This window comes from Brevibacterium sp. FAM 24630, from assembly GCF_049804075.1.
Classification (GTDB): Bacteria; Actinomycetota; Actinomycetes; order Actinomycetales; family Brevibacteriaceae; genus Brevibacterium.
This window is the reverse complement of the sequence record NZ_JBNBZD010000002.1, coordinates 1-57,671: the sequence shown is the minus strand read 5'-3', so window position 1 is coordinate 57,671 and position 57,671 is coordinate 1. Positions and strand designations below refer to the sequence as shown.

Below are 57,671 nucleotides of genomic sequence, written 5' to 3'. Positions count from 1 at the left end.
TGCCTGCCGGTGATGAGATCAATTTCTACGCGCTGTAGAATAGAGGTGGAGGAGGTCTCCGAACTGTTCCCCACCGAGGCATCGCAAGGATGTGATGGTATGCCGCGAAGAGTGAACGATTTTCGAGGACTGGCCGAGGTCAGTCGGGTCCTGCTGCTGGGTGCCGTGCAGAACCACCCGGGCAGTCGCCTCAAGCAGCTCGCCGATGAGGTGGGACTGCACATCAACACCGCGCGAGACCACCTGCGGGTGCTCGTCGACGAGGGATTCATCTGCCTGCAGCCCGAATCGACGGGGGCGAGAGGCAGGCCGCCGATGGTCTATCACCCGGTCGACGATCCTGAGTCGAACGCGGCCGCCGCCGAGCGCATCGCCCGCGCTCGCGAGCATCACGAGGTGCTCTGCCGACTCGTTGCAGGCATGGGCCTGCGACCGGCCGCCCTCGACGCACTCGGCGACGGCGCAGGTGCCCAATTCGATCTGCTCTACGAACATCTCGACGATTCGGGAATGGAGCCGGAGGCCGATGCCGAGGAGATGCGCATCTCCCTGGCCCCGTGCCCGCACTACCGGATGGTCGGGGACGAGCGGGCGATCGCCTGTGGCATCCATGCGAACCTCGTCCGCAGTCTGCTGAAACAGGTGCCCGGCCCTCTCGAACTCGATGAGCTGCTGCCCTACACCTCGTCGGCGACCTGTCAGATCGTCCTGCGGGAGGGCGATTGCCCCGGCTCGAAGACAGTGCTCGACGAGGAGGACGAACCTCAGTAGTCGATGGTCTCCCATCCTCGGCGCTGCGGCTGACGCTGCCGGTCCTTCGCCCGATAGATGATGTATGGCCTGGTCAGATAACCGAGCGGGGCGGCGAAGACGTGAACGAGTCGCGTGAAGGGCCACAGTGCGAAGATGAGGATCGCCGAGAGCACGTGGATCTGGAATCCGAGCGGTGCAGACGACATGAGTGCGATATCGGGTTGGAAGGTCCAGAACTGGCGGAACCACACGGACACTCCCTCCCTGTAGTCGTAGCCGCCGAGCGCTGAGTCGAAGATCGTCGAGTACACCCCGGCGAGGATGACGATGGCGAGCATGAGGTACATGAGCTTGTCGAGTCGGGTGGTCGCGCCGAAGACGCGGTTGTTCGTCCGCCTGCGGTAGATGAGCAGGACGAGTCCGCCCACGGTGGCCGCAGCGGCGCCGAGGCCGACGGTGATCGCCATGAAGTGGTACATGTGATCGGTGATGCCCACGGCCGACGTCCACGTCTTCGGAATCCCCAACCCCACGACGTGGCCGAGGAAGACGAAGATGATCCCGTAGTGGAACAGCGGCGAACCGATGCGCAGCAGCTTCGACTCGTAGATCTGCGAGGACCGCGTCGTCCATCCGAACCGGTCCCGTCGGAAGCGCCAGATATGGCCGAGGACGAACACGGCCAGCGCCATATAGGGAATGATCACCCACAGAAACGTCTCGAGCACTGTCGGTGAGTTCATGATCGCTCTCCTGTCACTTCGGTCAGCGGAATGAATGTCTGGGTTCCACCTGCCGAGCAGCCGCCCCGAGCCTGGACCGCACCGTCCGTTCGTGTCGCCGTCTCCATCACCGAGGCGGCCCCTGGTGCCGCCGCCATCGCCGCGGTCATCTCTGCCGCGCTCGGTGGAGCGTCACCGTAGCCGCCGAGCCCGTCGATCCCGACGGTTTCGGCCGCCGGTCCCTCGGCGGCGAGCCGTTCGACGGCGTGGATGTCATCCCCGTCGAGAGCCGGCAGTGTCGCGCACACGGCCCGTATCGTCCCTGCCCAGGGTGAGCCGATCTCGGCCAGATGCAGGCGCAGCAGTTCGATCCCGGCCCGGTTCGACAGCAGAATCCGCACGCCAGCGGCCAGATCGTGCCCGGCGGCGAATTCGAGGACATAGGTGAGATGGTCCGGCAGCTGCGATTCGTCCATGTCCAGGCCCGCCGCGCGGTAGTGGTCCTTGATCTCCAGCAGCGCCTGCCCACGCTTGCGCGTGTCCCCGTTCGAGAAGTAGGTGAGGAACAGGCAGCCGCGTCGGCGTGTGTCAAAGGTTTCGACGTAGTCGGCGCGCAGGTCGATGGGGTCACCGTCACCGAGGTGGCCGATCGTTGCGCTCAGGTCCTGCTTCAGGTGCTCCGGCACTTCTGCCTGTTCGAGCAGCGCTGAGATCTGCGGCAGTCGTTCGAGCAGCTTCTCATCGGGGTAGTCGATGAGCCAGGATGCGGCGGCATAGACGGCACGCAGCGCCTGATCGCTCACCCCGGGGGCCGTCTGGCCGCCGGATTCGGCATGGGCGGCGGCGCGTTTCGTCCACTTGGACAGGAACTTCAGCGGTCGGTACATCTCAGGCTCCTGCCGGCCCGTCGGCGCTGGGGAACAGGCCGGTGGGTCGACCCTTCCCGTTCCAATTCAGCAGGTTGAGCCGACCGCGCAGGTGAGACCGGTCGCCGTCGTCCGCGCTGCGTTCGGCCAGCGGATCCGACACCCCCGATGTCCCGGCGAAACCCGAGCCGGAGGCGATGTCGGGCATCTCATTCATCCCGGGTCCGCCCTCGGCGTTGAGCGGGCAGTCGGTATTGATGCCCTCGAGGCTGTGCGCCTGCTCGGAGTGGCCGGCGGGGATGACATAGCGTTCGTCGTACTTCGCGATCGCCAGCAGACGGTACATCTCCTCCATGGCCTCGGGCGTCATGCCCACCGAGTGCGGGATGCGCTCATCGGGTTCGACGCCCATATTGATATCGCGCATGAACGCCCGCATGGCCGCCATGCGCCGCAGCACATCGGCCACGACATCGGTGTCCCCGGCGGTGAAGAGGTTCGCGAGGTATTCGATGGGGATGCGCAGCTCGTCGATCGCGGCGAAGAGGTTGACCGCGTTCTCCGCGTCGTAGCCGGTGTCCTTGACGACGTCGACGACCGGCGACAGCGGCGGGATGTACCAGACCATCGGCATCGTCCGGTACTCCGGGTGCAGCGGCAGTGCGAGGTCGTAGTCCTTGATGAGCTTGTACACGGGTGAGCGTTGGGCGGCCATGATCCAGTCGTGCGGGATGCCCGCCCGCTCGGCCGCGTCCATGATCTCGGGATCGTGCGGGTCGAGGATGAGATCCTTCTGGGCGGCGAACAGATCCTTCTCATCGGGGACCGAAGCCGCCTCGGTGACCCGGTCGGCATCGTAGAAGACCAGACCGATGTAGCGCAGCCGGCCTACGCAGGTCTCGGCGCACACGGTCGGTTCGCCGTTTTCGATGCGCGGGTAGCAGAACGTGCATTTCTCGGCCTTGCCGGTGCGATGGTTGAAGTAGACCTTCTTGTACGGGCAGCCGGAGATGCACATCCGCCAACCGCGGCAGGAGTCCTGGTCGACGAGCACGATGCCGTCCTCCTCCCGCTTGTAGATGGCACCCGAGGGACACGAGGCCACGCATGAGGGATTGAGGCAGTGCTCGCAGATGCGCGGCAGGTAGAACATGAAGGTCTCTTCGAATTCGAGCTTGACCTTGTCCCCGATCGACTTGAGCATCGGGTCGAGATCGGCCTTGGCATAGGTGCCGCCGAGGTCGTCGTCCCAGTTCCCCGACCACTTGATGTCCATCCGTTCGCCGGTGAGCAGGGACTTCGGCGGGGCCGTGGGAATGTGCTTCTGCTCCGGTGCCGAGAGCAGGTTGTCGTATTCGTAGCTCCACGGCTCGTAGTAGTCCTCGATGCCGGGCAGCTTCGGATTCGAGAAGATGGAGGCGAGCTTCTTCAGTTTGCCGCCGGCCTTGAGCTTGAGGCGACCGTTGCGCGACAGCGCCCATCCGCCCTGCCATTTCTCCTGATCCTCGTAGCCGCGTGGATAGCCCTGCCCGGGCCGGGTCTCGACATTGTTGAACCAGACGTACTCGGTGCCCTTCCGGTTCGTCCACGCCTGCTTGCACGTGACCGAGCACGTGTGGCAGCCGATGCATTTGTCGAGGTTCATCACCATCGCCATCTGCGCCATGATTCTCATCAGTGTGCCTCCTGTTCGCCAGTCGAAGTCGCGTGCAAGTAGTTCGCGGGTTCCTGCCAGCCGTTCATGAGTGCCATCGCCTCTCAGTACTCCACGATCTGGTTGGTGCGCCGCCGGATCACGGTCACCTCGTCGCGCTGATTTCCTGTGGGCCCGTAGTAGTTGAAGGCGAAGGACAGCTGCCCGTATCCGCCGACGAGGTGGGTCGGTTTGATCATGATCCGCGTGAGCGAATTGTGGATCCCGCCGCGCTGCCCGGTCGTCTCCGACAGCGGGACGTTGACCGTGCGCTCCTGCGCGTGATGCATGAAGGCTGTGCCCTTGGGCATCCGGTGGGAGACGACGGCCCGGGCGGCGACGACCCCATTGCGGTTGATCGCCTCGATCCAGTCGTTGTCGGCGATGCCCACGGCTTCGGCGTCCTCGACGCTCATCCAGATCGTCTGCCCGCCGCGGCCGAGGCTCATCATGAAGAAGTTCTCCTGATACATCGAGTGGATCGCCCATTTGTTGTGCGGAGTCAGGTAGCGCACCGCGATCGAGGTTCCGTCCGAATCGCCGACGACCGGTTCCCCGAACAGGGCATTCATGTCCAGCGGAGGCCGGAACGTGGGCAGGGAATCGCCCATCTCGATGAACCAGTCATGGTCGATGTAGAACTGGTAGCGGCCGGTGAGCGTATGCCAGGGTTTGAGCCGCTCGACATTGATCGTGAACGGCGAATAGCGTCTGCCCCCGGACTCCGAGCCCGACCATTCGGGTGAGGTGATCACCGGCACCGGGGCCGCTTTCGCGTCTTCGAAGGAGACCTGCTTGCCTTCGTGCTCGGCCGACAGATCGGCGAGCTTCTGACCAGTGCGGGCCTCGAGCTTCGTGAATCCCTCGGTGGCCATGAGTCCGTTCGTCGTCCCCGACAGGCCGAGGATGTAGTCCGCAGCCTGCCGATCGGTGTCGAGCCGGGGCTGACCCTTGCCTGCGCCCGTGGTCGCCACCCCGTTGAGTCGCCGGAGCCGTTCGATGTGATGGTCGACGTCGTAGCGGATGCCGCGGGCGGTCATCCCCTGGGATTCGAGCAGCGGTCCGATCGAGGTGTACTTGTCGTAGATGGCCGTAAAGTCGCGTTCGACCTCGACGAGTTTGGGCATGGTCTTGCCGGGGACCGGCTCGCATTCGCCGAACTTCCAATCCTTGACCCGCCCGTGCGGGGTGTTAAGCGCATCCGGACTGTCGTGCTGGAGCGGAACGGCCACGACATCGGTGCGCGTGCCCAGATGGGTGCGGGCGAGTTCGGAGAACTTCTCGGCGATCGTCGCCCAGGTGTCCCAGTCGTTGCGCGACTGCCAGGGGGTCGAGATCGCCGGGTTGAAGGTGTTGACGAACGGGTGCATGTCCGTCGTCGACAGATCGTGCTTCTCATACCAGGTGGCCGCCGGGAGCACGACATCCGAATGCAGGGTCGTCGTGGTCATCCGGAAATCGAGGGTGAGCAGCAGGTCGATCTTGCCCTCGGGGGCCTCCTCGCGCCAGTCGACGTCGCGGGGGCGCAGATGCTCCGGCGTCTGTTCGGCGCTGACGGAATTGTCCACGCCGAGGAGGTGCTTGAGGAAGTACTGGTCGCCCTTGGCCGAGGAGCCCAGGGTGTTGGCCCGCCACATCGACCAGATGCGCGGATAGTTGTTCTCAGCATCCGGGTCCTCGACAGCGAAGCGCAGACGGTCGGCCTTGAGTTCGTCGACGATGTGCTCGGCACTGGTCTTGCCCGCCGCCTTGGCCGCCTCGGCGATGTCGAGGGGATTGTCATCGAAGGTCGGGTAGTACGGCTGCCAGCCGAGCCGGGTGGCCTGGGCAACGGCATCGGCGGTGGACATGCCCGCGAATTTTCCCTGACCGGCGCGGGCCGAGAGCATATCGGCCCCGAACTGGTCGTAGCGCCACTGATCGGTGTGCATGTACCAGTACGTCGTCTGCGTCATCTGCCGCGGTGGGCGCACCCAGTCGAGCGCATTGGCCAGGTGCAGCCAGCCGGTGAACGGACGGATCTTCTCCTGCCCGACGTAGTGGGCCCAGCCGCCGCCGTTGACTCCCTGGGTCCCGCACAGCGTGGTCAGGGTGAGGAAGGTGCGGTAGGTCTGGTCGGAGTGGAACCAGTGGTTCGTGCCCGCGCCCATGATGATCATGGACCGGCCCTTCGAATCACGGGCATTGGCCGCGAACTCACGGGCGATCCGTGCCGCCGCCTGCCAGGGCACTCCGGTGATGGCCTCCTGCCAGGCGGGGGTGTTCGGGCTCGTCGCATCCTCGTAGTCGGCCGGCCACTGACCGGGCAGACCCTCGCGGGGCACACCGTACTCGGCGAGCAGGAGGTCGAAGACCGTCGTGACTACGCGGTCGCCGAGGCGGCGGACCGGGACACCGCGCACGACGTCGTCGATCTCGCCCTGGATGGCGGTGTCGAAGCGCGGGAGCCTGATCGTCACGGCACCTGGCCGATCGGCATCCGCCTCGGTGCCGGAGGTCCCGGATCCCGCCTCTCCGTCGGATTCGGCCTCGCGGATCGACAGGGCCGGGTCGATGTCCCCGAGGTCGAGGTTCCATCTGCCCTCACCGTCGGCGGCGAAGCGGTGGCCCAGGGTGCCGTTCGGAACGGCGGGGGCGCCGGTGGCTTTGTCCCACAGGGCGGGTTTGAAGTCCGCGTCCTCGGTGTCCGCCTCGGCGGTGGTCGCGGAGCCGAGGTCGGTGGCGGTGACGAAGCGACCGGGCTGATAGGTCCCGTCGTCTCCGGGCTCGAGTTCGACGAGGAACGGCAGATCCGTGTACTTGCGGACATAGCCGTCGAAGTAGTCCGTTCTCGCGTCGACGAAGAACTCCTTGAGGATGACATGGCCCATCGCCATCGCCAGGGCCCCGTCCGTGCCGGTGGCCGGCGCCAGCCATTCGTCGGCGAACTTCACGTTCTCCGCATAGTCCGGGGCGATCGAGATGACCTTCTGCCCGTGATAGCGGGCCTCGGCCATCCAGTGGGCATCGGGGGTGCGGGTCAACGGCACGTTCGAGCCCCACATCATCAGGTAGCTCGAGTTCCACCAGTCACCAGATTCGGGTACATCGGTCTGATCGCCGAAGACCTGTGGGGAGGCCGGAGGCAGATCGGCGTACCAATCGTAGAAGGACAGCATCGAACCGCCGATGAGCTGGTGGAAGCGTGCTCCGGAGGAGAAGGACACCGGGCTCATCGCGGGGATGGGGGAGAAGCCGGTGGTCCGGTCGGGACCGAGGTACTTGACGGTGTAGACATAGGCGGCGGCCACGATCTCGACGGCTTCGGACCAGGTGGCACGCACGAGTCCGCCCTTGCCGCGCACGGACTTGTAGCGGCGGGCCTTGACCGGATCCTCGACGATGGACTTCCATGCGAGCACCGGGTCGTGGCCGTTGGCGGCCTTGGCCTCGCGGAAGAGACGCAGCAGGGCACCACGGACATAGGGGTAGCGCACGCGGGTGGGGGAGTAGGTGTACCAGGAGAACGACGCACCGCGGGGGCAGCCGCGCGGTTCGTATTCGGGCATGTCCGGGCCGGCGCTCGGATAGTCGGTGGCCTGGGACTCCCAGGTGATGAGCCCGTCCTTGACGTAGACGTGCCAGGAGCACGAACCCGTGCAGTTGACACCGTGGGTGGAGCGGACGACCTTGTCGTGGGACCACCGGTTGCGGTAGAACGAATCGCCCTGGCGGCCGCCGGAATAGTGGATTTCGCGTCTGTCGTCGCTCATCGTCGCCCGCGGGGTGAAGAACTTGCGGCTGCCGATGAGCGCGTTCATCAGCGAACCGTCGACGCCGGGCCGCCGGTCCGCCGACGCCGAGGAGCCTGCAGGCGCCGTTCCTGCACTGTTCTGCGTGGAGTTCTCGATGCTCATGAGTGTGTCTCCTTGTCATGGTCGGTGGTGCCGGGCGCGGTGGAATCACCGTCGGAAGCGGCATCGGCTGCCGTTGGGGGCGGCGGGTTCGTGCCGATCCAGAGGGTGATGAGGAGGGCGATGACGGTGAAGCCGGCGAGCAGCAGCAGTCCCAGTGAATAGTCCTGGGTGGCCGACCACATCGCTCCCAGCAGGAGCGGCGGCACGAATCCGCCCATTCCGCCGGCAGCTCCGACGAAGCCGGTGATCGAACCGACGCGGGCGGGATCCGAGCGCTGTGCGATGAGGGCGAAGGTGGCGCCGGAGGCGAGACCGAACCCTGCTGACATAGCGATGAATTCGCTGGTGTAGACGATGAATGCCAAGGGATGGAACGACAGCGCGATGGCGCAGATCGCAATCATCGAATAAGCGACCCCCAGAGTCTTCGATGCGCCGAGGCGGTCGGAGAGGACGCCTCCCACGGGGCGGGCGATGACGGCGACGATGACGAACCCGGCCATGCGCAGCGAAGCATCGGCAGGCTCGAGATCGTAGTCGTTGTGGAGGAACGTCGGCAGGTAGACGGAGAAGGCGACATACCCGCCGAAGGCGAGCGCGTAGAGGTAGGACGCCTGCCAGGTGAGTTTGATCGACAGAGTCTGCCCGAGAGTCGAGATCAGGCTCTGTCGCACCGGCTGCCAGCCGGGAGGGTTGCGCATCATCGTCGCGGCGAGGATCGCATAGACGATGAGGACGACCGCGGCGATGATGAACGGCAGCTGTGGCCAGATGTCGTGCAGGGGGACGGTGGTGAACGCTGCGATCGCGGTGCCGCCCATGCCGATGCCGTAGACGCCGATGGCCGAACCGCGGGACTCCTTCGAGAACCACCGATTGACGTAGGGCACTCCGACGGCGAAGCTCGTCCCCGCCACACCGAGGAAGAATCCGCCGACGATGAGTGCCGGGTAGGTGTACTGGCCGATGAACCCGACGAAGAGGACCGGGATGACGGTGATGAGTGCGATGAACGACATCATGAAGCGCCCGCCGAGGCGGTCGGTGAGGGCTCCGACGACGATGCGTCCCAGCGAGCCGACGAGCACGGGCACGGCCACGAGCAGTGAGGAGTCGGCGGTGAGCTCCTCGGCGACGAAGTGCGGTCCGAGGGGGCTGATGAGCGACCACGCCCAGAACGTCACTGTGAACCCGAGTGTGGCGAAGACCAGAGCGCGAGTGCGTTCGGAACGCCGTGGCGATGGTGCCGGCTGCTGTGGCATCTCGATCCTCCTGCATCGACGTGGGCTTCTATGTCGTCGATCACAGCAGAGTCGAAGAGAAACGGGAACCGTTTCCACCGTGTTTATTCCCGGACCTCGGCGGGAAAGCGACTTAACCTGTGGTGGGGGCGGTGAAGGGAGCAGGCAGGAAGTCTCGCGCCTTGATCTGAATCGATCACGATTCGATATACCTCAGCAGCGAGTACCCTATTCTACGACTCGTAGAAATATGTATGATCGGCTCATGGAGGTCTCAGCAGTCATTCTCAGCGGGGGTCGGTCGCGACGCTTCGGCGGGACGCACAAGCCCGGCGTCGACCTCGACGGAACAGCGGTGATATCGCGGATCCTCTCCGCTGTTCTCGCCGCCGCTCCCGAAGCCGGAGTCTGGGTGGCCGGTCCGCTCGACGGCTTGAGCGAGGTCGAGCGTGAGTGCGTCGTCGCGGTGCGTGAGGAGCCGAAGTTTTCGGGCCCCTTGGCTGGTATCGCCGCGGCCGTGAACGGGATCGTCGAGTCCTGCGGAGACCCTGGGGAGGACGCGATCACCCTCATCGTGGCCGGGGACATGCCGTTGGTGCTGCCCGGACATCTGCGTGACCTCATGGATGCCTGCTCGCGCGCCGGGGTACCGGCAGTGGGATACGACGATCGCGACAGCATGCAATTCCTCTGCGCGGCGTGGCCGACGCGGCTCCTGTGCCGACGGCTGCAGGAGATCGGGGATCCGACCGATCGGGCGGTGAAGCTGCTCTACCGCACGATCGACGCGGTGCGTGTCGACGTCGATCCACGACAGCTGCTCGATTTCGATACTCCAGCGGAGTTCGACCGGGTCCGGGCCCAACTTACCCAGCCCGAGGTGTCGGCCGAGGAACAGACAGCCTCTCGCCCCGCCCCCGAGGCGGTGCTGCGGCTGCGTGAACAGGCCGCGGATGGTCTGAGCGGTGACGCAGCCGAGACCGAGGGCGGTCTGCCCGGTGAAGTGGCCGAGACTGAGGGCGCATGGGGTGAGATCAGTGAGGCGGATGCTGAGGCGGTGCTCGACTTCGCCTCTCGCGTCAAGCATTCGGACTCCTCGCTCAGCCCGGTCCTCGCCGCCTTCCTGGCCGGCGCCGTGCATGCGCGCGGCGCCGAGGGCGGGTCGGTCGCCGAGGCGATCGCCGCCGTCGAAGCGGCGCTGAAGCCCGAGGGCTGAGCAGCAGCCGAGGTCAGCGGCAGCCTCGGACAGGCAGCACAGCCTCCGAACCGGTCAGCTCAGCCGTGGGCTCGGTCGGTTCGCTCAGTCTCTGACCGTCAGTCCCGCGACGAGCCGATCGAGGTGGTCGAAGGCGGGCTCGTCTGCGGCTCCGGCGAGGAATGCGCCGAACGGTCCGAGCGCACGACAGCCGGAAAGGCTGCTCCATCGGGCGCTGGCGGTGAGGATGCAGTCGGTCAGCTCGACCGGATCGCTCGGCAGGTCGATGTCGAGCAGGGCGGCGGCACGACCGAATTCCGCGGCCATCGCCGCGATCTGCTCCGGTTCGTATGTGGTGGCCATGGCACCTCCTTGGAACCAGAGCCTAGGGAATTGCTGGGGCGTACGGGTCGGTTTCGGCCGTGAATAAATCCGGCCCGCCTCGGCGAGGGTGCCGGGGCGGGCCGGAAACGGCGGTCATCGTGACTCACGACGGTCGCCTCGGCGAGGGTCTTCAGCCGTCGATCTGCGTCTGTTCGACGGCCTCGACGGCTTCTTCGGGACTCAGGCGGCAGGCGATGCCGATGTAGAAGACGATGATCGAGAAGATCACGGTGACGATCTCGCCGACGATGAAGCCGAGGAGGTCGAGGCCGCCGCCGTAGTGACCGATGAAGCTGAGGACGACGAGCCCGACCATCCACAGCAGCATCCACCAGCCCGAACGCATCTTCAGATCCGGCAGGCGGGACTTGTCTGTGGCGAAGATGTGGTGGGCGATCATCACGACATAGCCGATGGCCACGGCGAGGAACAGCTTCCAGTTCGTCTCCCACCCCGTCCAGTAGACGATGAGGTTCGCGCAGACGAACCCGATGATCGGTAGCGCATCACCGCCGGGCAGCTTGAAGGGGCGATCCTGCTCGGGCAGCTGACGGCGCAGTGCCGCCACCACGACGGGGCCGGTGGCGAACGAGAGCACCGTGCCCGAGGTGATGAAGCCGACGAGCTTCGCCCAGGACGGGAACGGCAGGAACATGATGCACGAGACGACGAAGACCACGAGCAGCGAGATCCACGGCACGCCGTTCTTGTTGAGCTTCGCCAGGGCGCGGGGTGCGTTGCCGACCTTCGCCTGCGAGTACGACAGGCGTGGAGCCAGAGCGGTGTAGATCAGACCGGTGTCGGCGGGGGAGATGATCGCATCACCGTAGAGGATGATGGCCAGCCACACCGCTCCCAGCAGCAGGGAGATCTCGGCCAGAGGGCCCGCATCGTTGGTGAACGCGAGGTTCGCCCAACCGTCCTTGAGCAGGTCGGTCGGCAGAGCGCCGATGAAAGCGGCCTGCAGGAGGATGTAGATGGCTCCGGTGACGAGGATCGATCCGACCACGGCGAACGGCACGTTCTTCTGCGGGTTCGTCGTCTCACCTGCGAACTCCACGCCCTGCCGGAATCCGAGGTAGGAGAAGACGATGCCCGCGGCGGGCAGGGCGGCGAGGATCGGGCTCACTCCGTTGGGCGCGAAGCCGCCGAACTGCTGTGAGGTGAAGTGGCCGGGATTGAAGGCCAGTGCGAAGAACACGACGATGACGAGGACGATGACGACGAGTTTCCACCACACGAGGACGTTGTTGAAGCGGGCGAACAGCGAGACGCCGTAGAGGTTGATGATGCTGAAGACGAGCATGAGCGCGATGCTCACCGCGATGCCGGGGCCGGTGAGGACGGCGACGTCATCGACGGTGTGCATGAGCCAGGGCAGATAGCTCGAAGCGTACTGCACGGCCGCCATGACCTCGATCGGCACGGTCGCCGCGACGGAGAGCCAGGTGATCCAGCCTGATGTGAAGCTGGCGAAGGATCCGAACGAGAAGTGCGGGAAGCGGATGACGCCGCCGGCAACGGGGAACATCACGCCGAGCTCGGCGTAGTTGAGCGCCACGAAGATCATCATCACCGCGCCCAGGGCCCAGGAGATCAACGAGGCGGGTCCGACCATCACCGAGGCGTTGAAGGCTCCGAAGAGCCAGCCGGAACCGATGATCGAGCCGACCCCTGTGAACAGCAGGCCGATCTTTCCGATATCTCTCTTCAGTCCCTTGTCGCTGCGGACGTCGACCTTCATCGGTCTGTCGGCACCGGAGGCCGCAGCTCCGGGTGTCGGGGGATTCATGGTTGACATCGTTGCCCCTTCGCTTTCGAAACCATTTTCGACTGTTGAAGTCTGCGCCGCCCTGTGGGTGATGTCAATCACTGTCAGAGCGTTTGCAGCTCATTTGAGAGGGCGCCTTTATACACCAGATGACCAGCGACGATGCTCAGTTTTCCGAGTCGCGGAGTCAGCGATCTGCGATTGGATCCAATCGCGCGGGAAATGGCGGAATCGATGTCGGAATCGCGCATGTCAGTGGCAGGGAGAAGGGTCCGATTGGATCCGATCGGCGGAAAGTCTCACAGCTTTCCCTCAGCGCAGATCGGCGGCTGTGTAGGGTGATGGCGACGGGTTGCAATTGGGTTGCGATTTTTCGCCCCTTCGGCGCGTCGCGCCGATCGTCGGGGTCGAGCGCGAAGGATCTCACCCGCAGGAGGGAGTGCGCGATGACCCACGATCCAGGTCGCAGTGGCGCGATCGCGGCAGAGCTGCGGGCGCGCATCATCGACGGTCAGCTGCCGCCGGGGGCGCGCATCCGGCAGGAGGAGATCGCCGCCGAGTTCGGCGTCAGCCGGATCCCCATCCGTGAGGCCCTGCGCAGCCTCGCCACCGCCGGACTGATCACGCTGGTGCCGTCGACGGGGGCGTGGGTGACCGAACTCAGCCTCGAGGAGTGCCGCGAGGTCTACCTCATGCGCGAACGCCTCGAGCCGCTGCTGCTGTCGATGGCGATCCCCCTGCATGCCCCGGAGGCGATGGCGGATTTCGTCCACCTCGCCGAGGCGGTCGAGTCCGCGACATCGGCCGGTGAGTTCCTCGAACGCGACCGCGACTTCCACCGCGCGATCATGGCCGTGCCCGATGCGGCACGGCTGAGCGAGACCGTCGACCACCTGTGGAACCTCAGTCACTACTACCGCAGGCGGCTGCTGACCGCCGATGTGCACCGACGCAAAACCGACATCTTCGCCGAGCATCGGATGATCCTGCGCGCGATCGAGATCGAAGACATCGAATCCGCCGAGGCGGCCATGGCTTCCCATATCCGCCACACCCGCCGACTCGTCGAAGCCGATCCGCAGCTGTTCGAGCGAGGCTGAACCGTCCGCTCGGGACGGGGCCGACTCAGCCCTGTCGAGCTTTGAATCGGGGATTCTTCTTGTTGATGACGTAGACGCGTCCGCGTCGACGGACGACCTGAGAGCCGGGCTGGGACTTCAGGGACCGCAGTGAACGTCGAACCTTCATGAGTGTGACTCCTTAGTGAGAACGAGTATCATTAACAGTAATACTATGGTCTCAGGCGAAGGGAAGCGAATGCAGGACTCATTCGAGGGGGCGCGAGCACCGGTGGCCGGTGAGATCGAAGCGATCGCGGTCGTCGGTCTCTGCGCCGCGGAGCGACGGCGATATGCGATGGCGCTGGCGGGAGCGCGCGATTATGTGTTCGTTCCCGCGGAGCAGACCGTGCAGGGCATCGAGGTCATCGACCGCCTCGTCGCCCTGGTTGCGATGACGCCGAGTGTGCGCGGCTTCGTGCTCGAGTACGACGATGAGACGAGCTGTGCGGAGATCATCGGCGCACTGAGTGCCCCGGAGTCCCGGGCCGTCCTGACCGATCTCGTGTGTGTGCTCGACCTCGTGTGCCTGCCTGCCGATCTGGGCTGCGAAGACCGTGCCGCGCTGCTCGTCGATCAGGTCGAATTCGCCTCCACGCTCGTCCTGCTCGAGCCCGGAGAGCGGATCGACTTCGCCGGCTTCGCCGCCGCCCTCGGTCTGGTCGGGCACCTGGCGCCGGAGGCCAGGCAGTTCATTGCCGAGGCCGACGCCGTGCATGCCCCGGAGCGCTGGGACTTCGGCGGGCGACCTCCGGCGGCCGGGTGGACGGCGATCCTCAACGCGGAGTTTCGGCCGCCTGCCCATACGGGAGGCGTCGGGGCATGCCGCTTCGAGCAGGCGCGCCCGTTCCATCCGCAGCGCCTGCAGGCGGTGCTCACTGCCGCATTCGGCGAAGACCGCTGGGGCCGAATCGTGCGCTCTGCCGGATTCGCCAGACTGGCGTCCCGGCCCTATGCCAGCGCGCATTGGGACCAGGCCGGAAGCCTGCTGAGGCTGACACCGCTGTCTGCCGGCCCGTTTGGCGGTGCTGGGGCGGAGCTGCTCGCGTGGGGACAGGAGCTTGCCGTCATCGGCTTCGACCTCGACGAGGCGGGGCTGTGCGAAGCGCTCGATCGTGCGGTGCTCACCGATGCCGAACTGCTGGCCGGACCGATGGCCTGGTTGGAGTACACGGACGAATTCCCCGCCTGGGACACCGCGCACCGGAGCTGACGGCGTCTACTCCGCGGCAGCCGCCCGGCAGTCGGCGCACAGGCCGAAGATCTCGAAGACATGGTGTGTGATCGCGAATCCGTTCGAGGCGGCAGTCGTGCGCATCCAGTCCTCGCTCGGCGGGTCGATCTCGACGGCGGTGCCGCAGCGCTCGCAGACGAGATGATGGTGATGCTCGGTCTGCGTGCAGGCGCGGAAGAGCTGAGTCTCGGCGACGGTGATCGTATCGGCCTCACCGCTGTGACCGAGCGCATTGAGCTGCCGGTACACCGTGGCCAGGCCGACGCTCGCGCCTTCGTCCTCGAGGCGGCGGTGCAGCTGCTTGGCCGAGACGAAGCGGGTTTCGGACTCCAGAGCGGCGCGGATGAGGGCCTTCTGCGCGGTGCTCCGCGGCTTCTTCGGGTGCTTGTCCCCAGGCGCCGGTGCGCTCATGTCCCGTCCTTACTCCGCTGGCTGCCAATCATCGCACCGGAAGGTGCGTGCCTCCCATGTAAGCACACTGGCGCTGAGGCGACTGCCCGCCTGGCCGCACCGACGATGAGACCCACGCCCAAAGAGGTGAATGACGATGACCGTCGTCACCCATACGGATGAGGACGGCCATGATCATGGCGGCTCAGCTCACGTGCAGGCCGTCCCGCATCTCGGTCAGGCGTTCGAGCACGGTCTCGGGCACGGTCTCGGCCGGGATCTCAGCGAAGAGCACACGGACGTGACCGACCGCCTCGGCGCCGGTGAAGACATCGGGAGCGGCGACGGGAACCTCGGCGCCGTGGTCGAAGGTGAGGACCTCATCGTGGCGGTGGCCGAGCAGTACCCCGTAGTGCCCGGTGGTGTTCGCGATCGGCTGGTACGCCTCGACTGGGGACCGGTGTGTGCGTTCGTCGAAGATGATCCCTCCGATTCCGACCGAGGCGAATCCGCGGATCCAGTCGGCGCAGTAGACAGCGGCGTTCTCGACATCGTCGTCATCGATCTCGTGACCGCCGTCGGGGTCGGCCGCCGCGTCAGCTGACAGCAGCAACGCCTTCGGGGAGGGCAGCTGGATGATGACGGGACTGCGCTGAGTCTCCGTGGCGGTGTGGACGAGGGCGCGGACGGCAGCGCGCAGAGCTTCGTCGCGGAGCAGGGCGCGCAGGGCGAAGCCCTTGCGGGTCTTCGCAGACATCGCCTCGACGAGAACCGAGTTCGTCTCAAGCTCCTCGGCGAGCATGTCATCGAGGCGGATGAGCACGATCTCGGAACCGAGGAGCGATTGGATGCTCGACAGATGGTTGGAGAATGCGGTGGCATCGTGCCAGGGCACGGCGCGATCCTGGAGGATCACATGCTGGGCGTAGGCGGCGGCGTCGAGGAGCAGCCTCGGCGGACCACCCGCGTCATCGAGCAGTGCGGTGAGTCGGTCGGACATTATGCTTCCTTTCATCGGTGCGGTGGCCGAGGCGACGCCTCGGGCGGGGCGGAGCCGGAGGGCTCGGCCGCCTCGGGGATGGGAGTGGAACCGGCACCCCACGTTCAGGGGTGCCGGTTCCGGGCGGTCGGGGCGGGTCAGGTCCGGTGCTGGACGACCTCATCACAGCGTTCCTCGAGCTCACGGATGCGTGCCTCGAGTTCGCCGATCCTCACCACGTGACGGTTGGGCACCGTGATGAGAGGGATCTCCTCGATGGCACCCTGCACTCGGCCGGGACCGGTGTGGCCCCAGACGGTGGCGAAGAGATGCTCATCGTTGTCCTGGCCCCAGGAGCCGAAGTAGGGCACATCGGCCGGCGGTTCCTCGGTGACGAATTCCTTGACGAACTCAGCGTAGGGCTTGGACCGGGCAAGCCGTGCCCGCCGCTCGGCATCGCGCATCCGCTGCGTCTCTTCGGCGTCGACGGCGAAGGTCTCCGGATCCCAGGCCACCTGGTAGATCTCGCGAGCGACGTGCGCGGAGATCCGATCGAGGCGCAGATCGGCGATGACATTCTCGGGATCGCGCTCGAGCACGTCGCCGTAGCCGCCGCCGGCGCCCTGGGCGATCATGTAGAGCTCACCCTCCTGAGCGACATCGAACTGCAGACCCATGTGGTAGGTCGAGTACTTGCCGCCTTCGAACGGCTGCTCGTTCATTACCCGTTCCATCGACAGATCGAACTGTGAGGGGTCCTTCTTGACGATGTCGAAGATGTTGATCCCCTTGACCATCGCCAGCGGGTAGGTCGGGCAGCCGTACCCGCCGAACAGGCCGCACACCGAGGAGAACTTTGCGCCGGAGGTCACCGTCATGAAACCCCAGTTCGGGGTGTTGCGGGCGGCGACGATCATCTCGTAACCCATTCCGCTTCGGTACTTCCCGAAGCCCTGGTTGTCGCGGACGACGCGCTTGCTCACCAGCTGGAGGAACGGAACCTCTTCCTCCATGACTTCTTGTTCGCCGGTGTCGGCCATCGCACAGAACAGGGGAGCGACGGAGTCCTCACCGTCCTGGAATGGTTTGGCACCGCCGCTCATGCCGTTGAGGTCGGCGCAGAGGTTGCCGACCTGCTCTCCATGCTGCGTGGTTCCGCCCCAGAGGAAGTCGTTGATCTGGTTGAACCAGGGAGCGAGCACGTTCGCGTACTTCTCCGTGACCGAGAACTGGAGCTTCGCATACGCGATCTGCAGGGCGCTGAAGCCGCGGAAGGAAGCCTGCAGGTTTTGACCCGTAGGGGCGTCATAGCTGCAGTCGGCCCAGGTGCCCTCATCTGAGATAACTTCGATAGGAGACAGGGCTCCCGTCGATCGCGGCAGGTCTGGCCACCAGTAGGACAGGATTGCCTGCGACAGGAACGCCTTCGTCGAGGCCAGCGGGGAGTTGATGGCCCGGTTGATGATCTCCGGGCCGGTGCCCCGCAGGTCGACGATGAGGCGCTCGCCCTCGACCGTGATCTTCGCGGCGAACTTGATGAGGATGTTCTCTTTGAGTGTCGAATCGACGAACTGGTTGACCGTCACCGTGCCATCAGGCAGCTCGGTGATGCGACGGCGAACCTCGTTCTCGACGTCCTCGACGGTCATTCGGATTGAGCCGACGAAGGTCTCGACGCCGAACTCCTCGAGCGACTGGTCGACGATGTCCATGACGCGCTTGACCGCACCCATCTTCACCTTGATATCGGCGAGCATGAGCTTCGGGTCGCGGGTGGAGTGCTGGAGGAAGGTCAGCAGGTCTCGACGCAGTCGGCCACCCTCGACGATCTTCATCGGCGAGCCGCGCAGACCGTCATCGAAGGGGGTCTCGGAACCGGAGGGCATACCGCCGGGTTCGCAGGCGCCGTTCTCACCCTCGTGGATCGTCGCACCAACCCATGCGATGATCTCGCCCTCACGCATGACCGGGACGAGCATCGACTGGTCGGTGTTGTGAACCATGCCGAAGCGCGCATCGTTGTGGAAGAAACCGTCGCCGGGGTTGATGCCCACCGTCGGCTCGTCCTTCCAGTACTTCATAATGTGGCGGATCGGGTGGTGGAGCACCGCAGAGAACGCGATGACTCCGCGGTTCGACATGTAGGCGACATCGCCGGAGGCGGTGTACACGGCGACAGAGAGGTCGGCCCATTTCGCACCGGGGGCTGCGCCCATGCTCTCGCACATCTCGAAGGCTTCGTCGAGGGCGCCGGCCAGGCGGCGGCGGATCCGGTCGGCAACCAGCGGGTCGAGGTCGTTTGCGAGGATCCGCTCCTCCAGCGGGCTGCGTTCGGAGATGCTGTGCTCACGCATGATCTCAGGATCGGGCCCGATGAACAAGGTCGTGTCGTTCATGAACGCATCGACCCATTCCTGCTCTTCCTGGGTGAGGTGAGTTTCCGGAGTCGGGTGCGAGTGCGCGTGGGTGTGCTGTGGTGTCTCTGTGGTCGTCATTGTCCTGCTCCTTTACTCGACCAGTGCCGACGAGGTGTCCGAATAGGCCGACTCCGACGCTGGAGTCGAGCCCGAGGATGCCGATGCGAAGTCGGCGGAGGTGCTGCTGAGAGTCGACTCGCTGAGCAGCCAGACGGCGCCCTGCGGGGTCGGCTCGATGCGCCAGCCGTGTTCGACGAGGTACGTCGTGTTCTCCGTAGTGATGACGGCAGGCCCGTGCACGACGTAGTTCTCGCGGAGGGCTCCTGCGTCGTAGATCGGAGTCTCGACAGGATCGTCATGGCCGACGAAGTGCACCGTGCGGTGGCCGGCGGGTTCCGGCGTGACGCGCTGTCCGCCGTCCTCGAGGTCATCGAAGTGCACGACCTCACCGTCGATGTAGGAGGCCACGCGCACGGTCTGGACGCGGACGCCGGCCTCAGGAGCCTGCGTGCCCTCGCCATAGCGGTCGCCGTAGATATCGGAGAACTTGCGGATGATTGCGAGCACGTCTCCGACGTTCTTGATCCGGTTGATGTCGAAGGACACAGCCGTGGTGACCAGCTGGTTGCCATAGCGCATGTCCATCTCGAGCCGGTGTTTAACCTTCTCGCCGTCGTAGCCCTGACGCACGAGGTCCTCACGGCCGCGGCGTTCGAGCTCCTCGATGTAGCTGTTGAAGCGGTCGTACTCGTCGAACAGCGACCTGCCGATCGGTTCGTAGAGGACGATGTAGGCGCTGCGCTCGTGGATGTGCAGCGGTTTGAGGTTGCTGGCACCGAGAGCGGAGAACACTGAGGCGAAGGGCGGGAAGAGGATACGTGAGATTCCGGCCCGGGCCGCGATGCCACAGGCGTGGAGGGGGCCGTTGCCGCCGTAGGCGACCATCGTGTAGTCCTCGACGGTGCCGCCGCGCGAGCGCAGCTCCATCTCGATGCCGATGGCCATCTGCTCATCGACGGTGCGCTTGATGACCTTTGCCGCCTCGACGGGTTCGAGGTCGAGGTCGTCGCAGAGGGCATCCTCGATCGCGAACACCGAGCGCTTCGGGCTGAGCTTGATGAAGCCGTTGGCGTAGTTCTCCGGGTCGAGATAACCGAGGACGAGGTCGGCATCCGTGACGCTCGGGCGCAGACCGCCGCGATCGTAGCAGGCTGGACCTGGATCCGATCCGGCCGATTCTGGTCCGACCCTGACGGACTTGTGGATCCGGTCGTAAGTGGCGATCGAACCGCCGCCCGAGCCGAGCGTGTTGAGATGGATCATCGGCACAGACACGAGCCAGCGGCCGATCGTCGGCTGGAAGTCATAATGCTGGACTCCGCCTTCGGGCACGAGGCCGATGTCGAAGGATGTGCCACCCATGTCCATCGACACGACATCGCCGATGCCGGTGCTCTCCGACAGGTGCTGGGCACCTCCGACACCGGCGATCGGACCCGAGTGGATCGTCTGCAGCGCATCGGTCGAATTCGACTGGGCCATGCCTCCGGAGTTGTGGATGACGAGCATCGGCTTCTCGTAGCCGGACTCCCGGAGGTTGGCCGAGAGCTGATTGAGCGCGTGGAACATCGTCTCGTGGAGGAAAGCGTCGATGATCGTCGAGTTCGCGCGGACGTATTCGCCCTTGCGTCCGGAGACGTCGCTGCTGAGCAGGACCGGGATCGACCCGAGCTCGTGAGCAGGGTAGTCCTCGAGGATGATCTCGAGGATCTGCTGCTCATGCGAGGCGTTCTCCGTGGCGTTGGTCAGCGCGACGACGATCGCCTCGGCGCCGTTGTCGACGAGTTCGCGGACCTGAGAGCGCACATCATCGGGCTGGACGGCGACGAGGACCTCGCCGACGGAGTCGACGCGTTCCTTCACCGACCGGACCATCTCACGCGGCACCAGCGGGGCCGGGCGCGCAGCGTCGGCCATATCGCCTTGCTTCTGCGGGTCGAGGCCGGCTCCGTAGCCCTTCGACCGGGAGATGTGGATGGTGTCCTCGAAGCCGTGAGTGACGATCGCACCGACGCGTGGGCCCTTGGCCTCGATAAGGGCATTGGTGCCCAGCGTCGTCGCGTAGCGGACCGAGTCGACTTCCTTGAGCACGTCCTCGCGGGTGAGACCGGCCAGGGAACAGGCATTGTCGAGCGCCGAGTTGAAGCCGAGCGCCAGATTGTGGTGTGTGGTCAGCGCCTTGGACTCGATGTAGTCCTCGTCCCAGGCGAAAAAGCAGTCCGTGAAGGTACCACCGATGTCTACTGAAATGCGTTTCATGTCGGGTCTCCGATTCAGCTCTGAGCGGCGTGCGCGGCCGCGGCCTCGTCATAGTACGGGCGAAGGTCGGCGAGGGCGTTCTCGTCGGGTCCGTAGTTGATGACATCGATCGGGTTCTCGCCCTGGCGAGCCCAGCGCTCCTTGAGGGAGTCGATGTCCCAGATCATGTCGATTGTCGGCGGGTGGCCGGGTGGCAGGTACTCCGCCTCGATCTGAGTGCCGCAGCCGGGGCAGCAGTATTCGAGGATCCGGCAGAAGGCCGGATCAGGGGAGAAGGTGTATTTGTACTTCTCCCGGTCGATGTGTGGCGGGTGGATCTCCTCGGGGTTCCGGTCGTAGACGAGGGTGCCTTCCTTATAGTTCCCCCGCGCATCGCCGAGATCTTGAGCGCACACGCGGCACTGCCAGCGCTCAGTCTCGAGGTCGATGTAGAGATATTCCGTCATTGGGACTTTCATTGCGATGGTTCCTTCCAGATCGTCATCGAATGGGTGTGTGGATTGAGTGGGCGTCGAGGCGGCCCGTGAGTCAGGCGTGGTCGGTGAGCAGGAGGTCGCCTGTGTCGGAGAAGACGAACTCCCAGTCCTCGGGCACCCGGGCGGTGAAGAACGGGCCTTCGATGATCGCCGGCCCCATGCCCGCGGCGTTGGGAGCCTGATCCTCGAGCACGACGACCGGGATGTCCATGCGCTGACCATCGGCGCCGAGCACCGTGCGGACCGATTCGGAGGTCGCCTTGTCGTCCGCGGTCGGCAGGGTGGCCTTGAGCTCAGGGTGCGGCAGCGCGTGTCGGGCCTCGAGGTCGAGGAAGGTCCGTTGACCCTCGCTCGGTCTGTTCACGTCCGGCAGGCCCTTATCGGCGCGGTACCGGGCACCTTCGCTGCCATCGGCGTTCTCGACGATGAGGCTCCACGTGAGCGTGCAGTCCTTGAGGGCGTAGCCTTCCTGGAACATGTAGCGTTCGGCGCGATCGAGGAAGTCCTTGCGGAATTCTTCGACCTCGGCCTCGCTCAGCCCGGTGACGTCGGCTTCGTAGTTCTGCGCGATATCGGAGAAGCTGATGCCGTAGGCGGAGAACACTGCTGCGAGGCGCGGCACGAGTACCTGGCGGACTCCGGCCGCGCGGGCGGCCAGACAGGCGCTCATAGGTCCGCCGCCGCCGAAGGCCGCCAGGGTCGTCGAGCCGTCGGGGCGCACCTGCTCGGCGAAGGTCTCGGCGATCTTCTTCGCGTGGGCCTTCTCCAGCCGCAGCAGCGCCTCGTCGAGGTCGATGCTCAGGGGGCCGGCGATGTTCTTCTCGATGACCTGCTTGGACCGTTCGGGGTCGAGCCGCATCGCCCCGTTGAGATAGGTCTCGGGATTGAGGATGCCCAGCAGCAGATTGACGTCGGTGATCGTCGCCTCGGTGCCGCCGAAGCCGAAGCAAGCGGGTCCCGGTGCCGCACCGACGCTGTCGGGGCCGACCTGGATCTGTCCGTCGACGACGCGGAAGATCGAGCTGCCGCCCACACCCTTGGACCGGACGTCGCTGAGTTCGAAAGAGATCGGCACGCCTCCGACTCGACCGCGACGATCGCTGGCGATGCGCAGATCCTCCACGGCCCCGACGTCGGTCGTAGTGCCGCCGACGTCGATCATCAGTACATGAGGGATGCCGTAGGCCTCAGCCAGGGCGCGAGTGCCTTCGAGTCCGCCGCGCGGACCCGAGGAATAGGTCTTGAGCGCCACGGACTTCGCCACGCGCGAACTTGCTCCGTCGTTGCGGTAGATGAGCAGCGGGTTCTTCACCTTCTGCGCTCGCAGACGGTGCTCGGCACTGTAGAGGAAGCGTTCGAGCGTGGGATGGAGGAAGGTATTGAGGATCGCCGACCACAGGCGGCGGCTGCGCAGCGAATCCGGGGCGAACTCCCACGAGAAGAGCACCGGTACCGAACCGAGCAGGTGGCGGGGGAAGCGGCGGAGGAAGATGCGCTTGATGGCCTTCTCCTTCGCCTCATCGGTGACGGCGACGACGAGGCGTTCGGCGCCGGCCGTGGTCAGTGTGTTGACCGCCTGGACGACGGTCGCGTCGAGCTTCTCCACATCGTCGACGGCATCGATGACCGAGACCCGCTCGCCGACGAGTTCATCGAAGAGCGAGGACGTTGTCTCGTCGAAGCGGATCTGTTCGCGGAAGTCCTTGTCATCGGTGACGATGCCGATGGCCGGACCCTTGCGTTCGACGAGGGCGTTGGTGCCCTGCGTCGATGAGTAGCGGATGATATCGGTCTTCTGCAACAGTGCGGTCGGGTCAGCCTCTCCGATGACGTCCTCGGCAGCTTGCGTGATTCCGGTGAAGAAGCATTCGGATAGGTCGGTCGGGGTCGTCAGGGTCTTCGTATAGAAGATCCCTTCCTCTCCGGCGACACACACGTCCGTAAGTGTGCCCCCGTTGTCGATGTTGATCAGGTAGTCCATTGAACTCCTCCTTGAGTTGCGCGGATCGCCTCGACGATGCTTCCGATGGCGATACGAGATTGCCTCGGTGTCGACGAATCTAGTGAGGGGCTGGGAGGGAGCCGCAAGCCGCCCAGGGGGAGGGTTTGTACGAACCACCCGGGGTGGTCGATTGCCTCAGGGGGTGGCTCGGAGCCTTCCCGCGATAGGCTTCCAGCAAGCACGGATAGTCCGATGAAGTGCCGATTCGACCACGCTGGAGTGCTTCGATGATCCATATGCCGCCCACTGCTTCCACCCGGTTCAGGCCGCCCACTCCGGTGGGGCGTTGGTTGACGCGCCCGCGGATGGACGCGCTGATCGATCAGGTCGAAGTGCGCAGCCTCACCCTCATCCATGCTCCGGCCGGCTTCGGGAAGTCGACCGTGGCCGCGCAGTGGATGGCGGAGCTGGCCCGGCGCGGCAACAAGACGGCGTGGTTCTCCCTCGATGCAGATGACAACCGCACCCCGTGGTTCCTCGGCCACCTCCTCGAATGCCTCCAGCACATCCACCCCGAGCTCGATGAGAACGTCTTCCAGATCCTCGAGGAGCGCCCCGAGGACGCCGAACGCTACGTCGTCCCCCTCATCATCAATGCCGTCCACCGGGCCCAGTTTCGCAGCGTCGTCGTTCTCGACGACTGGCACGTCATCGATGACGTGCGGACCCAGCGGGCGCTGGCCCGTCTACTCGAGGACTCCGGTGACAAGCTCGGATTACTCGTCACCAGCCGCACGGCCACTGGCCTGCCGTTGACCTCCCTGCGCGTGCATGACCGGGTCGTCGAGATCAACCCGGAGACTCTGCGCTTCGATGAGCGGGAATCGCGGCAGTTCCTCGTGGATGTCAAGGGCCTCGACCTCAGCGGCACCGAACTCTCCGCCCTCCATGCGAAGACGGAGGGGTGGATCGCCGCCCTTCAGCTGACCTCCTTGGCGCTGAAGAAGGACTCCGATACCGCGGCGTTGCTGGACAACTTAGCCAGCCGCAGGCATGGGATCAGCGACTACTTGGCGGAGAATGTCCTCGACCTCCTTGAGCCGAAGCTGCTGAAGTTTCTGCTCTTCACCTCCGTCCTCGACCGGATGAACGCGGAACTGGCCACCCTGCTCACGGGCGAGACCAACGCCGAACAGCGGATCGAACAGGTGCTCTTCGGCGATCTCTTCCTCCAGTGCCTCGACGATTCCGGCACCTGGTACCGCTACCACCACCTGTTCCGGGACTTCCTGCGCCAGCGCCTCGAACGCGACCAGCCGGAGAAGGTCGCCGAACTCCATTCGTTGGCCGCCCACTGGTTCCACGAGCAGGGGATGCTCTCCCCGGCTGTCGACCATGCGATGCTCGCCGAGGAGGCTTCCTTCGCCACCGACGTTGTCGAAGAGCAGGCGCTGCGGCTGGTCGAGCACTCGAGGATGGCGACGCTGCTCGCCCTGGTGGAGAAGCTGCCGAAGAAGGAGATCGGGTCCCGCTCCTGGCTGCAGCTGGCGATCGCGTGGGCCTACTGCCTCCTCCATTTCCCGAATGAGGCCTTCGCCTCCCTCGAAGTGCTCGCCGAGGCGGCCGCCGGTGACCGCAGACTCACCGCAGCCGACCGGTTCCGGATCTCCCATGAGTCCCTTGTCGTCCGCGAATGCGTAGCGATGTACCAGGACCGGGTGCCTGAGGACCAGCGGCTGCGGAGAGAGGTCCTCGAGGAGGCCGAACGCCTCCACCCGTGGACGGTGTCGGTGGCGGCCAATGTCGTCACGTTCTTCGACATCCACCGCGGTCGCGGTCCGGAGGCCGACCGTCAACAGCAGTGGGCCCAGCAGTACCACCGGCAGGTGGTCGGCAGCTTCAGCGAGGTCTATGGTGCCTGCTTCGCTGGACTCATCGCCTTCCACAATCTCGATGTGGCCTTGGCCCAGCACCATTGGACGAATGCCTTCCACACCGCTTGCGAACGCTCGGGCCGACAGTCGCACGCCGCGAAGCTCTCACTTGGACTCGTCGGCAAACTCCTCTACCACCGAGGCGGGGGAGACCGCGCGGAGGCTCTGCTCGAGGAGGCCCTACAGCTGGGGCAACGGGCCGGAGTCGTCGACTTCATGTTCCCCGTATACGAATCGCTGGCTCATATCCGGGCTGGGCGGGACGACCTCAACGGGGCCTGGGATATCTTGGAACAGGGGGAACAGGCCGGGCTGTCCCTGTCGCTGACCCGTCTGTGGTCGCGGATGGCGACGACGAAGCAGCGGCTCGGCTTCGAAACGCGCAGACCCGAGGTTCCACTGCATGCCACCCAGAGGCAGCGGGAGGAGTTCGAACGCGAGCTCCTCCGCTTCGACCTGGCACGGGTCGTTCACGAAGCCGATGGGGAGGCTCTGGTGGGACTCGGTTCTCTGGTCGAGGTATTGTTCGCAGAGTCGCAGGGTCAGGGCAACCGATTCCAGGCGCTGCGTGACCAGATTCTGTGGGCATCCGCACTGGAGGCGTGCGGTCAGCCCGAACTAGCAGAGGAGACGATGCACGACGTGATCCCGGACAGTCAGGCCAGCGGGCTGACGCAGCCGCTTGTCGAAGGCGGATCGCTCGTGCGGCAGATCGCCGCTCGACTCATGGCCGACCCCGAGACGTGGCACCCCCGCCAGCGAACGTTGGCTTGGATGTCGTCAGTGTTCAGCTCCGATGATGCCCCGCTCGGTCCGGCCGGAGCCCCGACAGCCGGTGCCGTGGGCACAGTCGTGAGCGGTGCCGGACCTGATGAGTTCGATCCGATCACCTCGACGCCGAAGCCGCCGACCTCCCTGAGTGAGCGGGAACGCGAAATCCTCCACCTCGTCGACGCCGGGTACACGAACCGGGAGATCGCCGGGCGCCTCTTCATCGGTCAGAACACGGTGAAGTGGTACCTGCGCAAGCTGTACCGAATGCTCGGGGTATCCTCCCGCGAAGACTGCGTACGGCGTGCGAAGAATTTGCAGGTGCTCCACTGAACCGCCGCGGCGGGAGCAGGACGAACCCGGAAGCGATACCGGTCATCCTGCTCACCGGCTACCTCGGCGCCGGGAAGACGAGTCTGCTCAACCATCTGCTGCGCCACCCCGACGCCCGCATCGGAGTCATCGTCAATGACTTCGGCGACCTCAACATCGACGCCGGCCTCGTTGTCGGCCAGGTCGACGAACCGCTGTCGATCGCCGGCGGATGCGTGTGCTGTCTGACCGACGACTCGGAACTCGAAGACGCGCTCGTGGCGATGACGAACCCGAAGCTGCGCCTGGATGCGATCATCCTCGAAGCCAGCGGATTCGCCGAACCCCTGACCCTGGCCCGGATGATCACGCGCATGGGCCAACATCGGTTCCACCTCGGCGGGGTCATCGACGTCGTCGACGCGACCATGCACTTCAAGACAGTCGACACCTCGAGCCTGCCGCCGCTGCGCTACGCGGCCACGACCCTGGTCGTGGTCAACAAACTCGACCAGATCCCCGCGAACGACCGCGACGCCGCGGTTGCCGCCGTTCGTGACCGCGTCCACCAGCGCAACCCGCGCGTGATCGTCATCGGCACGAGCCATGCCCGCATCGATCCCACCCTGATCTTCGACCCGGGGGAGGGCGACCGCAGGTCCGCCGAATCCCGCCGAGGCGGCGGGGAAGTGAGCACCGAAACGACTCAACCCGAACTGCCGATCCGGGAGCTGCTGCGTCAGGCCTACGCCGAGGCCGCAGCCGAACAGGCCGGAGAGGACGGAGCCTCCGAAGAGCTGATGCCCCACCGGCATGCGCGGTCGGTGACCGTCACGGGGCGCGGATGCGCCGATCCCGATGCGGTGATGGACTTCGTCGAGGACCTGCCGCCGGGGGTGTACCGCGTGAAGGGAACCGTGCAGGTGGCCGTGGGGTCCGGGCGGCGCCGCTTCGGAGTGCAGGCGGTCGGCCCGAACGTCTACGTCGCCGAGGCGGGCGGGCCGGTTGCCACGACTCGGGATCCGGATGGGGCCGTGGGGGACGGTGATCGGCAGGACACCGTCGCGCAGGACGCGGTCGCGCAGGATGCCGACAGCGTCCTCGTCGTCATCGGTGAGGACTTCGACGCCGAGGCGGCTCGCTCCTCTCTCGTCGCCGCGCTCAATCCCGGGGCCGACAACTCCGCGGTGCCGAGCCCGGAACGCGCCGAACGGCTCCTCCACCACGTGCGTCTGCACAGCTGAGCCAGAGGCAATCCTCCGGTTCTCCTCCGTATTTCCTGAGGGCGGTCTGGAGGTCAACACCCGTGCCGAGAAGCATCCGTCGCCCCTAAGGTCGAAGTGTGCCCCACCGGGTCGTGCTGATCGGTCGACCGGAAACGACAGCGAGAAATCATCCCTTTGGGGGACACCGGTGAATACTTTCGGGCGATCCGCTCAGGCGTTTCGCTTGGAATACTGACTGCGTTGCCTTCGTCGGTGCTCGGCTCTGCCGCTGGGCACCATTGCCTCGGCAATGCCGCCACATGACGACTGTGTCCGAACCGTGCCTTCTCAACCCCCGAACCCGGAGGAACCCGTGTCCCTGATCACCCGGATGAGTCTGAAGAACCGCCTCATCGTCGGACTGCTCACCCTCGTGATCGCCGTCTTCGGCATCGTCGCGACGACCTCGCTCAATCAGGAGACGATGCCCTCGGTCGATCTGCCCAGCACTTCGGTGCAGGCGACCGTCCCCGGTGCCTCCCCCGAGGTCGTCGAGGAGACCGTGACGAAACCTGTGGAGACCGCGCTCGAAGGGATAGGCGAACTCGAATCGGTCACCACCTCCACCTCGTCGGGAATGATGACCGCCGAGGTGACCTGGCCCTTCGGCAAGGACTCCGAGAAGATGACCGACTCGATCCGCTCCGCCGTCGACGGGGCGAAGGCGAGCCTTCCCGACGACGCCGAGGTCGAGGTTCTGTCCTATCAGATGGACGACGTCCCGGTGTCGATGTTCGCCGTCTCCGGTGGAGATCCGAAGACGCTCGGCGACCGGCTCGAAGCCGACCTCGTCCCCGAACTGCGCGCCCTCGACGGTGTCTCGAACGTTGAGGTCACCGGCCAGGACGAGCAGCGGGTGAGCATCGCCTTCCGGCCCAGGGACGTGGCGGACAAGAACGTCGTCGAATCCTCGGTCCCCGATGAACTCGAAGCCGCCGGCACCGTCGTCCCCGCCGGTCGCAGCAGCCAGGGCGACACCTCGATGGCCGTCGAGGTCGGCACCGAGGTCGACGCCGTCAAACAGATCGAGAAGACGCCGCTGCGCACCCAAGACGGCACCGTGCTGCTCGGCGATGTCGCCGACGTCGACCTCGACTCGATCGAGAAGACCTCCTTGTCCCGCGCCGACGGCAAGGACTCCGTGACCGTATCGGTGACCAAGGACCAGGACGCCAATGTCGTCGACGTCTCCCATAAGGTCGCAGACACTCTGGATCGAGTGGGCCCGAAGCTCGGAGAAGATACGGAGTTCTCCACGATCTTCGACCAGGCACCGGAGATCGAGAAGTCGATCCATGACCTTTCCGTCGAAGGCGGACTCGGCCTGATCTTCGCGATCTTCGTCATCCTCGCCTTCCTCGGCTCCTTCCGCTCGACCATCGTCGCCGCGATCTCGATCCCGATGTCGCTGCTCATCGCGATGATCGGGCTGATGGTCGGCGATTACACCCTCAACATCCTCACCTTAGGCGCCCTGACGATCGCCGTCGGACGAGTCGTTGACGACTCCATTGTCGTCATCGAGAACATCAGGAGGCGCCAGGGAACGACCGACCTGACGATTGAGGACATCGTGGCCAGCGTCAGACAGGTCGCCGGAGCCATCACAGCCTCGACCCTGACCACCGTCGCGGTGTTCCTGCCCATCGCCTTCGTCGACGGCATCGCCGGACAGCTCTTCCGCCCTTTCTCCGTCACCGTCTCCCTGGCGCTGCTCGCCTCCCTCATCGTCGCGTTGACGATCGTCCCGGTCTTCAGCTACTGGGTGCTGCGCCGCAGCCCCAAACCGCTCTCACCCAAGCGTCAGGTCGCAACCGACCGCAGCTTTGAACTCTGGGCCGCCAGGCAGCACAGGCGCTCCGTGGCGCGTGCCGAACGCCGCCAGAGAACGATCCAGAAGAAGAACGCCAAACGAGCACCCAAAGGCAAAGACCTCCTGCCGGATGTGAGCGTCGAACCCGTTGTCTCCCCGGCACCAGGCGATGGAGAGGCTTCCGGCAGAGTCGACCGACTCCAGCAGCGCAGCCTGCCCGCGATTCTCTCCGCACTGCACCACCCCTGGCGGACCATCATCTTCTCTGTCGTCATCTTCATCGTCACGATGATGGGAGCGACTTTCCTCAAGACCGACCTTCTGGGTTCGGCCGGAGCCAACTCCCTCTACATCACTCAGACCCTGCCTGCGGGCGCTTCTCTCGAGGCTGGAGACAAGGCCGCGAAGCGCATCGAAGCCGTCCTCGCCGACGACCCGGACGTCGAGACGTACTCGACGACGGTCAACGGTCCGGAAGCCGGAGCCGAGAACCAGTTCAACATCACCCTTGTCGAGGATTCCGAGGCCGAGGTCGCGACGAACCGCATCCGGGCCCAGCTCGACGACCTCGGAGACGACGCCGGAGACATCGACGTCCAGGACGCCGGCGGATCCGTCAGCGAAGACGTCGAAGTCACACTCTCGGGCACCGACTTGCGTTCACTGCACAATGCCGCCGACGAGGTGACGAAGAGGATGGCGGACACGGACGGAGTCCAAACCGCCCGCAACGACCTCGCCGCCGAGCAGCCTGTCATTGAAATCGACGTCGACCGAGAGAAGGCCGCCGACTACGGTTACAATCAGGCCGAAGTCGGCCAGGCCATCGCCGCAGCCCTGCACGGCACCGATGCGGGAACGCTGACGCTGGAAGGCAAGGAACGCGACATCTTCCTCGCCCCGACCCACCCGGATGCGACCCCGGACGAGATCCGCGCCCTCGAACTGCCCGTCACCGAGGTGCAGACGCAGAACGCGCAAGAAGAAGCCACCGACAGGGTCGAGGAGAAGACCGAAGCCCGCGCCGACGAGGCCAAACGTGAGGCCGCCGACGAATCGGCAGAGCAGCTCGAATCGGCCCGAACAGCCCGTGACGATGCCGCCGAGCAGCTCGAAGAGGCCCGCAAAGCGTTGCGAGATGCCGAGAATCCGCCTCCTGCGCCGAGCCCGGATGAAATGGCGGCCGACCAGGTGGAGCAGGCCCGTGAGGGCGTCGACCAGGCGGAGAAAGGGCTTAAGGAAGCCAACGACGCGATCGATGACCTCGTCGACGGCCAGCGTGAACAGGAGCAGAATCAGGATGAGGAAGAGCGCCTCGCCGATGAGCAGGCCGCCATTCCCGACATCAAGGGCGAATCGATCACCGTCGATGAGATCGCTAAAGTGAAGAGGGCCGAGACTCCGGCCACGATCGACCGCGCCGACGGGGATCGGAAGGTCACGGTGTTCGCGACCCCGGGCGACGGACAGTTGGAGACGGTCACCGCTGCGGCCGCCGAACTGACCGGGACCATGGATCTGCCCGACGGCGTCAGCTTCGACGTCGGCGGAGCCAGCCAGGAGCAGGCGGAGTCCTTCGGCCAGCTCGGGGCGGCCATGGCTGTGGCGATCGTGCTCGTGTTCCTCGTGATGATCGCGACCTTCCGCAGCTTCGTCCAGCCGCTCGTCCTGCTGGTGTCGATCCCATTCGCCGCGACCGGAGCCGTGCTGCTCCTGCTGGCGACCGGCACCCCCTTGGGAATTCCCTCGCTCATCGGTCTGCTCATGCTCATCGGCATCGTCGTGACGAATGCGATCGTGCTCATCGACCTCATCAACAAACTGCGTGAGGACGGCTTGGAGCTCATGGACGCGATCGTCCACGGCACCAGGCTGCGCCTGCGCCCGATCCTCATGACCGCTGCCGCGACGATCTTTGCCCTCGTGCCGATGTCGCTGGGTCTCACCGGTGGGGGAGTCTTCATTTCGCAGCCGCTGGCCATCGTCGTCATCGGTGGCCTCACCTCATCGACGGTCCTCACCCTCATCCTCGTCCCCGCCCTCTACCTCCTCGTCGAACGACGCAAGGAGATCCGAGCGGCGCACAAGGAGCAGAAGCGCGCCAAGCGACAGGCGGAGGACGAGGCGAGGATCGAAGAGGAGACCTCCGAGGTGGCCCTGCACTCCAACGACCACTGAACCCCTCAATTGCTACCTGACGGCGGCCCAGCAACCTCGCGCAAGGTTGCTGGGCCGCCGTCAGGTAGCAATTGGGGTGGGTTAGGTGTCGGAGAGGCCGGGGAGGCGTGAAGCGGCGAAGCGGATGTGCTCTTCGGTGAGAGCCGCGGCATCTTCGGCGCGACCAGCAGTGATGGCGTCCATGATCCCGTGATGCTGGGACTGCAGCTTCGCCATCAGCGCCTGCTGGTCGTCGACGCGGCTGAATGAGGAGAAGATCGACTTCCGCAGAGAAGTGCGGATGGCCCCGGTGAGGTCGGAGAACAGCTGATTGCCCGCCGCCTGGGCGATGGCGACGTGGAAAGCGGTGTCCGCGTCGTTGAAAGTCTCCAAGCTGATCCCGGGAGTGTCCATCATCGCCAGCTGCGCATTGACCTCGGCCAGCGCGTCCTTATCGGCACGGGTCGCCGCGAGGACCGCGCTCGAGCGTTCGAGCTGGATGCGCGTCTCAGTCACGTCGTCGATGCTGAAGTTCGTGAGCGCCACATGAAGGCGGAGGAACCGGGTGAGTGCAGCCGAGGGCATCGCGGCGATGAACGTGCCGGCGCCGCGGCCGGACCCGCCCGAGGAACGGACGACGCCGAGGCTGTCGAGCACGCGCAGCGCCTCGCGCACACTGGCGCGACTGACGCCGAGCTTCGTCGCCAGGTCCCGTTCGGCAGGCAGAGGATCTCCGACCCCCAGCGAACCGGCCATGATCTGCTCTTCGACGGCATCGATGACGAGCTCATAGGTGCTCGCCCGGTTCACGGGTTTCCATTCGGGACCGTCGGCCGCCTCGGCGCTGACTGTCTGTTCCGGGCGGACCTCGTTCGTGTCATCGTTCATGGTCGTCTCCACCGCGCCATCATGTCATGCCTCTCGTTGCTCGTCGTCCTGCTCGTGGGGATGCGACCGGAACCGCCGCCGGAAGAAAACAGTTGACGCAGATCACACCCTCGTCCTATGCTCAGATTAATGGTCTGACCTCATAAAGGCCATACTGAAAATTCTAATCGTTCGAGTTCGGAGCGCGTTCACAGGGGAACGGACCCGATGTGGGCAGGCCCGGCCGATCTGGAGAAGCCATGTACACACCTGAAATCGCACCGGTGGCCGACAGCCTGCTGTGGTCGTCCCTGTTGGCGATCCTGCCGCTGCTGACGATCTTCGTCACCCTCGGCGCACTCAAATGGAAGGCCCATTGGGCCGGACTGACCGCCGTCGGCGTCGCTCTCATCGTCGCGATCGCCGCCTACGGAATGCCGGTCGGACTCGCCGCGCTCTCGGCGACACAGGGGGTCGCCTTCGGACTGTTCCCGATCATGTGGATCGTCATCACCGCGATCTGGCTCTACGAACTCACCGTGCGCTCGGGCCACTTCGAGGACTTGCGGCTGGTCATCAACGTCATCTCCGATGACCCGCGCATCCAGGCCATCATCGTCGCCTTCTGCTTCGGCGGCCTCCTCGAAGCGCTCGCCGGATTCGGTGCCCCGGTGGCGATCACCGGTGTCATGCTCGTCGCCGTCGGCTTCACCGCTATGCGAGCGGCCGTCGTCGTCCTCGTTGCCAACACCGCGCCCGTGGCCTTCGGCGCCATCGCCATCCCGATCATCACCGCCGGCACTCTGACGGGAATCGACTACCAGGACATCGGCGCCATGGTCGGTCACCAGACCCCGTTCCTCGCCGCAGTCGTGCCGCTCTTCCTCGTCCTGCTCGTCGACGGGCGTCGCGGGCTGAAGCAGATCTGGCCGCTTGCCCTCGTCGTGGGCATCGCCTTCGGCCTCGCCCAGTACGTCTCCGCCACGTTCCTCTCCGTCGAACTCACCGACATCATCGCCTCCCTCGTCGGCCTCGCAGTCGTCGTCATCATGCTGCGCTTCTGGAAGCCGAAGGGCGGTCAGGACGCACTCGACCGCATGGCCGATGAGCGCGAACACGAAGGCGCCGATGCTCCTGATGCCGGCGGTGCCTCTGCTGCCGTTGCCACCGATGTGAAGAAGGAGACCGCGCCGCTGACCGGGTCCCGAGTCTTCCTCGCGCTCTTTCCCTATCTGCTCGTCATCGTCATCTTCTCCGTGGCCAAACTCGTGCCGGTAATCAACAACTGGCTGGCCTCGACCGATGTGAAGATCCCCTGGCCCGGACTGGATGGGAACATCCGCAACGCCGCCGGCGAAGTCTCGACGAGCACGGTCTACAACTTCCAATGGCTGTCTTCCCCTGGCACCCTGCTGCTCATTTCCGGCATCATCGTCGCGATCGTGTACAAGATGTCGGCGAAGGACGCCGTCGATGTCTTCATCGTCAACGTCGTGAAGATGAAGTTCTCGATCCTCACCGTCGGCTCCGTTCTCGCGCTGGCCTATGTCATGAACCTCTCGGGCCAGACGATCACCATCGGAACCTGGATCGCCGGCACCGGAGCCTTCTTCGCCTTCCTCTCGCCGATCCTCGGCTGGCTGGGCACTGCTGTGACCGGTTCGGACACCTCGGCGAACGCACTGTTCGCGACCCTGCAGCAGACCGCCGCACACGAGGCCGGGCTCAACCCGCTGCTGCTCGTCGGCGCCAACAGCTCCGGCGGCGTCCTCGGCAAGATGGTCAGCCCGCAGAACCTCACCATCGCGGCCACCGCCGTCGGTCTGCTCGGCAAGGAGGCCTCGATCCTCCGCCGCGTCATCGGCTGGTCCCTGGGCATGCTCGTCGCCATGTGTCTGCTCGTCGGACTCCAGTCGACGGTGCTGTCCTGGATGGTCCCCGGCTCCTGAATCCGCGCGGCGCCGTCTTGCCGATCGGACCACCCGCACCAGCCACCACCCACTTCTCAACCACCGCCTAATCAAAGGAGCGAAAAACATGGTCAAGAGGCAGATTCCTCAGCCGGCCGAGATCTTCGAGCTGATGAAGTTCAAGAAGTTCGAACTCGACCCGAAGAAGCGTCGCTTGGAGAATGCGCTGACGATCGAGGACCTGCGCAAGATCGCGAAGCGCCGGACCCCGGCCGCGGCGTTCGACTACACGGATGGGGCCGCCGAGGGTGAGATCTCGATGGAGCGCTCGGTCCAGTCCTTCCGCGATATCGAGTTCCACCCCTCGATCCTCAAGGACGTCACGAACGTCGACACCTCGACCCAGATCATGGGCGGCAGCTCGGCCATGCCCTTCGGCATCGCGCCGACCGGCTTCACCCGACTCATGCAGACCGAGGGTGAGACCGCCGGCGCCGGCGCCGCGGGGGCTGCGGGCATCCCGTTCACGCTCTCGACGCTGGGCACGACGTCGATCGAGGACGTCAAGAAGACCAACCCGCACGGGCGCAATTGGTTCCAGCTCTATGTGATGAAGCAGCGCGACATCTCCTACGGCCTCGTCGAGCGGGCGAAGAACGCCGGGTTCGACACTCTCTTCTTCACCGTCGACGCTCCCGTCGCCGGTGCCCGACTGCGCGATACGCGCAACGGCTTCTCCATTCCGCCGCAGCTGACCCCGCAGACGATCCTCAACGCCATCCCTCGTCCCTGGTGGTGGTGGGACTTCCTGACCACCCCGAAGCTCGAGTTCGCGTCCCTGTCGGAGACCGGCGGCACCGTCGGCGAGCTCCTCGATTCGGCGATGGACCCCTCCATCAACTTCGATGACCTCGCCGAGATCCGCGCCATGTGGCCCGGCAAATTCTCCGTCAAGGGCGTGCAGACGCTCGAGGATGCGAAAAAGCTCGCCGACCTCGGCGTCGATTCGATCGTCCTGTCCAACCACGGCGGGCGCCAGCTCGATCGCGCGCCCGTGCCCTTCGAACTCCTCCCCGAGGTGGCTCGCGAGATCGGCAAGGACGTGGAGATCATCATCGACACCGGAATCCGCAACGGCGCCGACATCGTCGCGTCGTTGGCGCTGGGCGCGGACTTCACGCTCATCGGCCGCGCCTACCTCTTCGGCCTCATGGCCGGCGGTCGAGCAGGAGTGGACCGGACGATCGAGATCCTCGGCGAGCAGGTCGAGCGCACCATGCGCCTGCTCCAGGTCGCCGATGTCTCCGATCTCAACCCGTCCCATGTGACCCAGCTGCGTCAATTCAACCGCGAAGAGCGCGCGGAGATCATCAGCTCCCGCCCGGCCAAGGGCTGATTCGCCGAGGCGGCCCCGCGGAGGTCGATCCGACCACCGAGGCGGCCCCGCCGGGGTCGCCCAGATGGCTCCATAGGCAGAGAACGGACGGCCGGCAGCGAGAAGTATCGTCGTTGCCGGCCGTCCGTTTCGGGTTCAGGTGATCACTTGCCGAATTCGTCCTCGATGCGGTCGAGGACGTTCGTGGCGGAGTAGTAGTCGAGGCGGAATGAGTCGAGGCCCATCGGGTAGACGGCATCGTTCTTCACCGCCGGTGTGCTCTCGACCAGCGAGTTCTTCGCGTACGACGCGGCGGTCTTCTCGTTCGCGTTGAACAGGAACACGGATTCGCCGGTGACGGCCTTCGACAGGTTCTCACCGGTGACTTCGACGATATCGGCACGTTTGCCCATTTCGCCTTGGCCGGCCGTGCCTTCGGGGACCTCGGCGAGTTCGAAGCCGACCTCTTGGAGGAGCTTGCCTTGAGCGGATTCCGGGGTCCAGATGTTCGCGCTGGCCCCGGATCCTCCGCCCTTGGCCTTCTCGTTGAAGATCATGCCGGTGACCGGCTGCTTCGGGGCGTCGATGGCGGACTTGACCTCCTCGGCGCGGGAACCGAACTCGTCGTTGACCTTCTTCGCCTCATCCTCGTGGCCGGTGATCTCACCGAGCTTGGTGGTGACCTCCTGCCAGTCCTTGTCGCCGTAGTCGATGACGACGGTCGGAGCGATGTCGCTGAGCTGATCGTAGATGGCGTTCGCTGAGTCCTGGCCGGTCTTCGAGACCACAATGAGGTCAGGTTCCTCGGCGAGTACGGCCTCGACATCGGGGTCGCCCTGGTAGAGGGCCTTGACGTCCTTCTCCTTCGCGACGTCGCTCCACTGCGTGAAGAAGCCTTGATCGTCGGCAACGGGGGAATTGGGCATGGTGGCCCCGGAGGCGGTGACCGGTGCGTCGACGGCGAGGAGGCTGCCGGTGAGAGTCACCGAGGTGGAGACGATCGATTCGGGAGCTTCGTCGATGATCACTTCGTGGCCGGCGTCGTCCGTGATCGTCAGGGGCCATTGACCGTCGGCGGCGGTGTCGCCATCGCCGGAGTCGGAAGAGCCGGACCCGCCGCAGGCGCTGAGGCTGAGAGCGGTGGCGAGGGTGACTGCGGCAAATACGCGTGTGCTGCCGGGTTTGACGCGGGACATAGGGGACCTTTCGAGAATGTTCGCTTGCGAAGATGAGCCTAACCTAAGTAGGCCCGGGAAACTGCATTCGTGGTGCGATTCAGCGGAAGGTGCGGCGTGTCGAGCGAAGTATCCACTTAGGGTAGGCTCATCTTCGTGAAATCGACTCTGAAGAATCGGGCGGTTGCTGTGGCCGCCTCAGCTCTGACCATTGCCCTGCTCGCTGTCGGCTGTGCCGCCGAGGGTGACAAGGGCGCCGACGGGGACGCCGGAAACAAAGATGTTGCGACAGGAGGCGAGGCCTTCGGCACTGCTGATGAGGAGACTGCGAAGCTCGGCAGCGATGCCGAGGCCGGGGTCTTCCCGCGGACGGTCAAGCATGCGAATGGCACGACGGAGATCGAGAAGAAGCCCGAGCGCGTCGTCGTCCTCGACACGGGAGAGCTCGACGATGTCCTGTCGCTGGGCATCACACCCGTCGGCATGGTGACGACCGAAGGCGCCAGCCCGGTGCCGAGCTATCTCGAAGACCAGGTCAAGGGAGTCGAGACGGTCGGCACGATTCAGGAGCTTGATCTCGAGAAGATCGCCTCACTCGAACCTGACCTCATCCTCGGCAGCCAGCTGCGCGCCGACAAACTCTATGACGAACTCGACTCCATTGCTCCGACGGTGTTCTCGATCCGTCCCGGTTTCCCGTGGAAGGAGAACTTCCGCCTCGTGGGTGAGGCGATGGGCATGGAAGACGAGACGACGAAGGAGCTTGAGGAGTACGCTCGCGAGGCTGGAGAGCTCAAGGACTCCGTCGACGGCGACCCGACGATCTCGCTCGTGCGCTTCATGCCTGATCGCCTGCGCCTGTACGCGAACCAGTCGCTCATCGGCGTCATCCTCCATGACGCCGGGTTCAAGCGACCGAAGAATCAGGACGTCGACGAACTCGCCGTCGAGATCTCACCGGAGAACCTCGATCAGGCCGGCGGCGACTATGTCTTCTATACGAGCTACGGCGATCCGGAAGCCACCGGAGAGAAGAAGGCGCTGGAGTCGAGCCAGTGGAAGGGCCTCGATGCGGTCAAGGACGGCAAGGCCATCCGCGTCAATGATGATGTGTGGTTCCTCGGACTCGGCCCGACCGGGGCCGGTCAGATTCTCGACGATCTGGAGGACCACCTCGGCGAATGATCGGCCGATCCTCAGCCGAATGAACGGCCCCTGGCACCACTGACGGCCCCGGTTTTCCGGGGCCGTCGGTTGTAGGATCTCGCTGCACTTGTCAGGATCGCACAACGCTGACCTGGGACATGACAAGTTGGTGAGATTGCTCCCGTCTCACTAACTTGTCGTAATCCTTCAGGGAGAATTTCGTCTGCGGAAACTACGGTGCGGTCATCAACCCAACTTTAGTTGGGTGGTTCCCGACCATCAGCGGGTCCGCAGACCAGGCCCTGGCTTCTAATCTGCGGGAATGAATCACACCATCTCTGCATCGACCGCTGCCGATTCCGCCCGTGTCCTTGAACTCTCCGATCTGACGTCCCAACTGAGCATCATTGCTCTCGGCGTTCTTTGCGCAGTATTCGTCATTCTGGCCGTGGTACGCCGCAGGCCCGGAGCCTTGGCCGCGCTCGCCGCGGCCGGTGCGGGTTCTGTACTCTCCTATCTGCTCAGCGAAGTCCTCAAGATGCTCGTCCGACAGCCTCGCCCTTGCCACCTCGATATGCCCAGTCCGGAATGTCCTCCCCTCGATGACTGGTCTTTTCCCTCTAACCACGCCGTGATCGCGTTCGGTCTCGCCCTGGCTGTGATCGTCGGATCTCGCCGGCTCTGGATCGTAGCGGTGCCTCTGGCTCTCATCACAGCGACCGGGAGGGTGCTCTCGCATGAACACTTCGTCCACGACGTCGTGGTCGGCGGACTCATAGGTATCATTGTCGTGGCCTTGACCGTACTGCTGCTCCAACGAGCCCTCACCCCGCTGGCCGACCGCATCGTCTCTGTGGTCCACCACGAACCCCGTGCGACTCGGTGAGCTCCTGCGACAATGGAGGTATGAGACGCCTGCGGATCGAACCCAACTTCGTCCTCGAAGCGGTTTGCGCGTTCGTGGTCGCAGCCTCGGCAAGCCTCCTGTGGGCCTCTTCCGGGTGGGCCTTCCTCACCATGGTCATTGGCATCGCGCTAGGAACAGTGCTCTCGCGCAGCAATTCGGTGCTCATCGGAGGTTCGATCGTCACGGCCGGAAGTCTGCTGTTCACTGTCGTCCTCGATCTGCCGAGCAACTATCTGCTCAATTGGACGGTTCTGGTCATTGTCACCGGACTGCTGCCCTACGCCCTCACTCGGGGATGGATGATTCGCGGTCTTGCGATGAAATCAGCCGAATCCGCTGTGCAGGCTCGCTCCATTGCCCGCCGCAACGCCATCGAATCGGCTTACAGCGAGGAGAAGAGACGGATCGCCGAGGAGTTGCACGATGAGCTCGGTCATCAGCTCAGTCTCACCTCGGTCCAGATCAATGCGTTGTCTCTCGATGATTCCCTCACCGAGAAGCAGCGGAAGGCCCTTGCCGACATGAATCGACGACTGCGCGAGAGCGTGTCTACCTTAGCTCACACGGTGGAGATCCTACGGGACGGAGCCCCGGCACCGACCAGCCCGGTGTCGACATCTCTGAGCTCCGCTGGCGATGACCTCCCCGAGCCGTCGGGCACTTTGGGCAAAGGTACGGAGAAACAAACAGCGGCCGAGCTACTCGCCGAAGCGGAATCAGCCGGGACTCGTGTCACGATCACCGTTGGTGATCGCGAACAGCTCGATGAGTTCCCTGCCGGCTCGCTGGTCGGCAAGGTTCTCAGAGAGGGACTGACGAACGCTCTCAAACACGCTCCTGGTCAGGTCGTCGGCATCAATCTCGGCTTCGACTCCGCACAGTTGCTGATGTCGATGGACAACGACATGCCCACAGACTCCACCCACCGAACTCTCGGTGCCGGAACCGGTATCTCCTCGCTGAAATCGGCCGTCGAGGCACAGGGCGGAGACCTGGATCAAATCATCGAGACCGATCAGCATGAACTGAGACTCTCACTGCCGTTGACCGCACCGGCGCGGGATCACGAGCCCCAGGCGAACTCGACGCCCCTTGGGTCGGACGATGATCCATCGGTCGAACTGGGCGCCGCCCGCATGCGTGGGAACAAACGGCTGGCCATAGCAGCGGCTCTGCCCTTGGCTGCCCTCTGCCTGGTCATCGGCGCAGTTGTGCTCAACAATTGGTGGCATGCTGAACGATCGCTCCTCTCGGCAGACGTTCTCAAGTCGCTGTCGATCGGCATGTCCACTGCGCAGACCCAAAGAGAACTCCCGGACGAGGAGTACACGCTGATCAGCAACGAGGAACGTCAGCGAGCCAATGAAGGTGCTCCGCCCGGATCGACATGTCGGTTCTATGCTCTCACCGCTGACCAGCTCTCAGACCGCTCAGGAGATCTCGCCCGACTCTGCTTCTCCTCCGGAGAACTGGTGTCCATCGATACCATCGTGACGGGAGTCCAGCAATGACAGTGGTCAGAGCGGTGCTCGTCGACGACGAACCCTTGGTCAGGTCCGGGATTCGAACCATCGTGGAGACGACCGGATCTGCTCGCGTAGTGGGCGAGGCCGGTGACGGCAAGCAGGCGCTGTCCGTCGTTCGCGAGGTGGTTCCCGATGTCGTCCTCCTTGACATCAGAATGCCAGTGATGGATGGCATCACTGCAGCAAGAAACATTGCTGAAGCCTTTCCTCAGATCGGAATCATCATGCTCACCACCTTCGGCGAGTCCGACTACGTCACTGCGGCCTTGTCCATTGGGGTGAGCGGATTCGTGCTCAAAGCAGGAGAACCGGCCGAACTCACCCACGCCATCCACGCATCGGCCTCTGGTGGAGCCTATTTCTCCCCGCAGGTAGCGGCCCAACTTGCTCAGCGTGCCGGAACGACCTCGAGAGTCGATGACGATGCGCAGCGTCGGGTGCGCCGCCTCAACGATCGTGAGACTGAGGTCCTTCTCCAGCTCGCCGAAGGAGCCTCCAATGCCGAGATTGCCGACGCACTCTTCCTCAGCGTCGGCACTGTCAAGTGGTACGTGACCCAGATGCTGAGAAGTCTCGGAGCACGCAATCGGGTCGAAGCGGCGCTCCTGGCATACCGCTCGGGACTCGTAGCCTAATCGACATCGTAGTCGGAGAACCGGTGGTTCTTTTGAGCCGCCTATCGAAATGCGATATTCCTAATAGTCGTCAACTTTTGAGTTCGTCTGTGCTCGAACCGGTGGTAGACCTCGACGATGACGGAGCGCTTCATCAATCTGATGATGTCCAGTATGTGGCCGCCCGTGGTCGCAGACGAGAACAATCCTGGGTAGTGACGCTGAAATGCGTGCGACCTGGGCGGCCGGACTGGTCGGTCCGTCGATAGACGGGTGCTGTCCACGGCACCCACAGTCGTCGCTACCGAGGTGTCCTCCTCGGTGAGATACATCAGTTCAGTGTCCAGCAACAATCTCGTTGTCATGCCTAAAGCTCTTCTCGCTCCGACACGAAATTGAGATTCCGATACGAAATCCGAGAACCTACACGGCTGTAGGATCTCACCGAACTTGTCAGCAGTGCAGCACGTTGACCTGCACTGTGACACAAAGACGAGACAGCTTTCGTCTCACCAACTTGTCCAATCCCTAGAGACGTCCCTCGATGCGTTTCGAGCGACGAGGCCGCTATCCACTCGGCCGCACGACGCAGCTGACGCACCTCGTCAGCATGAACATTTGCTAGCGCCGGTTATTCGCTGACCCCTGGTGCTCTAGACCAGATTGAGCGTGGGACTCAGCTCGCGCCGCTGGATGCGCCCCAAGCGCTCGACCTCGGTGTCGATTGCTGGGGTCGGCGGGGGGCCAGCCTCGCTGAACCAGGAGATCTCTGCTACCGCCCCGCGAGTCCGCCAGGTGCCGGCGACGCCGCCGCGCCAGGTCACGAGGTTGTTCCCGCGCGAGGCCAGCGCCCGTCGACCAGAAGAGATGATGTCAGAGTCTGCGGTGCCCGGGCCCATGACCCAGGGATCGAATCCCGGCAGCAGGCGAACGGTGTCGAGCGGCTCGGCCGTGCGTAGAGCGTCGAGCGCGGCGGCCGGTACGCAGCACAGCCGCGAACCGACCGTCACCTGCTCCACTTCCCCGTCTAAGTCGTCCAGCCATTTAGACAATCGTCGCCGGGGTACGCCGAGTCCTTCGGTGAACCAGTAGACCAAGTTGTCGAAGTGTGCGGGCCCATAGGCTCCGAGATACAGCATGATGGCGCGGCGGCCCGCTTCGTCAACGTCGAGAGGCCCCGGCCAGCGTGGGTCGCCCGCCAGCAGACGAAAAGTCGTCTGCCCATCACGCGTCGGCCCGAAACAGATGTCGCCCCACCAGTGCAACGGCTTGTAAAGACTGTCAGCCCCGGCCCCGGATGCCCCCACGGTGAGGTGATTCAAGGAGGGTATGCGCGCCAAATAGGCGCTGATCTCATCGCGGGTCTTCGGCCCGGATGCCAGGACTGCGCACACTTCCTCTCGCAGCGGCTCCCAGTCGTCCAGGGCGAAACCGCCCTGCTGTTGCCAGCGTCGCGTCTCCCAGACGCGCGTGATGGTGCGAATGGACAGCAGGAGCGCACCGATCTCGTGGGTGAAGACGTATGAGCCGCCACGGAACGCATAGCTGCGGATGACGCGGCCTTCTGCCAGAGCCTCGCCCAGCGCTCCCGCTTCCGCTCGCGTCTGCCGAACAGCGACTGTCATCTCTGCCAGGTTCGACGGCCATCCCCGCATCGCCACGACGCGCCGGACGATGTCGCTGGCATCCAGGTTCTCGACAGCGTCCAACGCCTGACACGAAGCACGCCACGCAAGCGTCCTTTCACGATCCAGCATGTCCCTCAGGATAACAGCGGCACATCATCGACCAGCTCGCTCACGGGAGCCCCGCGCACCGTGGCAGCATGGAGGAGGACTCACCCCAAAGACCTTCGCCGAGTTCTTGTTTCGTCAGCGCGCGGGTCGCCGCTCGCGCTGCGTGTCCGGGCGTCGACACTGCTCGTTGTGGTCCGTAATGCCACATGTCAATATGCCCGCTCCCATGTGATCGACGTCCGGGAGCCGGGAGGAATGCCTACTTCTGGTGGATTTGGACGCGATGCCCGTCGGGGCCCTCGATGAAGGCGAACGTCCCCCATGGCTGCTCGTCCGGGTCGGTGACCTCCGCTCCTCTGCTGCGGAGCTCGTCGACGGTGGCGGCGACGTCGTCGCATGCGAAGGTCAGGTAAGCACCCTCGCCGGGCTGCTTGCCATCGGCGACGGCATCGTGCAGCGCGATCGTGGTCGAGCCGTCGGGTGGGGCGACTTCCAGCCACCGGGCTCCCCCACCCATGTCCTGGTCGGTGACGACCGAGAAGCCGAGGAGGTCGCGGTAGAACTTCAGCGACTCGTCCTGATCCGATACGTACAGCATTGCAGTGCCGATGTGCGTGATCATCGTCACAGACTATTCGACCAGCCTCGAGAGCAGCAAGCATGCCAGTGATCGATGGAAGCCCGCCGTCCACTGGCTTCTGTCGAAGTTGGTGACTCGAGTCGGTGGACGATCAGATGAAGCTCTCCTGACCAGCACCGAGAAACATCTGGGTCAACGTCCTCGTCCCCGGCAATGTCGACACCGACTTCCGACGCTTCATGGACGAGGACACCCGCGAGGCGTTCAACCGCGACGTCATCGGCCGCGTCCTGCTCGGTCGAGCCGGCACACCCGACGAAGCCGCTTCGGTCGCGTTGTTCCTGCTCAGTGACGACGCCGCCTACGTCATCGGCTCCCGATACTTCGTCGACGGCGGGCTGAGCAAGCGCTAAGCCGACCGTTCGATGAGCACGAGCTGTAGGCGAGGCCCGACGCTCCGGTGATCCCTGGCCCAAGCACCGGTAGTTGTGACCATGCACCTTCCTACCGGCTTAGAGACCTAGAACCCGAGTCAGAAGAGACAGAATAGACTGCACCCGCAGCCTCCGGAATCGGCGATGCGGAAATATTCTCTCGGATTGAGCGAAGGCGGTGTGACCGGTGGGGGTGCCTTTATGTTTTAAGGCAAGTGGTATCTTGAAGACTCTTGTTCTTAAACTGCTCAGTCCAGGTCGGATCGAGGCGCCGTGAGGGAGGGCGCCTCGTTGAACGCATACCGGAGAATCTCAGTACTTGCTCGAGGCCTCGCCCATGTCATCTGGAACAGACCGATCGCCATGGCGGCGGCTGCCTCGCATCGTTCCGCATCACCGTCATAGTGTGAACTGTCCACGAGTGCGTCCGTGAGTTGGTTTCGCCAGGTCCGGGTGAGTTCAAGAGCTGACGAACGGATACCCGGTGAGGCCTGCAGGATGCGAAACGCCATACCCGCTCGCGACTCCGGGTCGAGAGATTCGATTGCTGCGCACGTCGCCTCACGCAGCACTTCCCAGGCGTACTGACCATCGCTGTCGCGCACAAGGCCCGCCACCTGTTCGCCGAATGCAGCGATGTGATCAAGCACCAGCGCATCACGCGAAGGCACATAGCGGAAGAAGGTCGGCCGCGACACACCACAGGCACTGATCAAGTCTTCGATGGTGACATTGGGATAGCCGTGGTCGAGGAAGAGCTTGAGCGCGATGTCGTCGATGTGATCCCTGGAGGTGGCACGGGGTCTCATCCGATGAGCTCTGAGACCGTGACGAAGCTATAGCCCTGCTCCTTCAGCCGATCGATTACAGGGCCGATCGCTTTCTGAGTGGTGGTTCTGCCGAACCAGGGGTGCAGAAGGATGATCGACCCGGGCTGGGTGTTGTCGACGGTTGCATTGACGAGTTCGTCACTGCTCTGTGGGTTGCCCGACCAGTCTTCGTAGGCGACGTCCCAAGTAACCGTGAGGCGGTCATGCTTTGCCAAGTAGAGCGGTAAGGTGAGGAGTTTCTTGCCATGTGGGGGTCGGAAAGTCAGGGGCCCGTCGTATCCAGTGGCGCGAATGACTTCATCGGTGGGTTCGATCTCCTCTGCGACCGTTGAGGGTGAGACGAATGCCATGGGCCGATGATTCCATGTATGGTTGCCGATCTCATGCCCACCCTCGATGATTCGCCGCATGGTGGAACCGCTGCCTTCGACTTCTTTGCCGTTGACGTAGAACGTTGCTGGCACATCACGGTCAGCGAGCACATCGAGGACAGCATCTGCATCGGAGTCAGTTGGGCCGTCGTCGAATGTCAGTGCCACGACGCGTTCGTCGGTCTCTACTCGGCTGATGAGTTCTCCGGCCACTTGCCACGAACGCGTTTGAATCACCCGCTTGACGCCATACGCGACCACGAACAGAACGACGAGGGCGATCGCTACGGCTACGACAAACCTTCGGCGACGCCTACGACTCCTGCGGCGAGTAGATGGCACATCAAGATTATGAGACATAGTATCAATTGAAGCGATCACACTCTTTGTGGTCAAGTCCTCGAAGAAAATTCGTCCGGACTGAGAGGCTGCGAGTCGGCGGTTACGGTGGCAGAATCGATCATGGGTTGCAGGCGCCTAATCTGGCTGTTGAGATGCCGTTGCTAGGGAATGCTCGTGCAAAGACTGTTGGCCCGACGATAAGCAATCAGTGCCTTATGATGACGTCAGCAGGACTTGAGTATCGATGCACCTACACTGTACAGGCGATGATTTCGCCTCGTGCGTGGCTCATCGAGGCGCGGGTCGAGTAAGCTCAATGCGCTTTCTGGCCTTCTCGCTTCGATGTTGGCCACCGCATAGTTCAACTTCACCGTCGGCGACGATGTCACGTGAGCAAGCATGGCTTAGAGCTCCACGATCGGTTCCCAATCAGTCTATTCTCATGTGGTGGCTTCGGAATGTACTGCTGAGATTGCTGCCTGCAACTGATATGCCCCTACCGGACCGACATGGAGAACGTGCTTAATGAGATCGATTCCCTCAGAGATTGCGACATGTGCGCGGTCAAGGATGTGTTCAGCAATAGGGGTCCTCAGACCAGCGACCACTTTTGCCTTGACGGATGCTGTAGCTACCACAAAGGTAACGGGGGCGATCTTGACGTGGCTACGGCTAACGGAAACGCACCTTAGCGCGACATTGACCATCGGAGTCGTGAGTGCTGGGGTCGTCGCGATCGAAGACCGCCACCACCGGCACGTCAGGCTCCACTCTGAGGATCTGGGAACTGGCCCTTCCCTGATCCGTTAGTAGGCCCCCGAGAGGACCCCGATGACATAGACGAGGCCGAGCACCGTAGGCGGGATGGCTGCCACGGTGCTTAGCAGTACGGGGAATCCTCGCAGACCTGCCCACGCCCACAGCATCACGTCGACGATGAGCAACCCGGCTAGCGCGAACATAAGCACCGATTCCTGTCTGTTAGGTGGAGAGTAGTCAAGGAACCACCCACCCGACCATGAGATCAACCCGAGGAAAGCGAACAGCACGATCGGCACTGCAAGAACGACCAGTGCCAGGATTCCCGCAATAGCGGCGCCCGTGATTGAGCGCTGTTTCGACAAAAGAGGCAATGTTCGCATCCGCGTCGCCTCCCCAGTCGGATGGTCGAACGACTCCCGACCGCTCTGTGATGTGCTGTCGTTTTGCGAATCCACTCATCCACCGCCGAGCCCCGGGGAGTCGTTCTCCGAACCCTGACCGTCAGAATCCTGCTCTTCTTCGCTTCCGGTTCGGCCCGGGCCAGAACTCGAGTCCGCGCTTCCTGAGCGGGAACCATCCTCTGTGCTGGCGGGCCCAGAGTCAGTACCCGGACCAGATCGAGCATCCGGGCCACCCTCTCCTGTCTCACCGCTGGACCCCGCACGCGCCGTTTTTGGAAAAGCACCGGTCTCATAACGGTTCGCCGCATAGCCCATGAACTCCCGCCAGGTCGGACCTGAGACAGTCTCTCCGTAGACAACTCGAGGCATCCGTCCCTTCTGATTGCTGCGCCAATCGCGCACTCCCTCGGGATCCCCGGTCCATACTGCCGTCGAGATTCCCCGAGTGAATCCAAGCAGCCAGCTGGCTCCGACCTCGAAGTTCGTCGTGCCGGTCTTCGCCGCCGCCGGTGCGGAAATCCTTAACTTGCTCGTTGTCCCACCGTTGAACGTCTGGGACAGGGCATATGCGACGGTGTCAGCGACTTCCCGGTCGAGAACCCGTTTGCAATTCTTCGCGCCCACGTTGACAGGCTTACCGTCATCGTCTTTGACCGAGACCACTCCGCGCGCCTCGCATCGCTTCCCGTGATTGGCGAAAGCGGTGTAGGCGCTGGCCATGGTCAGCGGTGATACCGAAACCGTGCCGAGGATCGACGAAGGATAGAGCACCTGTTCGGTTCCGTCGCCGAGCTTCTGTGAGCCGAGCTGCCCTCCGGTGCCCAAATGGACTCCCAGCGACGAGGCGGTGTCCCGGATATCGCACATGTTCAGTTTTGAGGCCATATCCGCATAGGCTTTGTTCACCGATTTCTGTGTCGCGTCAAGGACTGTCATGCTTCCTCCCACCCCGTGGGAGTCTCCGGCATTGCGTGGGTTGTACCCGTTCGCGGCATAGTTGCGCCCGTCGCAGCCCTCGGTGGAGAAACCGGTGTAGTTCGACCCCGAGCCGTTGACGGCGTCGCCGAGTCCCCGACCGTCCTGCAGCCAGCTGGCCAGCACGAACGGCTTCCATGTCGATCCGGGCTGGAAACCGTTGCCTCCGCCGACATTCGCGTCCACTGAGTAATTGACTGAGGTGTGCCCTGACTTCTTCTCCTCGCTGGAGGAGTACTCAGTGTTCTGGGTCATCGCCAGAATGCCACCGGTGGTCACATCGACGGAGACGAGCGCCTGTCCGGCACCCGAAGGGTCTGCGACCGGTAGGCGTTTGCGCACCGATTCGACCGCCTTCTTTTGCAGAGCGGAGTCAAGGGAGGTGCGGATCGTCAGCCCACCCCTTTTGAGCAGGTTGGTGCGCTCCTCCACGGTCTTCCCAAAGGCCGGATTCGCTTTGATCTCGTGCTGGATGTACTCGCAGAAATAGGCGAGGTCCCCTGCTGCCTGGCAACCATTGGGTGTAGTCGTGAGGTCGAGGCTAAGCCCGGCCTCTCGGGCTTTGTCGTATTCAGTCCGGTCGATGAAACCGTGCTCATGCATCTTCTGCAGAACCACATTGCGACGTTCGAGCACGTCGTCCGGGTTGCGTTGCGGATTGTAGCGCGTGGGGTTGCGGACGATTCCCGCCAGAGTCGCGGATTGGGCCACGTCGAGTTCATCGGCATCGATTCCCCAGTATTGCTGTGCTGCCGCTTGCACTCCGTAGGCATTCGGTGAGCCCGAATAGCTGTTGATGTTGAGGTAGCGTTCGAGGATCTCGTCCTTCGAATACTTCTTCTCGACCGCGACCGCGAGCTTCATCTCCCGCAGTTTTCGGGCGATTCCAGCTCCCCCGGAGGTTTCACGGGCGGCTTCGATCCCGGACTCGTCGTCATCAGCCTGGCTGTTGGCGATGAGCACGTTCTTCACGTACTGCTGCGTAAGGGTGGATCCTCCCTGCCGCGAGCCGGAAAGAGCGTTCGTCGCAGCCGCTCGGGCCACGCCTTCGAGGTCGACCGGCCCGTGATCATAGAACCGATGGTCTTCGATTGCCAAGGTGGCCTGTTTCATCGGCGAGGAGATTTCGTTGAGCGCCACCTCCTTGCGATTTTGCCAGTAGAAGTCCGCGATTTTCTCCCCGTCGTTGGTGAGCAGGCGGGAGGGCTGCGCGAGCTCTCGCTCCTCGAGTTCTTTCGGCAAGCTGTCGAACAGTTCTAGTCCGGCATCGGCGGTAGCGACACCTGCTCCCGCCACGGGAATGAACACTCCCGCAGCAACCAGTCCGGATACCATTGACAGGCCGCAAAAGGCCATGAGGTTTCTTGCCAGTTTCATGAGTTCATCTCTTGAAAGAATCGCTTGGCCATCGGAACCGCTGCTTCGGCCCCGAAGCCGCCATCCTCGACGAGCACTGCCACGGCGAGGTCTCCTTGGAAGCCCGCGAACCAGGAATGCGTGCGCGGAGGAACCTCGGAGCCATATTCCGCGGTCCCCGTCTTGCCATAGACCGGTTTGCCGAGAACCTCACTGAGCGTACTGGCGGTCCCCTCCGTCACCGTCATCCTCATCATCGAACGCACCTCGTTGAGATGCTCGGAGTCAAAGTCCCGGGTGGCCGGGGCGTTGGATCGATCGGACCGGATGAGGATCGGAGCGACGGTGTGGCCGGCCGCCACCGAGGCGGACATCGTGGCCACGCCCAACGGGCTGGCGAGGACCTTGCCCTGGCCGATCATGGAGGCGGCGTGCTCGACCGGATCGCCTACCTCGGGGACGTCGGAGAGGAAAGCATCGATGCCGATATCGGTGGACCTCATCCCCAGATCCGCCGAGGCACGGACAATGTCAGCGCTACTCACGTCCGTGGCCGAGTTGACGAAAGCTGTATTACAAGACTCGGCGAAGCTCTCCTCGAAGGGCACCGAACCCAGCACGTGGTCCTCCGCATTCTTAAAGGACTTGCCATGCACGTTCGTCGTCTTCGGACAGTCGAGTACGGTTGAAGCCGTGACATCCCGATCGAGCATCGCCAGTCCGCTTGCGATCTTGAACACCGAACCAGGCGGGTAACGGCCCTGAAGGGCCCGGTCCCATCCGAGCCCGGCTGGATCGTGGTTCGCCACGGCCAGCACATGCCCATCGCTCGGACGCACGGCGACGATGGCAGCGGGCTTCTCGGACTTCCGCACAACATAGTCCGCCGCCGTCTGCACACCGACATCCAACGTCGTCCGCACATCCCGGCCCTTACCAGCCCCAAAGGAATGCACGGTCTCAGCCGAAGCATCGGCCCCCAACTCGCCGGCAACGATTGAGAGTCCGGCCTCAGGCCGCAGGGTCTTATCGAATGCTGCCTGGATTCCGGACCTGCCGATCTCCGATTCCTCAGTGACATTATCGGGATCACGTTCTATGTCCTCGGTGGTAGCCGTGCCGACGCTGCCCAGGGTCGCGGCGGCGAAACCTTTCGACCTGCTCAGAGGCTGGGTGCGTTCGCGGAAGACCGCACCTGGGAGGGAGTGGATGTCGACTTTGACAAGTTGGTAGTCGTCCTCGCGCAGGGTGATGACAGGCACGAAGGCCTCCGGATCGGCGGACTCGACTCTCTTCTTCAACGCATCCGCATCGACATCGAGCGCATCGGACAGCCTTTCGTAGGTGCCCTCGGAGTCCTTGCCCATGTGGCTGGGATGCAGGCCCACATCGACGACGGGCCCCTGGGACACGAGCGCCTCGTCGTCGGCGCCGAGGATTCGCCCCCGTTCGCCGGCAGTCGCCCGCGCCTGCAGTGTCTCTCCATTGGAGAGGTCCGGGTGGATGAGCTCGCTGCCGAAGTCCGTCTTCCATAAGGAGTCCGAGTGGATGAGCTGCGCCTCCGTTCTGTACTTCCAGTCTGCTCCGGTGGAGGCTGCATCTCGACTCTCCCACGTCCATTCGAGGCTCACGCGGGACACCCCGTTTTCTTCGTCCACCGAGACGACCGCGACATCCTTCAGTTCGACGTTTGCGTCCTTGAGCCCGGAGACGATCTCCTGATAGCGATCGCCTGCCTTGGTGCCTCCGGACTCGGGATCGGTCCAGACCTGCGAGGTGAACGAGCCGGATTCCAGATCCGCGGCGAGCTGCCGAGCGGCGACCTCAGGTAAGAAGGGCAGCGACCTCAGGGCAATTACCCCGGTGCCCAGGAGGAGAGCTCCGCACGAGAGGGAAGCGATGAGACGGGTGCTACGTTTCATGACTCCATCGTGGGAATCCATGCCAATCATGTCCAATATCACATCAGAGATAAACTATGGCATTTCTGATATATGACCAGTTAGAGTAGGGATGTGAACCTGCTGAGATCGCTCGAAATGTTCGTTGCCGTGGCAGAGCATGAGAACTTCACTCGGGCAGCGGAGCATCTCGCAATGGCCCAACCCCCGCTCTCCCGGGGTGTGGGAGAACTCGAGAAGCGTCTCGGAGTCCGACTATTCGACCGCAGACGCAGGCGCATCGAACTCACCGCGGCGGGCAGCACCCTCCTTCCGGAGGCACGCGAGATCCTCCACCGCATCGATCGGCTTGCCGAGTTCACGCGGCCCCCGAGCGTCGAACTCGTTGTCGGAGTCGCCGGTCAGCTCAATCCCGCCGCCCTCGCTGAGGTGGGTGATCGTTTGCGCCTCGGCGAGGTTCCGCTCCGACTGATTCCCGACCAGCCTGACGCGCTCGTCGAACGAATCGACACGGGCGAGCTCGACGCAGGAGTCGTCGTTGGCGCGCTGGGTGAGCCACCGGCAGTAACAGGGCACAGGCTGCCCACGGACCTCGCTGTCGACATGGTCGTTGCCTCCACCCGTTTCGCGGTCGAGGAGGAATCTCGATTCACGGCAGACGCCGACCGGCCAATCGACATCGGAGACCTGCGCGGGATGCCTGCAGGAATGGGTTTCTCCCGAATCGCCTCACGCGTCGAGGAAGAGAAGATTCTTCTCCTCCCCGAAGACTCGGGCCTGCTGGACGACCCCCGACTCCTCACTCCTCTCGTGACAAAGGGCATCCACTTGCGGCAGTTGCAGGTGACAGACACCGAATTCGATGCCATCACGCATGTATTTACTCACCGCTCTGTACTCATGTGCACCGAGTCCACGGCAAGGAGGAACTCGCTTCCCTTCAGACGACTTCACGCCGAAGTCTTCGTCAGACCCGTCGAAGTCGTGAACTCCTCCCGCCTCGATTTGGCCGAGGCTCTGTCCGCCGATCCAGAACTCAAGGAGGCGGTCGCCGCCGTGCTCGGAGCGCACACACATCTCGACCACCACAGACGCGCACATGTCCGCCGTGACTATGCCGATGAGCGATTGTTCCCCGCCCCATGAACGAGGCGATCGTCGACGAGATCGACGCGATCTGGTCCGGACTCGGTGCCCAAGGGTATCTCTACGCCGAGGACCTCAGCACCCACAACAGACTAGACATCAAGGCGTCCGCGAGGATCCCCCTCGCCTCGGTGGCCAAAGTCGCCCTCGTCGCCGCTCTCATCAGAGCCGGGGAGACGGGAGAAATCGACCTTCAGCGCCGGGTCGAGGTGGATCCACGAGGCTCGACGCCGGGTGGGACGGGGATCTCCAGCCTGCAGGACCCGGTGACGATGAGCGTCCGGGATCTGGCCGCCATGGCCTTGGCCGTGAGTGACAACGCTGCGGCGGACACGCTCTTCAGGATCGTCGGTGCTGAGCGCATCGCTGATCTCCTCAGCGAGCGGGGCATTAGATCGCTCCACATCGATTCTCCCATGTCCCATCTCTATGCGGTCATCGACGAAGTGGCCGCGGGCAACGAGGTGGAGGCTCTCGTCCTTGCCACCAATGATCTGCGTTCATCCGGGATCCCGCGCTTTCCCGATTCGGCGTTTAACACCGGTACGGCACGCGGAGTGGCGAAGCTGTTCGAGCTCATCCACACCGATGAGCTCCTGGGACCGCGCGGTTGCGCGACCTTGCGCGACTTCCTCAAGAAGCAATTGCTCAGGCACCGGATCGCTGCCGGATTCCCCATGGATTCGGTTGAGTATTATGGCAAGACCGGAACCTTCCTCAACTTCCGTCACGAAGCTGGCATCATCATCGACGCGGACGGACGGGCGTTCAGTATCGCGGTGTTCACCCGGTCCCGGATCGCGACCTTCTCCCAACCAGAGCTCGATGCCTCGATCGGTTATTGTGCTCGCCTCGCCGTCGAACACCTAAGGTCCTCATGAATTCCCCGATGAACAGACGCGCAGCTCTGATCGCAGGCGCTGCAGCGATTCTCGGCGGATGCACCGCACGAACGGAGGCTCCCGACCCCTCAAGCAGTGCGACTTCTCCGCCAGCGAGCCACGCGCGGTCTCAGGAGGACACCACTCAGCAGCTCGATCTGAGCGACCTCCCAGACGGAACTTACGGCGTCTGGGGAACTCTCTACGGACAGACCGTGACACATCAACCGAACACGCGTCTGCGCATGTGCTCAACGATGAAGCTAGTCCTAGTGGCCACAGCCCTCCAACAAGCAGCACGCGGGAGGATCGACCTCGCCTCCACGATCTCCTGGGAGACTTCGGATCTCATTGGTCACTCACCAGTCACCAGGAACGACTCTGGTCACAGGGCGACGATAGCCGAATTGTGCGAGGCCACAGCGAGCAAGAGCGACAACACTGCCGCCAACTTGCTCATCGACGCAGTAGGAGGGCTGACTACGCTCACGAGGTTCGTGCGGTCCCTCAGCGATGAGATCACCCGCTTCGATCGTTATGAGACGGAGATGAACATCCATGACGGGGCACTCGACACCACCACGGCGGAGTCCTTCGGACGGCTGGCACTATCGATCTCTGAAACCCTAAGCAATGAAGATCGTCACGCGCTGTTCTCATGGCTGCCGGCTCGGGACGATAAACGCATCGCTGCCGTCGCACCTGCTGGAGTAGACCTCGTCCACAAAACCGGCACAAGCGGCGACGGCGCGTTCAACGACGTCGCTATCTTCATTGCAAATGATCGAGCCATCGGCTGCCTCTCCGTATTCACAGACTCTCCGGCCGCTTCCGAAGACATCGTAGTCGAGATAGCGCAAAGATCATTCGACGTTCTTAGTGCCTGAGTCGGCTATAGCCCTTCTATGTTTGTCAGGTGGGGCTAACGGACGTCGCGGTCGCATTGAGTATCTGGTAGTTCTGCGCGTAGTGATAGGCAATTGCTGGGTCCTCGACGGTGGACTTCACGTCAGGGATACCTAGGTTAGCGGGTTTTACAGAGCCAGTCGGGCTAAAGTGTGTCGAGCTGCGACCTCAGCGTGCTCCTTCAAAAAGGGCGTCTGCCGCATGCGCGAGGCCGGCATGGGCAGACTCGATCTCTTCGGGAATAGTTAGATCCGACGAGAACACCATGATTTCGCTGGCTTTCATCACGCGGTGAGCCGAATAGTTCAATGCGAAGAGTCTCCTGCGCAGATCTGAGTAGAGTTCTGCGACCTGAGGCACATTGTCGTAGGTGAGAATCCACTTTGCCCGTTGCACGTCTTTCAGGCAGCCGGCGAGAGCGCGGTGATCGGAGTCTCGGAAAGCATTGAGGTAAAGCGATCCCGCCTTCTCGAAGTAGGGCGGATCGGCATAGATGAAGGCGTCATCGCGGTCCGAGTACCGCTCGATGACGCGTAAGCCATCCTCGTTGGTCACGGATATGCGGCCAGCGTGCAACGCGATCAGACGGATACGCTCGGTTAGACCTGCGCGGTTGAATCGAGCGTCGATCTTGTAGTTGCCTGTCTGGTCCTTCCCGCCGATGGGTCCGCCGTTCAGTACACCTGAGCGATTGGTTCGATTGAGATAGAAGGTTGCGAAGCCGAGCGTGAGGTAGTCATCACGGGCGGAGGTCAAATAGATTTCGCGCTGTCGTTCCCACTCATCGACGGAGAGCTCGACACTATTGAGCAGCGCGGTGAACTCGTCAGGCTGAGTCACGACTGCGTTCCAGAACGCGAAAACGGCAGGATCAAGGTCATTGATCGCGATTCGCTCAACCTGACCGGAGACGAGCAGTGCGAGAGCCGCGCCTGCTCCTCCTGCGTAGGGTTCGACGTACACGCTTGAGGTGAGGTCGTTTTCTCGAATGATGGTCCGCAGGCGCGAGTAAAGCAGGCCTTTTCCGCCGGGGTAACGCAACGGTGAGATGGTTACTCGTTTACTCGCAGATGCCGCTGTTTTAGTCATGGTTTGAGGACCGCCTTCATGACGCTTTCGATGGTCGCCCAGCATTCACGAACGTCGTCGGGTGTAGCAACAATGTGATGGTTATGGTTCGTAGCGTCGAGATGTGCTTTGGAGCCCACAAAGCCGTGGCGTCCACTCCGGATCTTCTGAACGGGCTGGATGAATGCGGTCTGTCCGGTGGACTTAAAGTGCTGTTCGAGCCAGACGAGGCAGTTTGAGAGGTACACGAAGCCTTGTTCGTTTGAGCTCTTTTTGATCTCCTCGCCGAGCACCTCAGCGTGGGCCTTGATCGTCTTTTCCAGGAAGGTTCGCAGTAGATCGAGCGTCGCGTTTGGAAAGCGCTGGATGTTGATCGCCGATAGTTCCTTGACGATCTCGTGTATTGAAGCGGGGAACGACGTGGGGACCGTTAGGTTGTCGGTGGAGAGGTAGTTCCTCTTCCGCGGAAGCGGCTTCGGCTTGTCCCGTCCAGTGTCGTTCGATCCCGGAGAGTCGCTACCTGCGCCGTCACGAGCGTGCGTTCCCTGGTCCTGACCGTCGGAGCCAGAGCGTTGACTTCCGTTCGCCGGGGAGTTCGACACGTCGGAGTGTGTGCTGTACGACTCGCCGTTGGCGGGCTCGTCGTCTCCGCGCTCATCGACTAGGTCGCGTAGGGCGTCCATGTACTCGATGTAACGGTCGCTTGAGGTCTTGTTAAGGGTGCGAGTGTTGATCACGCCGTCGCGTATGTCGCTCACGATCTTTGTCGCGATTCGCTTGAACAAGCTGGCGCTTGAGACGAGGGAGACTTCTCCTGTGCCGTTCTGAATGTCGATTCCGGCGAGGTCGAGGAACTTCTCGTTCTCGTAGAGGCGCGCGAGGGTCGACACTGGGAAGCGACGTTTGCGCGCGTAGTCGCCCAATGAGGGGTCGTCGTAAGTGACGGTGCGAAACAGTTCGAGAATCTTGCTCCGCGTGATGAACTTCCGGACGTCGATCGTTGGATACCGGGTGATCAGGTCGTCCGGCGATTTGCCGGCGTCGAGCTGCGCCTGGAAGAACGCGGCTTGCCTGGCAGGGCCCCACGCCACGCGCTGAGTGCCGGTGTGAAGTGCTGCTACGAGTTGGTCGGCATCGTCTTGCGAAGGCGCTCTCTTGACGGCGATACGACGGATCGCGGCACGATCGGGCACCGATTGGGCGAGCTTTCCGATGCGCGCTTGGTGATCGGGTGCGAGGTAGGGGTTTTGGATGGCCTTCAGTGCGGCCACGCGTCGATTTCCCTCGACCACGATCAGTTGACCGTCACGCTCCAGGACGATGGGGACCTCGTGTGTCAACAGTCCGACCTTGGCAATACCTTCGACGAGACTAAGTGCCTTCTCGTTGCTGAACAAGTCCTGAACGATGTCGGATTCCGGGACTCCCTCGGGGATGTCGAGTCGGACGTTTCGCGGGTCGAGTCGGACGTCGTTCACAACGTCGACGAATAGCTCTTCCCACGTAGACATGTCGATCATGTCGTCCTCCACTCAACGAGAGAGCCTCGTTCGGCAAGGGACATGTGGACCTTATCTCGTGCTGTCACTCAGTCCTCCAGCCTTGTCTCACTGGCCTTGCTGCCTCGAACTAATGCGATGACGTCGCCGCGGAGAAAGCGCCAGGCACGACCGACCTTCTCGCCAGGCAAGGAGCCTTCGCGGGCAAGCGCGAGCACGGTCTTGGTGCTGACCCGTAGCAACGCGGCAGCCTCCTCTGTTGTGAGAACTTCGTGTTCTTCCGCCATCTTCTCGCAAATTCCTCTTACGGACCTTAACGTCAGACTATCACCAACAATAGAGGCTCATCGTAAAAGAGAGTGTAGGAGCGGTCTGAAGCCCCCGGTATCCAGCAGCTATCTCAGCACGTAAAGCTGTTCATGACGTGGCTCGAAGAGTCCTTCGTCAGCAGGGCGTGCGCGACGGCGTGGATCGCTGGATCGTGGGGCTGTTCGCGTCCGCGATCGATGCGGCGGATCGTGAAGGGACTGATGCAAAGAAAGGTGACAGTTTGAGTGTCAAGCTGCGAGAGCAGCTGGCTCTATGATTGCTTCGTACTCTACTGGTGTCAATCGACCCAACCGGGCTTGTCGGCGACGTCGGTGATATGTCCGCTCGATCCAGGTCACGATCGCGATTCTCAACTGGTCGCGAGTGGTCCACCGGCGACGGTCGAGAACGTTCTTCTGCAACAGGGCGAAGAACGATTCCATGGCCGCGTTATCGCCCGCTGCGCCTACTCGTCCCATCGACCCGATGATGCCGTGACAGGCCAAAGCCCGAGTGAATTTCTTCGATCTGAATTGGCTGCCGCGGTCGCTGTGGGTCACGCATCCGGCCACGTCACCCCGCCTGGTCACAGCCATCTCGAGGGCATCGACAGCCAACCGGGCCTTCATCCTCGAGCTGATCGAATAGCCAACGATCCTCGACGAGTAGGCGTCCTTGACCGCACAGAGGTACAGCTTGCCCTCATTCGTATGGTGCTCCGAAATGTCGGTCAACCACAGCTGGTTCGGGCCATCAGCTCGAAACTCGTGCCTGGTCCGCCCGTCGGCATCGACAACCGCGCACAGATCGTCGTGAACGGGTGGGCCGGGTTTCTTCCCGTTCTTCGCCCGGCCCTTACCGAAGGCGGAAAACCAGTCATTGGCCGAACACAACCGCCACGCAGTGCGTGCCGCCATGGGTTGGCCGGCCGCTTCGGCTTCGTCGGCGAGGTATCGGTACCCGAACTCGGGATCATCGCGGTGGGCATCGAAGAGCGCATCGGCCC

44 protein-coding genes are annotated in these 57,671 nt (G+C 63.7%); 17 read left to right on the top strand and 27 right to left on the bottom strand.

Annotation, left to right across the window (positions count from 1 at the left end; translation table 11 throughout):
* Positions 1–111: 111 nt before the first annotated feature.
* The gene (locus tag ACPUD7_RS01750; RefSeq protein WP_425118939.1) at positions 112–771 is read left to right on the top strand and encodes a winged helix-turn-helix transcriptional regulator; all 660 of its coding nucleotides are present in this window, start codon (positions 112–114) and stop codon (positions 769–771) included.
* On the opposite strand, the gene narI is transcribed toward ACPUD7_RS01750, so the two are convergent.
* The 5 genes from narI to ACPUD7_RS01725 form a co-directional block, all read right to left on the bottom strand.
* Entirely contained in the window at positions 765–1,496 is a 732-nt protein-coding gene (narI, locus tag ACPUD7_RS01745; protein ID WP_425118938.1) for a respiratory nitrate reductase subunit gamma, read from the bottom strand. The genes ACPUD7_RS01750 and narI overlap by 7 nt on opposite strands.
* A complete protein-coding gene (gene narJ / locus ACPUD7_RS01740; protein ID WP_425118937.1) occupies positions 1,493–2,362 on the bottom strand; it encodes a nitrate reductase molybdenum cofactor assembly chaperone in 870 nt (289 codons plus the stop codon). Before narJ ends, narI begins: the two co-directional genes overlap by 4 nt.
* Before the next feature lies 1 nt (position 2,363).
* Positions 2,364–4,016, bottom strand: coding sequence for a nitrate reductase subunit beta (narH, locus tag ACPUD7_RS01735; protein WP_425118936.1), 1,653 nt, complete (start codon positions 4,014–4,016; stop codon positions 2,364–2,366).
* 83 nt (positions 4,017–4,099) lie between these two features.
* Positions 4,100–7,834: a nitrate reductase subunit alpha gene (locus tag ACPUD7_RS01730; protein ID WP_425119067.1), complete on the bottom strand. Its 3,735-nt coding sequence runs from the start codon at positions 7,832–7,834 to the stop codon at positions 4,100–4,102.
* Between the two features lie 92 nt (positions 7,835–7,926).
* A complete protein-coding gene (locus ACPUD7_RS01725; protein ID WP_425118935.1) occupies positions 7,927–9,192 on the bottom strand; it encodes an MFS transporter in 1,266 nt (421 codons plus the stop codon).
* A 244-nt stretch (positions 9,193–9,436) separates the two neighbouring features.
* Here ACPUD7_RS01725 and mobA point away from each other — a divergent pair, with 244 nt between their 5' ends.
* Positions 9,437–10,387 carry a molybdenum cofactor guanylyltransferase gene (mobA, locus tag ACPUD7_RS01720; RefSeq protein ID WP_425118934.1) on the top strand — a complete coding sequence of 317 codons (951 nt, stop codon included), beginning with the start codon at positions 9,437–9,439 and terminating at the stop codon, positions 10,385–10,387.
* Between the two features lie 84 nt (positions 10,388–10,471).
* Here mobA and ACPUD7_RS01715 read toward each other — a convergent pair whose 3' ends face one another.
* Positions 10,472–10,729 carry a hypothetical protein gene (locus ACPUD7_RS01715; protein ID WP_425118933.1) on the bottom strand — a complete coding sequence of 86 codons (258 nt, stop codon included), beginning with the start codon at positions 10,727–10,729 and terminating at the stop codon, positions 10,472–10,474.
* Positions 10,730–10,880: 151 nt separating this feature from the next.
* Positions 10,881–12,542, bottom strand: a complete 1,662-nt coding sequence (locus tag ACPUD7_RS01710) for an APC family permease (protein ID WP_425118932.1) — start codon at positions 12,540–12,542, stop codon at positions 10,881–10,883.
* Positions 12,543–12,967: 425 nt separating this feature from the next.
* Here ACPUD7_RS01710 and ACPUD7_RS01705 point away from each other — a divergent pair, with 425 nt between their 5' ends.
* Positions 12,968–13,621: a GntR family transcriptional regulator gene (locus tag ACPUD7_RS01705; RefSeq protein WP_425118931.1), complete on the top strand. Its 654-nt coding sequence runs from the start codon at positions 12,968–12,970 to the stop codon at positions 13,619–13,621.
* Positions 13,622–13,646: 25 nt separating this feature from the next.
* On the opposite strand, the gene ykgO is transcribed toward ACPUD7_RS01705, so the two are convergent.
* On the bottom strand, positions 13,647–13,769 hold the full coding sequence (gene ykgO / locus ACPUD7_RS01700; protein WP_039212194.1) for a type B 50S ribosomal protein L36: 123 nt from the start codon (positions 13,767–13,769) through the stop codon (positions 13,647–13,649).
* Between the two features lie 69 nt (positions 13,770–13,838).
* On the opposite strand from ykgO, the gene ACPUD7_RS01695 reads away from it, so the two are divergent.
* Positions 13,839–14,852: a GTP-binding protein gene (locus ACPUD7_RS01695; protein ID WP_425118929.1), complete on the top strand. Its 1,014-nt coding sequence runs from the start codon at positions 13,839–13,841 to the stop codon at positions 14,850–14,852.
* A 6-nt stretch (positions 14,853–14,858) separates the two neighbouring features.
* Here the strand turns inward: ACPUD7_RS01695 and ACPUD7_RS01690 are convergent, their stop codons facing one another.
* The 6 genes from ACPUD7_RS01690 to ACPUD7_RS01665 form a co-directional block, all read right to left on the bottom strand.
* Positions 14,859–15,284, bottom strand: a complete 426-nt coding sequence (locus ACPUD7_RS01690) for a Fur family transcriptional regulator (RefSeq protein ID WP_425118928.1) — start codon at positions 15,282–15,284, stop codon at positions 14,859–14,861.
* Between the two features lie 184 nt (positions 15,285–15,468).
* A complete protein-coding gene (locus ACPUD7_RS01685; RefSeq protein ID WP_425118926.1) occupies positions 15,469–16,263 on the bottom strand; it encodes a hypothetical protein in 795 nt (264 codons plus the stop codon).
* A 137-nt stretch (positions 16,264–16,400) separates the two neighbouring features.
* Positions 16,401–18,737, bottom strand: a complete 2,337-nt coding sequence (locus tag ACPUD7_RS01680; RefSeq protein WP_425118925.1) for a hydantoinase B/oxoprolinase family protein — start codon at positions 18,735–18,737, stop codon at positions 16,401–16,403.
* Between the two features lie 12 nt (positions 18,738–18,749).
* Positions 18,750–20,978 (bottom strand): hydantoinase/oxoprolinase family protein, encoded by a 2,229-nt coding sequence (locus tag ACPUD7_RS01675; protein ID WP_425118924.1) that lies wholly within the window; start codon positions 20,976–20,978, stop codon positions 18,750–18,752.
* Between the two features lie 14 nt (positions 20,979–20,992).
* Positions 20,993–21,424, bottom strand: coding sequence for an acetone carboxylase subunit gamma (locus ACPUD7_RS01670; RefSeq protein ID WP_425118922.1), 432 nt, complete (start codon positions 21,422–21,424; stop codon positions 20,993–20,995).
* 82 nt (positions 21,425–21,506) lie between these two features.
* A complete protein-coding gene (locus ACPUD7_RS01665) occupies positions 21,507–23,435 on the bottom strand; it encodes a hydantoinase/oxoprolinase family protein (RefSeq protein WP_425118920.1) in 1,929 nt (642 codons plus the stop codon).
* 326 nt (positions 23,436–23,761) lie between these two features.
* Here ACPUD7_RS01665 and ACPUD7_RS01660 point away from each other — a divergent pair, with 326 nt between their 5' ends.
* The 3 genes from ACPUD7_RS01660 (at position 23,762) to ACPUD7_RS01650 (ending at position 31,669) form a co-directional block, all read left to right on the top strand.
* Positions 23,762–26,434, top strand: coding sequence for a LuxR C-terminal-related transcriptional regulator (locus tag ACPUD7_RS01660; protein WP_425118918.1), 2,673 nt, complete (start codon positions 23,762–23,764; stop codon positions 26,432–26,434).
* Complete coding sequence (locus ACPUD7_RS01655) at positions 26,344–27,657, top strand: CobW family GTP-binding protein (protein WP_425118917.1); 1,314 nt, start codon at positions 26,344–26,346, stop codon at positions 27,655–27,657. The genes ACPUD7_RS01660 and ACPUD7_RS01655 overlap by 91 nt, the downstream gene beginning before the upstream one ends.
* A gap of 352 nt (positions 27,658–28,009) precedes the next feature.
* Positions 28,010–31,669, top strand: coding sequence for an efflux RND transporter permease subunit (locus tag ACPUD7_RS01650; protein ID WP_425119066.1), 3,660 nt, complete (start codon positions 28,010–28,012; stop codon positions 31,667–31,669).
* A gap of 81 nt (positions 31,670–31,750) precedes the next feature.
* Here the strand turns inward: ACPUD7_RS01650 and ACPUD7_RS01645 are convergent, their stop codons facing one another.
* Complete coding sequence (locus tag ACPUD7_RS01645) at positions 31,751–32,536, bottom strand: FadR/GntR family transcriptional regulator (RefSeq protein WP_425118916.1); 786 nt, start codon at positions 32,534–32,536, stop codon at positions 31,751–31,753.
* Between the two features lie 239 nt (positions 32,537–32,775).
* Between ACPUD7_RS01645 and ACPUD7_RS01640 the strand changes: the two genes are divergently transcribed.
* Positions 32,776–34,464 (top strand): L-lactate permease, encoded by a 1,689-nt coding sequence (locus ACPUD7_RS01640; RefSeq protein WP_425118915.1) that lies wholly within the window; start codon positions 32,776–32,778, stop codon positions 34,462–34,464.
* Between the two features lie 88 nt (positions 34,465–34,552).
* Positions 34,553–35,821, top strand: a complete 1,269-nt coding sequence (locus tag ACPUD7_RS01635) for an alpha-hydroxy acid oxidase (protein ID WP_425118914.1) — start codon at positions 34,553–34,555, stop codon at positions 35,819–35,821.
* Positions 35,822–35,964: 143 nt separating this feature from the next.
* On the opposite strand, the gene fepB is transcribed toward ACPUD7_RS01635, so the two are convergent.
* Complete coding sequence (fepB, locus tag ACPUD7_RS01630; RefSeq protein WP_425118913.1) at positions 35,965–36,996, bottom strand: Fe2+-enterobactin ABC transporter substrate-binding protein; 1,032 nt, start codon at positions 36,994–36,996, stop codon at positions 35,965–35,967.
* A 135-nt stretch (positions 36,997–37,131) separates the two neighbouring features.
* Here fepB and ACPUD7_RS01625 point away from each other — a divergent pair, with 135 nt between their 5' ends.
* The 4 genes from ACPUD7_RS01625 (at position 37,132) to ACPUD7_RS01610 (ending at position 41,189) form a co-directional block, all read left to right on the top strand.
* Positions 37,132–38,160 (top strand): ABC transporter substrate-binding protein, encoded by a 1,029-nt coding sequence (locus ACPUD7_RS01625; RefSeq protein ID WP_425118912.1) that lies wholly within the window; start codon positions 37,132–37,134, stop codon positions 38,158–38,160.
* A gap of 283 nt (positions 38,161–38,443) precedes the next feature.
* Positions 38,444–39,007, top strand: coding sequence for a phosphatase PAP2 family protein (locus ACPUD7_RS01620; protein WP_425118911.1), 564 nt, complete (start codon positions 38,444–38,446; stop codon positions 39,005–39,007).
* Between the two features lie 20 nt (positions 39,008–39,027).
* Positions 39,028–40,539 carry a sensor histidine kinase gene (locus ACPUD7_RS01615; RefSeq protein ID WP_425118910.1) on the top strand — a complete coding sequence of 504 codons (1,512 nt, stop codon included), beginning with the start codon at positions 39,028–39,030 and terminating at the stop codon, positions 40,537–40,539.
* Positions 40,536–41,189 carry a response regulator gene (locus ACPUD7_RS01610; protein ID WP_298415607.1) on the top strand — a complete coding sequence of 218 codons (654 nt, stop codon included), beginning with the start codon at positions 40,536–40,538 and terminating at the stop codon, positions 41,187–41,189. Before ACPUD7_RS01615 ends, ACPUD7_RS01610 begins: the two co-directional genes overlap by 4 nt.
* 632 nt (positions 41,190–41,821) lie before the next feature.
* Here ACPUD7_RS01610 and ACPUD7_RS01605 read toward each other — a convergent pair.
* Both ACPUD7_RS01605 and ACPUD7_RS01600 read right to left on the bottom strand, forming a co-directional pair.
* Positions 41,822–42,925 carry a DNA glycosylase AlkZ-like family protein gene (locus ACPUD7_RS01605; protein WP_425118909.1) on the bottom strand — a complete coding sequence of 368 codons (1,104 nt, stop codon included), beginning with the start codon at positions 42,923–42,925 and terminating at the stop codon, positions 41,822–41,824.
* A 238-nt stretch (positions 42,926–43,163) separates the two neighbouring features.
* Positions 43,164–43,526 carry a VOC family protein gene (locus ACPUD7_RS01600; protein WP_425118908.1) on the bottom strand — a complete coding sequence of 121 codons (363 nt, stop codon included), beginning with the start codon at positions 43,524–43,526 and terminating at the stop codon, positions 43,164–43,166.
* A 143-nt stretch (positions 43,527–43,669) separates the two neighbouring features.
* On the opposite strand from ACPUD7_RS01600, the gene ACPUD7_RS01595 reads away from it, so the two are divergent.
* Positions 43,670–43,897, top strand: coding sequence for an SDR family oxidoreductase (locus ACPUD7_RS01595; RefSeq protein WP_425119065.1), 228 nt, complete (start codon positions 43,670–43,672; stop codon positions 43,895–43,897).
* Positions 43,898–44,166: 269 nt separating this feature from the next.
* Here ACPUD7_RS01595 and ACPUD7_RS01590 read toward each other — a convergent pair whose 3' ends face one another.
* The 5 genes from ACPUD7_RS01590 to ACPUD7_RS01570 all read right to left on the bottom strand — a co-directional run bounded on the left by ACPUD7_RS01590 (position 44,167) and on the right by ACPUD7_RS01570 (position 50,877).
* Positions 44,167–44,727: a TetR/AcrR family transcriptional regulator gene (locus ACPUD7_RS01590; RefSeq protein WP_425118907.1), complete on the bottom strand. Its 561-nt coding sequence runs from the start codon at positions 44,725–44,727 to the stop codon at positions 44,167–44,169.
* Entirely contained in the window at positions 44,724–45,479 is a 756-nt protein-coding gene (locus tag ACPUD7_RS01585) for a polysaccharide deacetylase family protein (protein ID WP_425118906.1), read from the bottom strand. Before ACPUD7_RS01585 ends, ACPUD7_RS01590 begins: the two co-directional genes overlap by 4 nt.
* Positions 45,480–46,267: 788 nt before the next feature.
* Positions 46,268–46,423 (bottom strand): hypothetical protein, encoded by a 156-nt coding sequence (locus ACPUD7_RS01580; RefSeq protein WP_425118905.1) that lies wholly within the window; start codon positions 46,421–46,423, stop codon positions 46,268–46,270.
* Between the two features lie 255 nt (positions 46,424–46,678).
* Positions 46,679–48,976, bottom strand: coding sequence for a transglycosylase domain-containing protein (locus ACPUD7_RS01575; RefSeq protein WP_425118904.1), 2,298 nt, complete (start codon positions 48,974–48,976; stop codon positions 46,679–46,681).
* Positions 48,973–50,877 (bottom strand): penicillin-binding transpeptidase domain-containing protein, encoded by a 1,905-nt coding sequence (locus ACPUD7_RS01570; RefSeq protein ID WP_425118903.1) that lies wholly within the window; start codon positions 50,875–50,877, stop codon positions 48,973–48,975. The genes ACPUD7_RS01575 and ACPUD7_RS01570 overlap by 4 nt, the downstream gene beginning before the upstream one ends.
* Positions 50,878–50,970: 93 nt before the next feature.
* Here ACPUD7_RS01570 and ACPUD7_RS01565 point away from each other — a divergent pair, with 93 nt between their 5' ends.
* Genes ACPUD7_RS01565 through ACPUD7_RS01555 form a run of 3 tightly spaced genes read left to right on the top strand, consistent with a single transcriptional unit; the run spans position 50,971 to position 53,770 of the window.
* A complete protein-coding gene (locus tag ACPUD7_RS01565; RefSeq protein WP_425118902.1) occupies positions 50,971–52,002 on the top strand; it encodes a LysR family transcriptional regulator in 1,032 nt (343 codons plus the stop codon).
* Positions 51,999–52,883 (top strand): serine hydrolase, encoded by an 885-nt coding sequence (locus tag ACPUD7_RS01560; RefSeq protein WP_425118901.1) that lies wholly within the window; start codon positions 51,999–52,001, stop codon positions 52,881–52,883. The genes ACPUD7_RS01565 and ACPUD7_RS01560 overlap by 4 nt, the downstream gene beginning before the upstream one ends.
* Complete coding sequence (locus tag ACPUD7_RS01555) at positions 52,880–53,770, top strand: serine hydrolase (RefSeq protein ID WP_425118900.1); 891 nt, start codon at positions 52,880–52,882, stop codon at positions 53,768–53,770. Before ACPUD7_RS01560 ends, ACPUD7_RS01555 begins: the two co-directional genes overlap by 4 nt.
* Before the next feature lie 187 nt (positions 53,771–53,957).
* Here the strand turns inward: ACPUD7_RS01555 and ACPUD7_RS01550 are convergent, their stop codons facing one another.
* The 4 genes from ACPUD7_RS01550 to ACPUD7_RS01535 form a co-directional block, all read right to left on the bottom strand.
* Entirely contained in the window at positions 53,958–54,878 is a 921-nt protein-coding gene (locus tag ACPUD7_RS01550; protein WP_425118899.1) for a DNA adenine methylase, read from the bottom strand.
* Positions 54,875–56,377, bottom strand: a complete 1,503-nt coding sequence (locus ACPUD7_RS01545; protein ID WP_425118898.1) for a hypothetical protein — start codon at positions 56,375–56,377, stop codon at positions 54,875–54,877. The genes ACPUD7_RS01550 and ACPUD7_RS01545 overlap by 4 nt, the downstream gene beginning before the upstream one ends.
* A gap of 68 nt (positions 56,378–56,445) precedes the next feature.
* Complete coding sequence (locus tag ACPUD7_RS01540; protein ID WP_425118897.1) at positions 56,446–56,643, bottom strand: helix-turn-helix domain-containing protein; 198 nt, start codon at positions 56,641–56,643, stop codon at positions 56,446–56,448.
* 270 nt (positions 56,644–56,913) lie between these two features.
* Positions 56,914–57,671 (bottom strand): IS3 family transposase (locus ACPUD7_RS01535; protein ID WP_425118896.1); only part of this gene is annotated, 758 nt, incomplete at its 5' end.

Bases quoted from the DNA above. Each gene is read 5' to 3' on its own strand.
- narI (WP_425118938.1), bottom strand. From the start codon at position 1,496: ATGAACTCACCGACAGTGCTCGAGACGTTTCTGTGGGTGATCATTCCC.
- narJ (WP_425118937.1), bottom strand. From the start codon at position 2,362: ATGTACCGACCGCTGAAGTTCCTGTCCAAGTGGACGAAACGCGCCGCC.
- narH (WP_425118936.1), bottom strand. From the start codon at position 4,016: ATGAGAATCATGGCGCAGATGGCGATGGTGATGAACCTCGACAAATGC.
- ACPUD7_RS01730 (WP_425119067.1), bottom strand. From the start codon at position 7,834: ATGAACGCGCTCATCGGCAGCCGCAAGTTCTTCACCCCGCGGGCGACG.
- ACPUD7_RS01725 (WP_425118935.1), bottom strand. From the start codon at position 9,192: ATGCCACAGCAGCCGGCACCATCGCCACGGCGTTCCGAACGCACTCGC.
- mobA (WP_425118934.1), top strand. From the start codon at position 9,437: ATGGAGGTCTCAGCAGTCATTCTCAGCGGGGGTCGGTCGCGACGCTTC.
- ACPUD7_RS01715 (WP_425118933.1), bottom strand. From the start codon at position 10,729: ATGGCCACCACATACGAACCGGAGCAGATCGCGGCGATGGCCGCGGAA.
- ACPUD7_RS01710 (WP_425118932.1), bottom strand. From the start codon at position 12,542: ATGAATCCCCCGACACCCGGAGCTGCGGCCTCCGGTGCCGACAGACCG.
- ACPUD7_RS01705 (WP_425118931.1), top strand. From the start codon at position 12,968: ATGACCCACGATCCAGGTCGCAGTGGCGCGATCGCGGCAGAGCTGCGG.
- ykgO (WP_039212194.1), bottom strand. From the start codon at position 13,769: ATGAAGGTTCGACGTTCACTGCGGTCCCTGAAGTCCCAGCCCGGCTCT.
- ACPUD7_RS01695 (WP_425118929.1), top strand. From the start codon at position 13,839: ATGCAGGACTCATTCGAGGGGGCGCGAGCACCGGTGGCCGGTGAGATC.
- ACPUD7_RS01690 (WP_425118928.1), bottom strand. From the start codon at position 15,284: ATGAGCGCACCGGCGCCTGGGGACAAGCACCCGAAGAAGCCGCGGAGC.
- ACPUD7_RS01685 (WP_425118926.1), bottom strand. From the start codon at position 16,263: ATGTCCGACCGACTCACCGCACTGCTCGATGACGCGGGTGGTCCGCCG.
- ACPUD7_RS01680 (WP_425118925.1), bottom strand. From the start codon at position 18,737: ATGACGACCACAGAGACACCACAGCACACCCACGCGCACTCGCACCCG.
- ACPUD7_RS01675 (WP_425118924.1), bottom strand. From the start codon at position 20,978: ATGAAACGCATTTCAGTAGACATCGGTGGTACCTTCACGGACTGCTTT.
- ACPUD7_RS01670 (WP_425118922.1), bottom strand. From the start codon at position 21,424: ATGACGGAATATCTCTACATCGACCTCGAGACTGAGCGCTGGCAGTGC.
- ACPUD7_RS01665 (WP_425118920.1), bottom strand. From the start codon at position 23,435: ATGGACTACCTGATCAACATCGACAACGGGGGCACACTTACGGACGTG.
- ACPUD7_RS01660 (WP_425118918.1), top strand. From the start codon at position 23,762: ATGGACGCGCTGATCGATCAGGTCGAAGTGCGCAGCCTCACCCTCATC.
- ACPUD7_RS01650 (WP_425119066.1), top strand. From the start codon at position 28,010: ATGAGTCTGAAGAACCGCCTCATCGTCGGACTGCTCACCCTCGTGATC.
- ACPUD7_RS01645 (WP_425118916.1), bottom strand. From the start codon at position 32,536: ATGAACGATGACACGAACGAGGTCCGCCCGGAACAGACAGTCAGCGCC.
- ACPUD7_RS01640 (WP_425118915.1), top strand. From the start codon at position 32,776: ATGTACACACCTGAAATCGCACCGGTGGCCGACAGCCTGCTGTGGTCG.
- ACPUD7_RS01635 (WP_425118914.1), top strand. From the start codon at position 34,553: ATGGTCAAGAGGCAGATTCCTCAGCCGGCCGAGATCTTCGAGCTGATG.
- fepB (WP_425118913.1), bottom strand. From the start codon at position 36,996: ATGTCCCGCGTCAAACCCGGCAGCACACGCGTATTTGCCGCAGTCACC.
- ACPUD7_RS01620 (WP_425118911.1), top strand. From the start codon at position 38,444: ATGAATCACACCATCTCTGCATCGACCGCTGCCGATTCCGCCCGTGTC.
- ACPUD7_RS01615 (WP_425118910.1), top strand. From the start codon at position 39,028: ATGAGACGCCTGCGGATCGAACCCAACTTCGTCCTCGAAGCGGTTTGC.
- ACPUD7_RS01610 (WP_298415607.1), top strand. From the start codon at position 40,536: ATGACAGTGGTCAGAGCGGTGCTCGTCGACGACGAACCCTTGGTCAGG.
- ACPUD7_RS01605 (WP_425118909.1), bottom strand. From the start codon at position 42,925: ATGCTGGATCGTGAAAGGACGCTTGCGTGGCGTGCTTCGTGTCAGGCG.
- ACPUD7_RS01600 (WP_425118908.1), bottom strand. From the start codon at position 43,526: ATGATCACGCACATCGGCACTGCAATGCTGTACGTATCGGATCAGGAC.
- ACPUD7_RS01590 (WP_425118907.1), bottom strand. From the start codon at position 44,727: ATGAGACCCCGTGCCACCTCCAGGGATCACATCGACGACATCGCGCTC.
- ACPUD7_RS01585 (WP_425118906.1), bottom strand. From the start codon at position 45,479: ATGTCTCATAATCTTGATGTGCCATCTACTCGCCGCAGGAGTCGTAGG.
- ACPUD7_RS01580 (WP_425118905.1), bottom strand. From the start codon at position 46,423: ATGTTCGCGCTAGCCGGGTTGCTCATCGTCGACGTGATGCTGTGGGCG.
- ACPUD7_RS01575 (WP_425118904.1), bottom strand. From the start codon at position 48,976: ATGAAACTGGCAAGAAACCTCATGGCCTTTTGCGGCCTGTCAATGGTA.
- ACPUD7_RS01570 (WP_425118903.1), bottom strand. From the start codon at position 50,877: ATGAAACGTAGCACCCGTCTCATCGCTTCCCTCTCGTGCGGAGCTCTC.
- ACPUD7_RS01560 (WP_425118901.1), top strand. From the start codon at position 51,999: ATGAACGAGGCGATCGTCGACGAGATCGACGCGATCTGGTCCGGACTC.
- ACPUD7_RS01555 (WP_425118900.1), top strand. From the start codon at position 52,880: ATGAATTCCCCGATGAACAGACGCGCAGCTCTGATCGCAGGCGCTGCA.
- ACPUD7_RS01550 (WP_425118899.1), bottom strand. From the start codon at position 54,878: ATGACTAAAACAGCGGCATCTGCGAGTAAACGAGTAACCATCTCACCG.
- ACPUD7_RS01545 (WP_425118898.1), bottom strand. From the start codon at position 56,377: ATGATCGACATGTCTACGTGGGAAGAGCTATTCGTCGACGTTGTGAAC.
- ACPUD7_RS01540 (WP_425118897.1), bottom strand. From the start codon at position 56,643: ATGGCGGAAGAACACGAAGTTCTCACAACAGAGGAGGCTGCCGCGTTG.